53 protein-coding genes and 2 tRNA genes (1 of these 55 cut by a window edge) are annotated in these 55924 nt (G+C 66.0%); 24 read left to right on the top strand and 31 right to left on the bottom strand.

The window, feature by feature from the left end; genetic code table 11:
- The 4 genes from lptB to ptsN form a co-directional block, all read left to right on the top strand.
- Nucleotides 1-846: the 3' portion of an LPS export ABC transporter ATP-binding protein gene (gene lptB, locus NLR35_RS16180; protein ID WP_257167529.1), read on the top strand. Its footprint begins 192 nt before the window's first position; only the last 846 of its 1038 coding nucleotides appear in the window; its start codon lies off the left edge, out of view; the stop codon is at nt 844-846.
- A 212-nt stretch (nt 847-1058) separates the two neighbouring features.
- A complete protein-coding gene (rpoN, locus tag NLR35_RS16175) occupies nt 1059-2696 on the top strand; it encodes an RNA polymerase factor sigma-54 (protein WP_257167528.1) in 1638 nt (545 codons plus the stop codon).
- Nucleotides 2697-2786: 90 nt separating this feature from the next.
- Nucleotides 2787-3389 carry a ribosome hibernation-promoting factor, HPF/YfiA family gene (gene hpf / locus NLR35_RS16170; RefSeq protein WP_006613104.1) on the top strand — a complete coding sequence of 201 codons (603 nt, stop codon included), beginning with the start codon at nt 2787-2789 and terminating at the stop codon, nt 3387-3389.
- 328 nt (nt 3390-3717) lie between these two features.
- Nucleotides 3718-4179: a PTS IIA-like nitrogen regulatory protein PtsN gene (ptsN, locus tag NLR35_RS16165; RefSeq protein WP_011923380.1), complete on the top strand. Its 462-nt coding sequence runs from the start codon at nt 3718-3720 to the stop codon at nt 4177-4179.
- Here the strand turns inward: ptsN and NLR35_RS16160 are convergent.
- From NLR35_RS16160 to NLR35_RS16115, 10 genes are all read right to left on the bottom strand, one after another.
- Entirely contained in the window at nt 4140-5090 is a 951-nt protein-coding gene (locus NLR35_RS16160) for a sulfotransferase domain-containing protein (RefSeq protein ID WP_257167527.1), read from the bottom strand. The two genes, ptsN and NLR35_RS16160, sit on opposite strands and share 40 nt — an antisense overlap.
- Before the next feature lie 229 nt (nt 5091-5319).
- On the bottom strand, nt 5320-5826 hold the full coding sequence (locus NLR35_RS16155) for a GNAT family N-acetyltransferase (protein WP_257167525.1): 507 nt from the start codon (nt 5824-5826) through the stop codon (nt 5320-5322).
- Between the two features lie 139 nt (nt 5827-5965).
- Entirely contained in the window at nt 5966-6229 is a 264-nt protein-coding gene (locus tag NLR35_RS16150; protein WP_006613107.1) for a DUF1150 domain-containing protein, read from the bottom strand.
- 58 nt (nt 6230-6287) lie between these two features.
- Entirely contained in the window at nt 6288-6713 is a 426-nt protein-coding gene (locus NLR35_RS16145; RefSeq protein ID WP_006613108.1) for an Hsp20 family protein, read from the bottom strand.
- A 134-nt stretch (nt 6714-6847) separates the two neighbouring features.
- Complete coding sequence (locus NLR35_RS16140) at nt 6848-7927, bottom strand: sn-glycerol-3-phosphate import ATP-binding protein UgpC (protein WP_257167523.1); 1080 nt, start codon at nt 7925-7927, stop codon at nt 6848-6850.
- A gap of 113 nt (nt 7928-8040) precedes the next feature.
- Complete coding sequence (gene ugpE / locus NLR35_RS16135) at nt 8041-8889, bottom strand: sn-glycerol-3-phosphate ABC transporter permease UgpE (protein WP_257167522.1); 849 nt, start codon at nt 8887-8889, stop codon at nt 8041-8043.
- Nucleotides 8889-9770 carry a sn-glycerol-3-phosphate ABC transporter permease UgpA gene (gene ugpA, locus NLR35_RS16130; RefSeq protein ID WP_257167521.1) on the bottom strand — a complete coding sequence of 294 codons (882 nt, stop codon included), beginning with the start codon at nt 9768-9770 and terminating at the stop codon, nt 8889-8891. Before ugpA ends, ugpE begins: the two co-directional genes overlap by 1 nt.
- 70 nt (nt 9771-9840) lie before the next feature.
- The gene (ugpB, locus tag NLR35_RS16125) at nt 9841-11157 is read right to left on the bottom strand and encodes a sn-glycerol-3-phosphate ABC transporter substrate-binding protein UgpB (RefSeq protein WP_257167519.1); all 1317 of its coding nucleotides are present in this window, start codon (nt 11155-11157) and stop codon (nt 9841-9843) included.
- Nucleotides 11158-11345: 188 nt separating this feature from the next.
- A complete protein-coding gene (locus NLR35_RS16120) occupies nt 11346-12548 on the bottom strand; it encodes a CaiB/BaiF CoA-transferase family protein (RefSeq protein ID WP_257167518.1) in 1203 nt (400 codons plus the stop codon).
- A gap of 152 nt (nt 12549-12700) precedes the next feature.
- Nucleotides 12701-13126: an organic hydroperoxide resistance protein gene (locus NLR35_RS16115; protein ID WP_257167517.1), complete on the bottom strand. Its 426-nt coding sequence runs from the start codon at nt 13124-13126 to the stop codon at nt 12701-12703.
- A gap of 171 nt (nt 13127-13297) precedes the next feature.
- Between NLR35_RS16115 and NLR35_RS16110 the strand changes: the two genes are divergently transcribed.
- The gene (locus NLR35_RS16110; RefSeq protein ID WP_257167516.1) at nt 13298-13756 is read left to right on the top strand and encodes a MarR family winged helix-turn-helix transcriptional regulator; all 459 of its coding nucleotides are present in this window, start codon (nt 13298-13300) and stop codon (nt 13754-13756) included.
- Nucleotides 13757-13913: 157 nt separating this feature from the next.
- On the opposite strand, the gene NLR35_RS16105 is transcribed toward NLR35_RS16110, so the two are convergent.
- Both NLR35_RS16105 and NLR35_RS16100 read right to left on the bottom strand, forming a co-directional pair.
- Nucleotides 13914-13989 (bottom strand) — tRNA-Ala (locus NLR35_RS16105).
- Nucleotides 13990-14070: 81 nt separating this feature from the next.
- On the bottom strand, nt 14071-14478 hold the full coding sequence (locus tag NLR35_RS16100; RefSeq protein WP_257167515.1) for a TIGR02300 family protein: 408 nt from the start codon (nt 14476-14478) through the stop codon (nt 14071-14073).
- A gap of 151 nt (nt 14479-14629) precedes the next feature.
- On the opposite strand from NLR35_RS16100, the gene aroA reads away from it, so the two are divergent.
- The 12 genes from aroA to NLR35_RS16040 all read left to right on the top strand — a co-directional run bounded on the left by aroA (nt 14630) and on the right by NLR35_RS16040 (nt 26847).
- Nucleotides 14630-15967 (top strand): 3-phosphoshikimate 1-carboxyvinyltransferase, encoded by a 1338-nt coding sequence (gene aroA, locus NLR35_RS16095; protein ID WP_257167514.1) that lies wholly within the window; start codon nt 14630-14632, stop codon nt 15965-15967.
- Entirely contained in the window at nt 15964-16602 is a 639-nt protein-coding gene (cmk, locus tag NLR35_RS16090; protein ID WP_257167513.1) for a (d)CMP kinase, read from the top strand. Before aroA ends, cmk begins: the two co-directional genes overlap by 4 nt.
- 268 nt (nt 16603-16870) lie before the next feature.
- Nucleotides 16871-18580, top strand: coding sequence for a 30S ribosomal protein S1 (gene rpsA / locus NLR35_RS16085; protein ID WP_006613121.1), 1710 nt, complete (start codon nt 16871-16873; stop codon nt 18578-18580).
- Nucleotides 18581-18988: 408 nt separating this feature from the next.
- Complete coding sequence (gene sppA, locus NLR35_RS16080) at nt 18989-19969, top strand: signal peptide peptidase SppA (RefSeq protein ID WP_257167512.1); 981 nt, start codon at nt 18989-18991, stop codon at nt 19967-19969.
- Between the two features lie 169 nt (nt 19970-20138).
- The gene (locus NLR35_RS16075; RefSeq protein ID WP_006613123.1) at nt 20139-20462 is read left to right on the top strand and encodes an integration host factor subunit beta; all 324 of its coding nucleotides are present in this window, start codon (nt 20139-20141) and stop codon (nt 20460-20462) included.
- A gap of 77 nt (nt 20463-20539) precedes the next feature.
- Nucleotides 20540-20932 (top strand): lipopolysaccharide assembly protein LapA domain-containing protein, encoded by a 393-nt coding sequence (locus NLR35_RS16070; protein WP_257167511.1) that lies wholly within the window; start codon nt 20540-20542, stop codon nt 20930-20932.
- Nucleotides 20933-21012: 80 nt separating this feature from the next.
- Nucleotides 21013-21672, top strand: a complete 660-nt coding sequence (locus NLR35_RS16065) for a phosphoribosylanthranilate isomerase (protein ID WP_257167510.1) — start codon at nt 21013-21015, stop codon at nt 21670-21672.
- Nucleotides 21669-22892 (top strand): tryptophan synthase subunit beta, encoded by a 1224-nt coding sequence (trpB, locus tag NLR35_RS16060; protein ID WP_257167509.1) that lies wholly within the window; start codon nt 21669-21671, stop codon nt 22890-22892. Before NLR35_RS16065 ends, trpB begins: the two co-directional genes overlap by 4 nt.
- Nucleotides 22889-23725 carry a tryptophan synthase subunit alpha gene (trpA, locus tag NLR35_RS16055; protein ID WP_257167508.1) on the top strand — a complete coding sequence of 279 codons (837 nt, stop codon included), beginning with the start codon at nt 22889-22891 and terminating at the stop codon, nt 23723-23725. Before trpB ends, trpA begins: the two co-directional genes overlap by 4 nt.
- 94 nt (nt 23726-23819) lie before the next feature.
- Nucleotides 23820-24758, top strand: coding sequence for an acetyl-CoA carboxylase, carboxyltransferase subunit beta (gene accD, locus NLR35_RS16050; protein ID WP_257167507.1), 939 nt, complete (start codon nt 23820-23822; stop codon nt 24756-24758).
- Entirely contained in the window at nt 24755-26095 is a 1341-nt protein-coding gene (locus NLR35_RS16045; RefSeq protein ID WP_257167506.1) for a folylpolyglutamate synthase/dihydrofolate synthase family protein, read from the top strand. Before accD ends, NLR35_RS16045 begins: the two co-directional genes overlap by 4 nt.
- 11 nt (nt 26096-26106) lie before the next feature.
- On the top strand, nt 26107-26847 hold the full coding sequence (locus tag NLR35_RS16040) for a metallophosphoesterase (protein ID WP_257167505.1): 741 nt from the start codon (nt 26107-26109) through the stop codon (nt 26845-26847).
- Here the strand turns inward: NLR35_RS16040 and NLR35_RS16035 are convergent, their stop codons facing one another.
- The 10 genes from NLR35_RS16035 to NLR35_RS15990 form a co-directional block, all read right to left on the bottom strand.
- Nucleotides 26848-27861, bottom strand: a complete 1014-nt coding sequence (locus NLR35_RS16035; protein WP_257167763.1) for an ATP-dependent DNA ligase — start codon at nt 27859-27861, stop codon at nt 26848-26850.
- Nucleotides 27862-28048: 187 nt separating this feature from the next.
- Nucleotides 28049-28372, bottom strand: coding sequence for a thioredoxin (gene trxA, locus NLR35_RS16030; RefSeq protein ID WP_257167504.1), 324 nt, complete (start codon nt 28370-28372; stop codon nt 28049-28051).
- Between the two features lie 102 nt (nt 28373-28474).
- Nucleotides 28475-31948: a double-strand break repair helicase AddA gene (gene addA / locus NLR35_RS16025; protein WP_257167502.1), complete on the bottom strand. Its 3474-nt coding sequence runs from the start codon at nt 31946-31948 to the stop codon at nt 28475-28477.
- The gene (addB, locus tag NLR35_RS16020) at nt 31942-35088 is read right to left on the bottom strand and encodes a double-strand break repair protein AddB (RefSeq protein ID WP_257167501.1); all 3147 of its coding nucleotides are present in this window, start codon (nt 35086-35088) and stop codon (nt 31942-31944) included. The genes addA and addB overlap by 7 nt, the downstream gene beginning before the upstream one ends.
- 472 nt (nt 35089-35560) lie before the next feature.
- Nucleotides 35561-36283, bottom strand: coding sequence for a nucleotidyltransferase family protein (locus NLR35_RS16015; protein WP_257167500.1), 723 nt, complete (start codon nt 36281-36283; stop codon nt 35561-35563).
- A gap of 158 nt (nt 36284-36441) precedes the next feature.
- Complete coding sequence (locus NLR35_RS16010; RefSeq protein ID WP_006611145.1) at nt 36442-36750, bottom strand: PilZ domain-containing protein; 309 nt, start codon at nt 36748-36750, stop codon at nt 36442-36444.
- A 234-nt stretch (nt 36751-36984) separates the two neighbouring features.
- Nucleotides 36985-38487, bottom strand: coding sequence for an ammonium transporter (locus NLR35_RS16005; protein WP_006611146.1), 1503 nt, complete (start codon nt 38485-38487; stop codon nt 36985-36987).
- Between the two features lie 39 nt (nt 38488-38526).
- The gene (locus tag NLR35_RS16000; RefSeq protein WP_006611147.1) at nt 38527-38865 is read right to left on the bottom strand and encodes a P-II family nitrogen regulator; all 339 of its coding nucleotides are present in this window, start codon (nt 38863-38865) and stop codon (nt 38527-38529) included.
- Nucleotides 38866-39188: 323 nt separating this feature from the next.
- Nucleotides 39189-40493 (bottom strand): ammonium transporter, encoded by a 1305-nt coding sequence (locus NLR35_RS15995; protein WP_257167499.1) that lies wholly within the window; start codon nt 40491-40493, stop codon nt 39189-39191.
- An 85-nt stretch (nt 40494-40578) separates the two neighbouring features.
- A complete protein-coding gene (locus NLR35_RS15990; protein ID WP_257167498.1) occupies nt 40579-40917 on the bottom strand; it encodes a P-II family nitrogen regulator in 339 nt (112 codons plus the stop codon).
- A 207-nt stretch (nt 40918-41124) separates the two neighbouring features.
- Between NLR35_RS15990 and NLR35_RS15985 the strand changes: the two genes are divergently transcribed.
- Complete coding sequence (locus tag NLR35_RS15985) at nt 41125-42000, top strand: DUF4339 domain-containing protein (RefSeq protein WP_257167497.1); 876 nt, start codon at nt 41125-41127, stop codon at nt 41998-42000.
- An 83-nt stretch (nt 42001-42083) separates the two neighbouring features.
- Here NLR35_RS15985 and tesB read toward each other — a convergent pair whose 3' ends face one another.
- Complete coding sequence (gene tesB / locus NLR35_RS15980; protein ID WP_257167496.1) at nt 42084-42959, bottom strand: acyl-CoA thioesterase II; 876 nt, start codon at nt 42957-42959, stop codon at nt 42084-42086.
- Between the two features lie 173 nt (nt 42960-43132).
- Here tesB and NLR35_RS15975 point away from each other — a divergent pair, with 173 nt between their 5' ends.
- Nucleotides 43133-44353: a ubiquinone biosynthesis hydroxylase gene (locus tag NLR35_RS15975; protein ID WP_257167494.1), complete on the top strand. Its 1221-nt coding sequence runs from the start codon at nt 43133-43135 to the stop codon at nt 44351-44353.
- 121 nt (nt 44354-44474) lie between these two features.
- On the opposite strand, the gene NLR35_RS15970 is transcribed toward NLR35_RS15975, so the two are convergent.
- From NLR35_RS15970 to NLR35_RS15960, 3 genes are read right to left on the bottom strand one after another with little or no spacing between them, the layout of a single operon-like run.
- Nucleotides 44475-45398, bottom strand: a complete 924-nt coding sequence (locus NLR35_RS15970) for an alpha/beta hydrolase (RefSeq protein WP_257167493.1) — start codon at nt 45396-45398, stop codon at nt 44475-44477.
- Nucleotides 45399-45401: 3 nt separating this feature from the next.
- Nucleotides 45402-45599 carry a Trm112 family protein gene (locus NLR35_RS15965; protein WP_006613415.1) on the bottom strand — a complete coding sequence of 66 codons (198 nt, stop codon included), beginning with the start codon at nt 45597-45599 and terminating at the stop codon, nt 45402-45404.
- A gap of 55 nt (nt 45600-45654) precedes the next feature.
- Nucleotides 45655-46197, bottom strand: a complete 543-nt coding sequence (locus NLR35_RS15960; protein WP_257167492.1) for a TetR/AcrR family transcriptional regulator — start codon at nt 46195-46197, stop codon at nt 45655-45657.
- Between the two features lie 90 nt (nt 46198-46287).
- Here NLR35_RS15960 and NLR35_RS15955 point away from each other — a divergent pair, with 90 nt between their 5' ends.
- The 3 genes from NLR35_RS15955 (at nt 46288) to NLR35_RS15945 (ending at nt 48114) form a co-directional block, all read left to right on the top strand.
- On the top strand, nt 46288-46638 hold the full coding sequence (locus NLR35_RS15955; RefSeq protein WP_257167491.1) for a hypothetical protein: 351 nt from the start codon (nt 46288-46290) through the stop codon (nt 46636-46638).
- Nucleotides 46639-46975: 337 nt separating this feature from the next.
- Complete coding sequence (locus NLR35_RS15950; protein ID WP_257167490.1) at nt 46976-47272, top strand: cupredoxin domain-containing protein; 297 nt, start codon at nt 46976-46978, stop codon at nt 47270-47272.
- 11 nt (nt 47273-47283) lie between these two features.
- Nucleotides 47284-48114 carry an FTR1 family protein gene (locus NLR35_RS15945; protein WP_257167489.1) on the top strand — a complete coding sequence of 277 codons (831 nt, stop codon included), beginning with the start codon at nt 47284-47286 and terminating at the stop codon, nt 48112-48114.
- Here the strand turns inward: NLR35_RS15945 and NLR35_RS15940 are convergent, their stop codons facing one another.
- On the bottom strand, nt 48115-48789 hold the full coding sequence (locus NLR35_RS15940; RefSeq protein WP_006613410.1) for an LON peptidase substrate-binding domain-containing protein: 675 nt from the start codon (nt 48787-48789) through the stop codon (nt 48115-48117). It lies immediately after the preceding gene.
- A gap of 47 nt (nt 48790-48836) precedes the next feature.
- Nucleotides 48837-49757 carry a thioredoxin gene (trxA, locus tag NLR35_RS15935; RefSeq protein ID WP_257167488.1) on the bottom strand — a complete coding sequence of 307 codons (921 nt, stop codon included), beginning with the start codon at nt 49755-49757 and terminating at the stop codon, nt 48837-48839.
- A 289-nt stretch (nt 49758-50046) separates the two neighbouring features.
- Here trxA (NLR35_RS15935) and NLR35_RS15930 point away from each other — a divergent pair.
- Nucleotides 50047-50121: transfer RNA gene (locus NLR35_RS15930), tRNA-Gly, on the top strand.
- An 88-nt stretch (nt 50122-50209) separates the two neighbouring features.
- Here NLR35_RS15930 and NLR35_RS15925 read toward each other — a convergent pair.
- The 3 genes from NLR35_RS15925 to NLR35_RS15915 form a co-directional block, all read right to left on the bottom strand.
- Nucleotides 50210-51658, bottom strand: coding sequence for a caspase family protein (locus NLR35_RS15925; RefSeq protein WP_257167487.1), 1449 nt, complete (start codon nt 51656-51658; stop codon nt 50210-50212).
- Nucleotides 51659-51762: 104 nt separating this feature from the next.
- Complete coding sequence (gene pncB / locus NLR35_RS15920) at nt 51763-53067, bottom strand: nicotinate phosphoribosyltransferase (RefSeq protein ID WP_257167486.1); 1305 nt, start codon at nt 53065-53067, stop codon at nt 51763-51765.
- A gap of 89 nt (nt 53068-53156) precedes the next feature.
- The gene (locus NLR35_RS15915) at nt 53157-54503 is read right to left on the bottom strand and encodes an amidase (protein ID WP_257167485.1); all 1347 of its coding nucleotides are present in this window, start codon (nt 54501-54503) and stop codon (nt 53157-53159) included.
- 380 nt (nt 54504-54883) lie between these two features.
- Here NLR35_RS15915 and NLR35_RS15910 point away from each other — a divergent pair.
- On the top strand, nt 54884-55924 hold a 1041-nt coding region (locus NLR35_RS15910), incomplete at its 3' end, for a sorbosone dehydrogenase family protein (RefSeq protein ID WP_257167484.1).

Here is a 55924-nt window from a genome sequence, read left to right as displayed (position 1 = left end):
CGTATCAATCCGCGCTCGCCGCAGAACACCGAGCAGATCCAGCGCAAGCGGCCGGCCTCGCAGCCCGCGCCGGCCAAGCCGCGCAACAATGGCGCAGTCGGTGCTCCGCAGCTGTTGCGCCGGCCGGGCTTCCTGGCGGTGCATTCGATCGAGAAGAGCTTCGGCAGCCGCCAGGTCGTGCGCGGCGTGTCGATCTATGTCCGCCGCGGCGAGGCCGTCGGCCTGCTCGGGCCGAACGGCGCCGGCAAGACCACCGTGTTCTACATGATCACCGGCCTGATCAAGGCTGATCGCGGCGCCATCGAGCTCGACGGCCACGACGTCACGCGGCTGCCGATGTATCAGCGCGCGCGATTGGGAATCGGCTATTTGCCGCAGGAGGCCTCGATCTTCCGCGGCCTCACCGTCGAGCAGAACATCCGCGCCGTGCTCGAGGTGGTCGAGCCCTCGCGCAAGAAGCGCGAGCGCGAGCTCGATGCGCTGCTGGAAGAGTTCACCATCACGCGGCTGCGCAAGTCGCCGTCGATCGCGCTGTCCGGCGGCGAGCGCCGCCGCGTCGAGATCGCGCGCGCGCTCGCCACGCGCCCGAACTACATGCTGCTCGACGAGCCGTTCGCCGGCATCGATCCGATCGCGGTCGGCGACATCCAGCAGCTGGTGCGCCATCTCACCAACCGCGGCATCGGCGTCCTCATTACCGACCATAACGTGCGCGAGACGCTCGGCCTGACCGACCGCGCCTACATCGTCTATGCCGGACAGATTCTCACCGAAGGCAGCCCGGAGGAGATCGTCGCGGATCCCGACGTGCGACGGCTGTATCTCGGTGAGGAGTTCAGGCTGTAGGATTACGGACGCGGTGTTTGGCGGCTTTTGTCGTCCCTGCGACAGTCGGTCGAAACGCTGCGATCAAGGCTATCTGCAAGCGGTTTGCGAGGACGGTAATCTCGTCTTCCGCGGCGCGCCATACTCCGTTTTTCTTATTCGTCAAGCCGTGTACATCGCGCGCAGATTAGGATAAGCAAGAATTGGACCAGTAAGGGAATGTTCTTGCTCCCATGGCGTTGACGCAGAGATTAGAATTCCGCCAGTCGCAGTCGCTGGTGATGACGCCGCAGCTGATGCAGGCGATCAAGCTCCTGCAACTGTCCAATCTCGACCTCTCCACGTTCGTTGAAGAGGAGCTGGAGCGCAATCCGCTGCTGGAGCGCGCGAGCGACGGCCCGGAAGCGCCGGTTGCCGGCGAGCAGCAGATGTCCGAGCGCGCCGAGTTCTCCGAAGGCGGCGAGAGCGGTGGCGACGATTTCGGCGAGGGCGGCAGCAGCAGCGGCGAGAGCTACGAGAGCGCGCCGGAAGATTGGATGAGCCGCGATCTCGGCAGCCGTACGGAGATCGAACAGACCCTCGATTCCGGGCTCGAAAACGTGTTTTCCGAGGAGCCGGCGGAAGCTGCGGCGCGTACCGCCCAGGACGCCGCGCCCACGACCTACACCGAATGGGGCGGCGGCGCCTCCGGCGACGAGGACTACAATCTCGAAGCTTTCGTCGCAGCCGAGACGACGCTGTCGGACCATCTCGCCGAGCAGGCCGCAGTGGCGTTCGTCTCGCCGGCCGATCGCATGATCGGCCAATACCTGATCGATCTCGTCGACGAAGCCGGTTATCTGCCGGTCGATCTCGGCCAGGCCGCCGACCGCCTCGGCGCCGAGCAGGCCGACGTCGACGCGGTGCTGGGCGTGCTGCAGACCTTCGATCCGCCCGGCATCTGCGCGCGCAACTTGAGCGAATGCCTCGCGATCCAGCTGCGCGAGCTCGACCGCTATGACCCCGCGATGCAGGCGCTGATCGAGCATCTCGACCTCCTCGCCAAGCGCGACTTTGCAGCCCTCCGCAAGCTGTGCGGCGTCGACGACGAGGATCTCGTCGACATGATCGGCGAGATCAGGCGGCTCGATCCGAAGCCTGGCCTCAAATTCGGCACGACGCGCACGCAGACCATGGTGCCCGACGTCTATGTGCGTCCCGGTCCCGACGGCGGCTGGCTGGTCGAGCTCAACAGCGACACGCTGCCGCGCGTCCTGGTGAACCAGGTCTATTACTCCGAGCTGTCGAAGACGATCCGCAAGGACGGCGACAAGTCGTACTTCACCGATTGTCTTCAGAACGCGACGTGGCTGGTGCGCGCGCTCGATCAGCGCGCCCGCACGATCCTGAAAGTGGCGACCGAGATCGTGCGCCAGCAGGACGGCTTCTTCACCCATGGTGTCGCGCATCTGCGTCCGCTGAATCTCAAGGCCGTCGCGGATGCGATCCAGATGCACGAGTCGACGGTGTCGCGTGTCACCGCCAACAAATACATGGCCACCAATCGCGGCACTTTCGAGCTGAAATATTTCTTCACCGCCTCGATTGCATCAGCCGATGGCGGCGAGGCGCATTCTGCGGAAGCGGTGCGGCACCACATCAAGCAGCTGATCGATGCGGAAGATCCCTCCGCAATTCTCTCCGACGATACCATCGTCGAGAAGCTGCGCGCCGCCGGTATCGACATCGCGCGCCGCACGGTCGCGAAATACCGGGAAGCGATGCGGATCCCGTCCTCGGTGCAGCGCCGCCGCGACAAGCAGAGCATGCTGGCGCATGCACTTTCGTCGCCGGCCAGCGCCGACCGGACGCGGGATACCGCGTCAGTTTGACCGCTACGGTCAGTTTGACCGTGCCCCGCGATTGCGCCTTAACCAAATAGGCTTAGTGTCATCATCGGTTCACATGAATCGAGGCGACACATGACCCTGCGGATTTCCGGAAAGAGCATCAGCGTCAGCGAAGCGCTGCGCGGCCGCGTCAGCGAGCGCACCGACGAGGTGCTGCGCAAATATTTCGACGGCAATTATTCCGGCCACGTCACGCTCTCCAAGGACGGCTTCGGGTTCAAGACCGATTGCGCACTGCACCTTGATTCGGGGATCACGCTCGAGGCCGAATCGAACGCGCCGGATGCCTATGCCAGCGCCGATCAGGCGCTGTTGATGATCGAAAAGCGCCTGCGCCGCTACAAAAGCCGGCTGAAGGACCGTTCGGCGCGCAAATCCCATGCGGCCAGCGCCGCGCTCGCCGGCCTCGACGGCGCGCTGCTCGATGCGCCGAGCTACGTGATCGAGGCCCCCGCCGAGGGCGACGAGGAGATCACGGGCTACAATCCCGTCATCATCGCCGAGAACACCACTGCGCTGAAGCGCCTGTCGGTGTCGGAGGCAGTGCTCGAGCTCGATCTTTCGGGTGCGCCCTGCATGGTTTTTCAGCACGGTTCCAGCGGGCGGGTGAACATCATCTACCGTCGCGCGGACGGCAACATCGGCTGGGTCGATCCGCCCGCGGTCAAACCGTAGTCGTACGGGCGGCGAATTCCGTTCGGTCGCGACGCGAAAACGGGTTCCGGATCAGGTCCTTGGCAGGCCGCTTGCGACGTCACGCCACGGCTGCGCATGGGTGCTGCGCGCCGGGCCGGCGCCTTGGCGCCTTCAGGTCGCCACGCTCCGGCGATCTTTAAGGATAGGCTGCCGGAACATGCTTGCGGGAGTTGGCACCGCCGTTGCGTTGGGGTAGAAGCGCCTCGCATTGGACACGGGTTAAGCCCGCCTGCGGCCTCAACTTCTTGACGCCGGTCTGTCCCGACCTATTTCGCACCCTGACGGTTCAATCACCTCGGAACGCCCTATGCCGATTACCGATCTGGTCGCACCCGAGGCGATCCTGCCGGCTTTGAAGGTCATCAGTAAGAAGCAGGCGCTGCAGGAGCTGGCGGCGCGTGCGGCTGCGCTGACCGGGCAGAACGAGCGGAGCGTATTCGAGGTCCTGCTGCAGCGGGAGAAGCTCGGCACGACGGCGGTGGGCTACGGCGTCGCCATTCCCCACGGCAAGCTGCCGAAGCTGGAGAAGCTGTTCGGCCTGTTCGCCAGGCTCGAGCGTCCGATCGATTTCGAGGCCATGGATGGCCAGCCGGTCGACCTGGTGTTCCTGCTGCTCGCCCCCGAAGGCGCCGGCGCCGATCACCTGAAGGCCCTGGCGCGTATCGCGCGGCTGCTGCGCGACCAGGACGTCGCCAAGAAGCTCCGCGCCTCGCGCGATGCCCAGGCGATCTATTCCGTGCTGGCGCTGCCGCCGGCCTCGGCGGCCTGACGTCGTCTCGCTCCTCGCTGCAAGGACCGCGTAAGCCTGCCGGCGAGCCTGCGTGCGGCACCAGCCCCGTTCTGGCGCGGGGCTTCGGGCGTCGGCTCGTAGCCGAACTCGACGACGAGCTCCTGAAATTCCTCGCTCCGCAGCCGGTCGAAATGATGCGGCCTCATCCGCTCCTTGTAGATGCCGATCTTTCGCTCGCGTCCTGATGACGTCAGGCCGCGGCCGACCACATCCAGTTCGGCGGCCGTCCTGCGCGGAACACCCAGATAGTCGCAGATGCGATGAAGGACGGGATATGACGGCGCCGCCCTGTCGTCGGCCGCGAGCTCCGCATAGAGCTCTTCGAACCGCACGGTCAGGCAGGCCGGCGAGTCCAGCCAGCTCATGAAGTTCTTGATGCCCGATGCCGGCAGAGAGTCGATGGTCGATGTGATGCGGGCGGCATCGTCGGGATAAGCGGCCGATCCGGCGGCGCGCCGATAGGCATTCCACTTTCGCATCTTCGGGTAGGCTGCCGAGTGATAGACGAAGTCGACCCAGCTCACGACGATGTCGCGGGGGTCGCGGACGATGAACAGCATCTTATGTTCCGGTCTGCCCAGCAGATACTGCTCGAGATACGGATAGTACTCGGTATGCGAGGCGCAGAAATAACCCGGGCTCATCGCCGACGCCCAGAGTGGCGCCGGAAGCGCGCGCCCGTAGTCGAGCGAACCGTCGGGGTTCAGTTTGCTGATCGAAGACGTGTAGGTGTGATAACCGACATCGACATGACCGCCGAGCGCCTTGACGAGTTCGACCAGCAGGTAAGTGCCCGCTTTCGGCACGCTGTTGCAGATCACGTAACAGGGGCTCGGCCCTGCCGGAGGACTGTTCAGGAAGACGTGCCGGTTGGGGATGGTCCCGCGCATGAGCTCTCGAAAGACGCCTGCATCAAGCGGTGATCCCTGCATTCATCATCCCCACACATGCTCGTCGCACATCGGACTAGCGCGTGGCGCATCAGGGACAACTTAAGGATTGGACAGCTTCGCCTGAAACCTGACCGGGTCGTGTCTGATCGTAAATCGGCCCGCGATGGACATCGATGGAAACAAATCTCTCGAGCCGGCTGCTGGCCGGCCGCGCCGTCGTTCCGGGCTATCGCAGCGATCTCATCAGATAACGCACGGTCTTGGCGCCGGCATGGATGCTGGCCGTCGCCAGCGTCTCGAAGCCGAGCGCGGCGTGGAAGGCATCGGACTGCGGATTTGGCGGATCGACGTTGACCTCGCACACGATGCGCTGATGCCCCGCCGCTTCGGCGTCTCGAATCAATTGCGCGTAGAGCATGCGCGCCAGCCCCTGGCCGCGCGCGGCCGGCGCGATGACGACGCGATCGACATAGACGAAGCGATCGTAGCGGGCGCGGAACCAGCGATGATTCGGATTGTCGTAGGGCGCCGTCTCGTCCAGCGCAATCAGCAGCGCATCGGCCGTGCCGGCGCGGCTGGCGCGCCAGGCGTGATCGAGCAATAGCGCGAGGCCTTCCGGCGTCAGCCAGGACAGCTCGGCGGCATGCGCGTTGTTGAGCGCCAGCAGCGCGGCGGCGAGCGCCGGCTGTGCTCTCAATTCGGCTGAACTTAGCGGTGCGATCAGCGGCGGCATCGATGGACGTCCCGCAGAGAGTCTCGAGGAGCATGAAAAAGGGGCCGTCCTCTTCGCAGAGGGCCGCCCCTTGGATCAATGCATGAGCGCATGGGTCTCACAAGGCGCCGGTGTGACAACCGTCACCGGCTGGATCTTCCTAGTGCACGCTCACGGCCTGGAGCTCGTGGCTCCATGCGTTCGCAATCGCGGCTTCGCGGCTGTCGGTGAGCATGATCGGCGTGCCGTCAGCGGCATGCAGTGCGAACAGCTTCAGTCCCGGCGCGATCTGCGGAGCCTGCGGAAACAGTCCGGGCACGTCTTCAGAGCGGATCTGCTTCACGTAAGCGATGTGGCCCTCGCCCAAGGTCGCCAGCGACTCCAGGGAGACGGGGGATTCCGACGCAACATTACCTTCAGTCATGGTCTCGACTCCTTCTGAGACTCAAGCGGTCGAGTCCGCTACTCGTTCCATCAAACCATTATTCGTGTTCATTGATCGCTATTGTCTTAACGATCCGCTCAGGCTCCGGCCTGGCCAGATCGACCGACAACAGTCCGTTCTTCAGGTCCGCACCGAGCACATGCATTCCCTCCGCCAGCACGAAAGTGCGCTGGAAGTGGCGCGCGGCGATGCCGCGATGAATGTATTGCCGGGTCTTGTCGTCCTGCTGCCGGCCACGGATGACGAGCTGGTTTTCCTCAATGGTGACATCGAGTTGGTCACGGGTGAAACCCGCCACCGCCAGCGTGATCCGCAGCCGCTCGGGCTGGCCATTGGTGCGTTCGAACCGCTCGATATTGTAGGGCGGGTAGCCGTCGGCACCTTTGACGACGCGGTCGAGCACACGCTCGATCTCGTCGAAGCCCAGAAGGAACGGGCTGGAGAGCGAAGGAACACGAGACATGGTTTACAAAGTCCTCTCGAAGCGACTTTGATGTATCAGGGCCCTGACGGCACCCCTTGAGCAACAATATGGGCACGAACGCGCGCGCGTTCAAGCACCCCCGGAAGGGGCAGAATGGTCGTCTGTGGAAGGGCTTAAACGGCCAGCCGTTGCCGGCCGTCGGCCGAGAACATATGCAGCTTCGTCCGCGGCGCCACGGCGCGGATCCGGCTTCCGATGTCGGGGGCCGTCGTGCCCGGCAGCCGCACGATGACGTCGTTCGCCGTGGCGCTGAGGCTGTCATTGTGGCCCACGTCCTGGCGGGCGCCATAGACATAGGTCTCGGCGCCGACATGCTCGATCGCGTCGACCCTGAGGTCGAGGCCGATGCCGCCGGCCGGCACGGTGTCGCCAAGCTCGAAATCCTCGGGGCGAATGCCGAGCTGCCCGGCTTCCGCGGGAACCGCGTCCGCGCCGTGGAGCTGCGCCCGCACGGCCTCGATCGGCATCAGGTTCATCGGCGGCGCGCCGATGAACGAGGCCACGAAGGTCGTCGCCGGCTTCTGATAGATTTCGAGCGGGTTGCCGATCTGCTCGACCTTGCCGCCGTTCATCACCACGAGAATGTCGGCCAGCGTCATCGCCTCGAGCTGGTCGTGCGTGACGTAGATCGCCGTCGTGGCGAGGCGGCGCTGCAGCTTGCGGATCTCGACCCGCATCGCAATGCGCAGCTTGGCATCGAGGTTGGACAGCGGCTCGTCGAACAGGAAGACTTTCGGCTGCCGCACGATGGCGCGGCCCATGGCGACGCGCTGGCGCTGGCCGCCCGAGAGCTGCCGCGGCTTGCGCTCGAGCATGGTGCCGAGCTCGAGGATGCGTGCGGCATCTTCGACCCGCGTCTTGATCTCGTTCTCCGGCACGCGGCGATTGCGCAGCCCGTAGGCCATGTTGTTGTACACGCTCATATGCGGGTAGAGCGCGTAGTTCTGGAACACCATGGCGATGTCGCGCTCGGCCGGCTCGATCGCATTGACGATGCGGCCGCCGATGTCGATCTCGCCCGACGAGATCGTCTCCAGTCCGGCGACCATCCGCAGCAGCGTGGATTTGCCGCAGCCGGAGGGGCCGACGAGCACGCAGAACTGGCCGTCGCCGACCTCGAAATCGATGCCTTTGATGGCCTCGAAACCGCCGGGATAGACCTTGCGGACGTTGCGGAGCGTGACGTTGGCCATGGGTTACCTGGAAGCGAATGGCGAATGGGGAGTAGCGAATAGGGGGTGAGGGAGCGGACCTTCAGGCGGCAGCGAAACCCTATTCGCTGTCAGCCACTCGCTACTCGCCCCCCTCACTTTTCCGTCTCCACGAGGCCCTTCACGAACAGGCGCTGCATGAAGACGACGACGGCGACCGGCGGCAGCATCGCCAGCACGGCCGTGGCCATCGCGAGCTGCCATTCGGCGAGCTCGTCGGTGGTGGTCAGCATCTTCTTGATGCCGATCACGATGGTCTGCATCGAGTCCTTGGTGGTGATCAGCAGCGGCCAGAGATACTGATTCCAGCCGTAGATGAACTGGATCACGAACAGCGCCGCCACGGTCGTCATCGACAGCGGCAGCAGCGTGTCCCAGAAGAACCGCAGGGGACCCGCGCCGTCGATGCGCGAGGCCTCCAGCAGCTCGTCAGGGATGGTCATGAAGAACTGGCGGAACAGCAGCGTGCCGGTGGCGGACGCGATCAGCGGCAGGATCAATCCGGCATAGGTGTCCAGCATGCGCAGGTCGGCGACGATCTTGTAGGTCGGGTAGATGCGGACCTCGACCGGCAGCATCAGGGTGATGAAGATGATCCAGAACGCGGTCTTGCGGAAGGGAAAGCGGAAATAGACGATCGCAAACGCCGACAGGATCGAGATGAAGATCTTGCCCAAGGCGATGCCGATCGCGGTGATGAAGGAATTGGCCAGCAGCACGCCGACCGGCTGGTTCATGAACCGCGAGCCGCCGACGAACACCGCGCGGTAGTAGTTCTCCAGCATGCGGCCGCCCGGGACGAGAGGCAGGTTGCCGCTGACCACGGTCGCCGCATCATAGGTCGAGGCCACGAAGGCGACATAGACCGGAAAGGCGAAGATCACGACGCCCAGCGAGAGCACGAGATAGGCGACGAGATCCCGGAGCGGGCGATGCTCGACCATCAGTACTGCACCTTGCGCTCGACGTAGCGGAACTGGATCGCGGTCAGCGCGATGACGATCACCATCAGAACGACCGATTGCGCGGCCGAGCCACCGAGGTCGCCGCCGAGCCGGCCGTCGGCGAATACCTTGTAGACCATCGTCGTGGTCGAGCCCGCCGGGCCGCCCGCGGTGACCGCATCGATGATGCCGAAGGTCTCGAAGAACACGTAGACGATGTTGACGACCAGCAGGAAGAAGGTGGTCGGGGACAGCAGCGGGAAGATGATGGTCCAGAACCGGCGCAGCGGGCCGGCACCGTCGATCGCGCCGGCCTCGATCACGCTCTTCGGGATCGCCTGCAGGCCGGCGAGGAAGAAAAGGAAATTGTAGGCGACCTGCTTCCAGACCGCGGCCATCACGACCAGGATCATCGCGTGAGTGCCGTCGAGCATCGGATTCCAATTGAAGCCCATGAACCGCAGCGGGCGCGCCAAGGTGCCCAGGGTCGGATGGAAGATGAAGAACCACAGCACGCCGGCAATCGCCGGCGCGACCGCATAGGGCCAGATCATCAGCGTCTTGTAGACCGATGCGCCCTTGAGGTTCTTGTCGGCCTGGGTGGCGAACAGCAGTGCGACGCCGAGCGACAGCACCGTGACCAGCGAGGAGAACACCACGGTGGTCCCGATGGCGGTGTAATATTCCGGCTGGGCGAACAGCGCCTGGTAGTTCTCGAGCCCGACGAATTCGGAATTGAGGCCGAAGGCGTCCTCGCGCAGGAAGGACTGCCAGATCGCCTGGCTGGCTGGCCAGTAGAAGAAGATCAGCGTGATCGCGAGCTGCGGCGCCAGCAGCAGGTAAGGCAACAGCTTGCCGTTGAAGACGACCGACTTTTCCATGGAGCGCGCCGCGGGGGAGGGACAGAGACGAGGCTTCCCCTCGGCAAGAGGGGAAGCCTCAGGGAGGGCCTTACTTGGCCGTTTTCTCGAAGGTGCGCAACATCGCATTGCCGCGGGCGACGGCGGAATCGAGCGCCTCCTTGGCGGTCTTCTTGCCGGCCAGCGCCGCCTCGATCTCCTCCGACCAGACGTCACGCATCTGCACCATGTTGCCGAAGCGCAGGCCGCGCGAGTTCTCGGTCGGCTCCTTGTTGGTGAGCTCCTTCAGCGGCGTCTGCAGGGTCGGGTTCTTCTCGTAGAAGCCGTCCGCCTTGGTCTTCTCATAGGCCGCCTTGGTGATCGGCAGGTAGCCCGACTCCTGGTGCAGCTTGGCCTGGCGGTTGGTGTCCGACAGGAAGGTGAAGAACTTGGCGACGCCCTTGTACTCGTCGGCCGTCTTGCCGCCCATCACCCACAGCGAGGCGCCGCCGATGATCGAGTTCTGCGGAGCGCCCTGGGCCTCAGGGTAGTACGGCATCGGCGCCGAGGTGAAGTCGAACTTGGCGGTGCTCTTGGCGGTCGCGTAGTAGCCCGAGGAGGTCAGGAAGATCGCGCATTCGCCGGAGCCGAAGCGGCTCTCGGAGGCCGAGCCGCGGCCGGAATAGTCGTAGGTCTTGTCCTTCTGCAGCTCGACGAGGTTCTGCAGGTGCTTGACGTGCAGCGGGCTGTTGAACTCGAGCACGGTGTCGAAGCCGTCGAGGCCGTTGGCCTTGGTGCCGATCGGCACGTTGTGCCAGGCGGAGAACTGCTCGATATTGGCCCAGGACGCCCAGGCGTTGGAGAAGCCGCAGGTGTCGTGACCGGCCGCCTTCAGCTTCTTCGCCGCCTCGAACACCTCCGGCCAGGTCTTCGGGATCTCGGCCACGCCGGCCTTCTTCAGCTCGTCCTTGTTGATCCACATCACCATGGACGACGAGTTGAACGGGAACGACAGCATGTCGCCCTTCGAGGTCGAGTAGTAGCCGGTGATCGCCGGCAGATAGGCCTTCGGATCGAACGGTTCGCCGGCGTCCTTCATCAGCTCATAAACCGGCTTGATCGCGCCCTTGGCGCTCATCATCGTCGCAGTGCCGACCTCGAACACCTGGATGATGTGAGGCGCGTTGCCGGCGCGGAACGCGGCGATGCCGGCGTTCATCGTATCGGGATAAGCGCCCTTGAAGGTCGGCACGACCTTGTAGTCGCTCTGCGAGGCGTTGAACTCCTCCGCGAGCTTGTTGACGATGTCGTTGTTGCCGCCGGTCATGGCGTGCCACCACTGGATTTCAGTCACAGCGAGTGCAGGCGAAGCAGCAAAACCAAAGGTCGCTGCAACGGCAGTCACAGCAGCGAAGTGTCGAAATGACATCAAAAAGATCCTCCCATGAACGTCATCGTCGTGGCGGCCGTTAACAGCGCCAGATGACAGTTATGTGAATGTATAGACGTATGCCCTGACGCGGGAAAGCCGTGCGCAGTGCGTCCGCGAAAAGCGGTAAACCGCAGCTCTCTGCCGCCGCAGCGTGGTGCGGTGCGGCGGCAGCGCGGCGGTCCCGGTCAGCGCTTGCGTTCCGTGCAGACGGTTCCTGCCGCTCGCAGCGCGTCGATCTCGCTCGACGTGTAGCCGAATTCGCTCAGCACTTCCTCGGCGTGCTGGCTGTATTTCGGCGGCGTGGAGCGCAAGGTCGGCTTGGTACGTTCGAGCCGGATCGGCGAGGCCACGCCCTTGTACCAATCCTTCTCGATGACATCGCCGCGGTAGAGCGTATGCGGATTGGTCAGCGCCTGATCGATCTTCTGCACGGGGCCGGCGGGGAGGCCGGCGGCGAGCAGGCGGTCGCACAGCGGCTCGGCCTCGAACGCGCTGAACACAGCCGCGAGTTCGGCGCGCAACGCCTCGCGATTGGCGACACGGTCGCGGTTGCGGGCGAAGCGCGGATCGGTGCCGAGCTCGGGGCGACCGATCTCCTTGGCGAGCTTGCGGAAGGTGCCGTCATTGCCGACGCCGATGAAGATGTCATCGGTCTTGGTCGGGAAGATCGCGTAGGGAACGAGGTTCGGGTGCTCGTTGCCGGTCAGCGACGGCGGCTTGCCATGCATGAAGTAGTTCGCGGTGTGCGGATGCATGATCGCCAGCCCGGTCTCATAGAGCGTGACCTCTAGGAACTGGCCTTGTCCCGAACGCTGCCGCTCCGACAGCGCCATCAGAATGCCGATCGCGGCATAGAGCCCCGTGGTGATATCGACCAGGGGCACGCCGATCCGCATCGGGCCGCTTTCGGGCGAGCCGGTCGCCGCGATCATGCCGGTCATGGCCTGGATGATCGCGTCGTAGCCGGGATTGCCGCCGCGCGGCCCGTCGGCGCCGAAGCCGCAGATGCGGCAGTGCACGAGACGCGGAAACTTCTCGCGCAGCACGTCGCTGCCGATGCCCCATTTCTCGAGCGTGCCGGGCTTGAAATTCTCGATCAGCACATCGGCCGTCTCGAGCATCTTGAGCAGCACCACGCGGCCGCCCTCGGATGCCAGGTCGAGGCCGATCGAGCGCTTGTTGCGGTTGATGCCGACGAAATAGGCCGCGTCCTCGTCGTGGAACGGAGGGCCCCAGTCGCGCACCTCGTCGCCGGCGGGCGGCTCGACCTTGATCACGTCGGCGCCGTGGTCGGCCAGGATCTGCGTGCAATAGGGGCCGCCGAGCACGCGCGTGAGATCGATCACGCGCAGGCCGGCCATGGCGCCGGGAGCAAATGGGAGGGTCATGGACATCGCGAGGTTGGTTTCAACTCGCGGTCATTAAGCATTGCTCCGTCACCGGCGCAAACCCGGCGCGGTGCATGCAGCCTCGCGAAAAAGGCGAGGGCTGCGCCGCGGCAGGATGCGCGAGGCGCCCTGCCGCGGGACGGAATTGGAGATCAGACGACGGTCAGCTTGACGTCGACGTTGTTGCGGGTCGCGTTGGAGTACGGACACACCTGGTGGGCCTTCTCGACCAGCGCCTCGGCGTCGGCCTTGGCGAGACCGGGCAGCGAGACCGCGAGCTCGACGGTGATGCCGAAGCCGCCTTCGGAGCGCGGGCCGATGCCGACCGTGGAGGTCACCGACGCGTCGGACGGAACCTTCGGGCCGCCCTGGGAGGCGACGAACTTCATGGCGCCGATGAAGCAGGCGGCATAGCCCGCGGCGAACAGCTGCTCCGGATTGTTGCCGGCACCGCCGCCACCGCCCAGCTCCTTCGGGGTCGAGAGCTTGACGCTGAGCGAACCGTCGAGGGTCGCCGCCTCGCCGTCGCGGCCGCCGGTCGCCTTGGCGCTGGTCTTGTAGAGCACGTTCACGGACATCGGTGTCTCCCGTTGAGTGGGGTGGAATTCAGTGCCGGTGATATTGCACGCAATTCGATTGTGCACAATATGATTGTTCGGTAGAAAATTCGTGATCGGTGCGTCCCGGTCGTTGCCGAAATCCGTCGGCACCTCCCAAGATGCACCGAGTGCCTCGTCCCTGGTGTGACCATGCCCAAGAAGACCACTGCCGACGTGCCGCTGCAGCTCGGCAGCCAGCTCTGCTTCGCGGTCTACTCGACCGCCCACGCCTTCAACCGCGTCTATAAGCCGCTGCTCGACCGGCTCGGCCTGACCTATCCGCAATACCTGGTCATGCTGGTGCTGTGGGAGCGCGACGGTCTGTCGGTGAAGGAGATCGGCGAGCGGCTGTTTCTCGATTCGGGAACGTTGACCCCGCTGTTGAAGCGGATGGAGGCGCTGCATCTGCTCAAGCGGACGCGATCAGCGCAGGACGAGCGCCAGGTGCTGGTCACGCTGACTGCGCAAGGCGCGGGATTGCGCGAGAAAGCGCGCGCGATCGTGCCGCCGGCGATTCTTGATGCGACGGGATGCTCACTTGCAGAGCTGGCGGATCTGCACGGCAAGCTGGTGAAGTTGCGGGCGCGGCTCGACGCGGCGGCGGGGTGAAACGCCAAACTAAAAACGCTTCATCCGCCTGCGCCTTCCCGCCTGCGCCCAAGAGGGCTTCAGCGTCCAGGCTACGGCGCGACAGCTTTTGCTCGCTTCCCTCAATTTGCAGTTTGGGGTGGCTTGCAGAGCCGAAGCTCGCGAAGCGAGCGAAGGCTGGTGGAGCCAGGCGGGATCGAACCGCCGACCTCTTGCATGCCATGCAAGCGCTCTCCCAGCTGAGCTATGGCCCCTGAACCGAACCGGCGGTCTGGGCGACCGCCGGGGAGCACCGTGAACCACAGTTCGCGGCTGATCTCAAGTGGCTTCGACGATTATTCTTCGTCGCCGCCGACATCGCCGATGATGTCTGTGACATCTTCGTCGCCTTCTTCCTCGTCGGCGATGAAGGTCGAGTCGTCATCCTCGTCGTCGTCGAGCGTCTCGTCGATCTCGATGTCGTCCTCCGATTCGGGAACGACGGCCTTGACCTTGCCGGAGTTCTCCTCGGCATCGGCCTCCTCGAGCGACACCAACTCCTCGGCCTCGGCCGGCTCCTGCGCGGTGTCCTGCGCAGCCGCTGCACGCGCCGCCTCGCCGCGCATGGCGCGGGTCGGCGCCACCGGAGCGATCGGCACGACCTCGCCGGTGTAGGGCGAGATCACCGGGTTCTTGTTGAGGTCGTAGAACTTTTTGCCCGTGGTCGGGCAAATGCGTTTGGTTCCGAGCTCGGATTTGGCCACGTGCAGGCGTCCTGGCAATGTCTGAAAAGCGGTGTCTCACTTGGCTAGTTGCCGCGCCGCTGTCAATAGCGCTGTCAACGGGAAAATCACCGCTCGTGACGGCGGGCAGGGGCTGTGATACCTGCCGCCTCCGAAACCCGAGGACCCCGCCGTGAGCACGTCAGCCGCCCCGACCCCACTCGAATCCCGCACCTCCGGCCCGCTTTCGGGCACGATTCGGGTGCCCGGCGACAAGTCGATCTCGCACCGGGCGCTGATCCTGGGCGCGCTGTCGGTGGGCGAGACCCGGATTTCCGGCCTCCTGGAGGGCGAGGATGTCCTCAACACCGCGAAATCGATGCGGACCTTGGGTGCAAAGGTCGAACGCACCGGCGAGTTCGCCTGGACCGTGAACGGAGTCGGGGTCGGCGGTTTCGCTCAGCCTTCAGCCACGCTCGATTTCGGCAACTCCGGCACCGGCTGCCGGCTGGTGATGGGCGCCGTTGCCGGCTGTCCGATCAGCGCCGTGTTTGATGGCGACGCCTCGCTGCGCAGCCGCCCGATGCGCCGCATTCTCGATCCACTGGCGCTGATGGGTGCCAAGGTCACCGCCAGCGCCGAGGGCGGCAAGCTTCCGTTAACCCTGCAGGGCGCGAGCAACCCGATTCCGATCGAATACCGTACGCCGGTGGCCTCGGCGCAGATCAAGTCGGCCGTGCTGCTGGCCGGACTCGCGGCGCCCGGCGTCACCACTGTCATCGAGCAGGAGGCGAGCCGCGACCACACCGAGCTGATGCTCAAGCACTTCGGCGCCGACATCGTCACGACGCCGGAAGGCAGCCACGGCCGCCGGATTGCCTTGACCGGCCAGCCGGAGCTGCGCGGCGCCGCGGTGATCGTGCCGGCCGACCCGTCCTCGGCGGCCTTCCCGCTGGTCGCCGCGCTGATCGTCGACGGCTCGGATCTCGTGCTGTCGGACGTCATGACCAATCCGCTGCGCACCGGCCTGTTCGCGACCCTGCGCGAGATGGGGGCCTCGATCGAGGAGGACGATGTCCGCGGCGATGCCGGCGAGCCGATGGCCCGGCTGCGCGTGCGGTCCTCGAAACTCAAGGGCGTCGTGGTGCCGCCCGAGCGCGCGCCCTCGATGATCGACGAATATCTCGTCCTGGCGGTCGCGGCCGCTTATGCCGAGGGGACGACCGTGATGCGCGGCCTGCACGAGCTGCGCGTCAAGGAATCCGACCGGCTCGAGGCCACCGCGGCGATGCTGCGCGTCAACGGCGTCAAGGTCGAGATCACCGGCGACGACCTGATCGTCGAGGGCCGCGGCCATGTGCCCGGCGGCGGCATCGTCGCCACCCACATGGACCACCGCATCGCCATGTCCGCCCTCGTGATGGGGCTTGCCTCCGACAAGCCCGTCACCGTCGACGACACCGCCTTCATCGCCACCAGCTTCCCCGACTTCATCCCGCTGATGCGCAAGGCGGGCGCGGATTTCGCATGATCATCGCCATCGACGGCCCGGCTGCCTCGGGCAAGGGCACCATGGCCAAGCGGCTCGCCGCGCATTATGGCCTCAGGCACCTGGATACGGGCGTGATCTACCGAGCGGTCGCGCATGCGCTGCTGACCGCCGGGGTCGATCTCAAGGACGAGGCGCGGGCGGCGGAGGTCGCGATGACCCTGGACCCCGCCACCTTCGACGATCCGGCCCTCAGGTCGCACGCGGTCGGGTCGGCGGCGTCGGTGGTGTCAGCGCTGCCCAAAGTGCGCGAGGCGCTGCTGGCCTTCCAGCGCCAGTTCGCCGGCCAGCCGCCGGGCGCCGTGCTCGACGGCCGCGACATTGGGACCGTGATCTGCCCGGACGCCGAGGTGAAGATCTACGTCGTCGCCGATCCCACGATCCGGGCGCATCGCCGCACCCTCGAGGCGCGGTCCCGCGGGGAACCGGCCGACGAGGCGGCCATCCTGGCCGACATCCTGACGCGCGACGAACGCGACCAGAACCGCGCCGTCGCCCCTTTGAAACAAGCGCCGGATGCTTACTTGCTTGATAACTCTCATTTGGATATAGAGGGCGGCGTCCGGGCCGCCATCGACATCGTCGAGGCCGTTCGAGCGGGCCGTCAGCGGGTTTGATTTCCGTTGACGTCATTGGAGGAACCGCCCGCTCCCGCCCTTGACCGTCGAGAGCTCGATTGCGGTTCAATCGGGTCCGATCAGCCGGACGAACTTCATACGTTACGCACGTCATACGTGTCGCATGTGCAGGCATTGCCGGCCCGCGTCGTTTGCGCTTTTCGCGCTGACAACGCGGACGTCTGGGGATTTGTGGACCTCCAGGCACTGTTCATCCGATGCGCCGATCAACCCCTCGCTGGCGAGAATGTCCGCATCTGGAGAACCAATGGCTTCGAGTACGTCTGCTAATTCCTACAATCCCAGCCGCGATGATTTTGCCGCGATGCTGGACGAGTCCTTCACGAAGGGCAACCTTCAGGAAAGCTCCGTCGTCAAGGGCAAGGTCGTTGCGATCGAGAAGGACATGGCCGTCATCGACGTCGGCCTGAAGACCGAAGGCCGCGTGGCGCTGCGTGAATTTTCCGGTCCCGGCCGCGACAGCGAGCTGAAGGTCGGTGACGAGGTCGAAGTGTTCCTCGACCGCATCGAGAACGCGCTGGGCGAAGCCGTGCTGTCGCGCGACAAGGCGCGCCGCGAAGAGAGCTGGGGCAAGCTCGAGAAGGCCTTCCAGAACAACGAAAAGGTCAACGGCGTCATCTTCAACCAGGTCAAGGGCGGCTTCACCGTCGACCTGGATGGCGCAGTCGCCTTCCTGCCGCGCTCGCAGGTCGACATTCGTCCGATCCGCGACGTCGCGCCGCTGATGAACAACTCGCAGCCGTTCCAGATCCTCAAGATGGACCGTCGCCGCGGCAACATCGTCGTGTCGCGCCGCACCGTGCTGGAAGAGACCCGCGCCGAGCAGCGCCAGGAGCTGGTGCAGAACCTCGAAGAGGGTCAGGTCATCGACGGCGTCGTCAAGAACATCACCGATTACGGTGCGTTCGTCGACCTCGGCGGCATCGACGGCCTGCTGCACGTCACCGATATCGCGTGGCGCCGCGTCAACCATCCGACCGAGGTGCTCAGCATCGGTCAGACGGTCAAGGTCAAGATCATCAAGATCAACCACGAGACGCACCGCATCTCGCTCGGCATGAAGCAGCTGCTGGACGATCCGTGGCAGGGCATCGAGGCCAAGTACCCGCTGCAGGCCCGCTTCCACGGCCGCGTCACCAACATCACCGACTACGGCGCCTTCGTCGAGCTCGAGCCGGGCATCGAAGGCCTGATCCACGTCTCCGAGATGTCGTGGACCAAGAAGAACATGCACCCCGGCAAGATCGTTTCGACCTCGCAGGAAGTCGAAGTGCAGGTGCTCGAGGTCGATAGCGTCAAGCGGCGCATCTCGCTCGGTCTCAAGCAGACCATGCGCAATCCGTGGGAGGTCTTCGTCGAGAAGCATCCGACGGGTTCGGTGGTCGAGGGCGAGGTCAAGAACAAGACCGAGTTCGGCCTGTTCCTGGGTCTCGAAGGCGATGTCGACGGCATGGTCCACCTGTCGGACCTCGACTGGAAGCTGCCGGGCGAGCAGGTCATCGACAACTACAAGAAGGGCGACATGGTCAAGGCCGTGGTGCTCGACGTCGACGTGGAGAAGGAGCGCATCTCGCTCGGCATCAAGCAGCTCGAAGGCGACCCCTTCGCCGAGCCGGGTGATGTCAAGAAGGGTGCGGTCGTCACCTGCGAAGTGCTGGACGTCAAGGACGGCGGCATCGACGTCAAGATCACCGGCACCGACTTCACCACCTTCATCAAGCGCTCCGAGCTGGCGCGCGATCGCAACGATCAGCGCACCGAGCGGTTCGCCGTCGGTGAGAAGGTCGATGCCCGCGTGATCCAGTTCGACAAGAAGGCCCGCAAGGTCCAGGTGTCGATCAAGGCGCTCGAAGTGGCGGAAGAGAAGGAAGCCATCGCGCAGTACGGTTCGTCCGATTCGGGCGCGACGCTGGGCGACATCCTGGGCACCGCGCTCAAGAACCGCGACTCGAAGTAAGCCTTCGGTTCGCGTCACGAGATCAAAGCCCCGGTTCACGCCGGGGCTTTTTTTGTGCCCTCAGGGCATTTCGACCCGCCCCTCGCCATCGCGGATGCCGATACGATCGAACCTGCAAGTTAGTTGCTCCGTCATGCCCGGGCTTGTCCCGGGCATCCACGTGGCTCCCACGCGCCGAACGACGTGGATGGCCGGGACAAGCCCGGCCATGACGACGTGGAGAGAGATGAGAGCAAGACTCCGATCATCGAATACGCTAGCCCTGCGGCCTGCTCGGAGCCCGTCGACCCTTGGGCGGCTTCGTGGCGAAGCCTTCCTTTCTTCAAAATGCGCCGCGATTGATGTAATCGGATAACGAGATATTCAGGCTGCGGCTGCAAAACGCGCCGAGACTTCCAGGAGCTTCCTATGTCGCTTGATTCCGATGTGATCGTCGATCGCCGCAGGCTGCGCCGCAAGCTGACGTTCTGGCGGGTCGTGGCGGTGCTGATCGCGATTGCGGCGCTCTCGGCCATCGGCCTTGCGATGTCGCCGCGCGGCCGCACGGCGCTGTCGACCTCCGGCTCGATCGCCCGCGTCAACATCGAGGGGCTGATCCGCAGCGATCAGGAGCGCGTCGAGGCGCTGGAGCGGCTCGAGAACTCCTCGGCCGAGGCCGTGGTCGTTCATATCAACTCCCCCGGCGGAACCACCGCCGGCTCCGAGCAGCTCTACGATTCGCTCGTTCGCCTGAAGGCGAAGAAGCCGCTCGTCGTCGTGGTCGAAGGTCTCGCGGCCTCCGGCGGCTACATCGGCGCCATTGCGTCCGATCACATCGTCGCCCAGCAGAGCTCGCTGGTCGGCTCGATCGGCGTCCTGTTCCAGTATCCCAATGTCAGCGAGCTGCTGAAGACCGTCGGCGTGAAGATCGAGGAGGTGAAGTCCTCGCCGCTGAAGGCCGCGCCCAACGGCTATGAGCCGACCAGCCCGGAAGCGCGCGCTGCGCTCGATGACCTCGTGAAGGATTCCTACGCCTGGTTCCGCGGCCTCGTGAAGAGCCGCCGCGGCATGGACGATGCACAGCTGGAGAAGGTGGCGGACGGCCGCGTCTTCACCGGACGTCAGGCGGTCGAGCTCAAGCTGATCGACGAGCTCGGCGACGAGAAGACGGCGGTGGCGTGGCTCGTCGCCAACAAGAACGTCAAGAAGGACCTCCCCGTACGCGACTACAAGCTGGTGCCGCGGTTCGGCGACCTCACCTTCCTGCGCACGGCCGCCTCGATGGCGCTCGACGCGGTCGGCCTGTCCGGCATCGCGCGCCAGATCGAGCGCGCCGGCGTCGTCCAGGCGGTCGATCGGGTCGGCCTCGACGGCATGCTGGCGCTCTGGACCCCCGCGACGGGGAATTGAAGCTCGTCAAGACAATCGTCGCGACGATGTTCTCGCTAAGGGTGTGCGGTCAGATGGCCCGGGATCGGGCCACGAAAGCCGATTCACGGGGCCGATGAATGATTTAGCGTCTTGACAGTCCTGCATATTTTCACGGAAATGGGACTGTCTCCCCGGGTACATTTTCTCGATGATCAAATCCGAGCTGGTTCAGCGTATCGCCGAGCACAACCCGCATCTCTACCAGCGGGATGTCGAGAACATCGTCAATGCGATCCTCGATGAGATCGTGGCCGCGCTCGCGCGCGGTGATCGCGTCGAGCTGCGCGGCTTTGGAGCGTTCTCGGTCAAGCATCGGCCGGCGCGCGCCGGGCGCAATCCGCGGACCGGCGCCCATGTCCCGGTGGACCAGAAGAGCGTTCCGTTCTTCAAGACGGGCAAGGAAATGCGCGAGCGGCTGAACCGGGACAATCCGGCAGGCGCTGGCGAGGACGCCGACGATACGGACGAGTGACGCGCGTCTCGCGCCGGACGTGTTAGTCGTTGGCGGCTGATCGAGGCGAAACCAGCCTGACTGATACGAGCGAGCGCATGCGAAAATTCTTCACCGTGGTGATCGTCCTTCCGTTGTTGGTGCTGTTCGTCGTTTTCGCGGTCGCCAACCGGCATTTCGTTACCGTATCATTCGATCCGTTCAACGCGACCGATCCGGCGCTCTCGGCGGCGGTGCCGCTGTTTGCCCTGATCATCGCCGTGGCGATCCTGGGCGTGATCGCCGGCGGCTGCGCGACCTGGATCGGCCAGCGCCGTTGGCGCCGCGCCGCCCGCCGCCATCAGGCTGATGCCGAAGCCGCCCGCGCGCAAGTCGCCCAGCTGACTGCCGCGGCGCGTGCGAACCAGGGCCCGGGACAATCCCTGGTTCCGGCCGCCCCGGCCCGGCTTTTCGCCCCTTATGGGCGAGACAAGCAGGGCGCCGCGTTGTAGAAGGCGCGCAAAGCCTGAACGGCCTTCGGAAGTCGTCGGCTCCAGGTGATCCCTTTCGTCCGGACGTGCGTTCTTTCCCGATGTCCCTGCTCGTCAAAATCTGCGGCCTGACCACGCCCGACACCCTCGGTGCCGCGCTTGGCGCGGGTGCCGACATGGTGGGATTCGTGTTCTTTCCGCCGTCGCCCCGTCATGTCGGCCTCACAGCCGCGCGCGAGCTCGGCCAGCAGGCAAAGGGGCGTGCGCTCAAGGTGGCGCTGACGGTCGATGCCGATGATGCGACGTTCGAGAACATCGTCGAGACCCTGCGCCCGGACCTCCTCCAATTGCATGGCCGCGAGAGCGTCGCGCGCATTCGCGATCTCAAGCAGCGCTTCGGCCTGCCGGTCATGAAGGCCATTCCGGTGGAGACTTCAGCCGATCTCGCGCCGCTGGCCGGCTATGCCGAGGTGTGCGACCGCATCCTGTTCGACGCGCGCGCCCCGAAGGATGCGACGCGCCCCGGTGGCCTCGGCGCCACCTTCGACTGGCATGTGCTGCAGGGACTGAAGCTGGGCCGCCCGTTCATGGTGTCCGGCGGATTGAGCGCCGACAATGTCGCCGAGGCCGTGCGGACGACGCGCGCCGGCGGCGTCGACGTGTCCTCTGGTGTCGAGCGGACGCCGGGTGTGAAGGATTGCGACATGATCCGGGATTTCATTCGCGCGGCGCGGGCCGCTGAAGAGTTGAGCGTGCAATGACCACAGCCATTCCCAATTCCTACCGCAGCGGTCCTGATGACCGTGGCCATTTCGGCATCTTTGGCGGCCGCTTCGTCGCGGAAACGCTGATGCCGCTGATCCTCGATCTGGAAAAGGCCTATGCCGAGGCCAAGTCCGATCCGGCTTATCACGCCGAGATGAATGGCCATCTGAAGCACTATGTCGGCCGGCCTTCGCCGCTGTACTACGCGGAGCGGCTGACCGAGCATCTCGGCGGCGCCAAGATCTACTTCAAGCGCGAGGAGCTGAATCACACCGGCTCGCACAAGGTCAACAACGTGCTCGGCCAGATCATGGTCGCGCGCCGCATGGGCAAGAAGCGCATCATCGCCGAGACCGGCGCCGGCCAGCACGGTGTCGCGACCGCGACGCTGTGCGCGCGCTTCGGGCTCGACTGCGTGGTCTACATGGGCGCGGTCGACGTCGAGCGGCAGCAGCCGAACGTGATCCGCATGGAGATGCTGGGCGCCAAGGTCGTGCCGGTGCAGTCCGGCGCCAAGACGCTCAAGGATGCGATGAACGAGGCACTGCGTGACTGGGTCACCAACGTCCACAACACGTTCTATTGCATCGGCACCGTCGCCGGCCCGCACCCCTATCCGATGATGGTGCGCGACTTCCAGTCGGTGATCGGCAGCGAGACGCGCACGCAGATGCAGGAGGCCGAGGGCCGCCTGCCGGACTCGCTGATCGCCTGCATCGGCGGCGGCTCCAATGCGATGGGCCTGTTCCATCCGTTCCTCGATGACCCCTCGGTCGAGATCTACGGTGTCGAAGCCGCCGGCCATGGCCTGACGCATCTGCACGCCGCTTCGATCGCCGGCGGCCGTCCCGGCGTGTTGCACGGCAACCGCACCTACCTCCTCATGAACGAGGACGGCCAGATCGACGAGGCGCATTCGATCTCCGCCGGTCTCGATTATCCCGGCATCGGGCCGGAGCACTCCTGGCTGCACGACGTCGGCCGCGTGAACTACCTGTCCGCGACCGACGAGGAAGCGCTCGCGGCGTTCCAGCTGCTGTCGCGTCTCGAAGGAATCATTCCGGCGCTGGAGCCGGCGCATGCCATCGCCAAGGTGATGGAGCTCGCGCCGAAGAAGCCCAGGGATCACCTCATGGTGGTCAACATGTCCGGCCGTGGCGACAAGGACGTTCCGCAGGTCGGCGATATCCTGCGAGGAAGGGCGAAAGCACAGTGACGACGCGGATGGATGCGCGCTTCGCGCAGTTGAAGAAGGAAGGCCGCTCGGCGTTCGTCACCTTCGTGATGGGGGGCGACCCTGATCCGGAGACGTCGCTCGCGATCGTGAAGGCGCTGCCGCAGGCGGGCGCTGATATCATCGAGATCGGCATGCCCTTCACCGATCCCATGGCGGACGGACCGTCGATCCAGGCGGCAGGCCTGCGCGCGCTGAAAGCGGGCATGACGTTGAAGAAGACGCTTGGTCTCGTGCGCAGCTTCCGCGACAGCGACGCTGACACGCCGATCGTGCTGATGGGCTACTACAACCCGATCTACATCTACGGCGTCGACAAGTTCCTCGATGATGCGAAGGGCGCCGGTGTCGACGGCCTGATCATTGTCGACCTGCCGCCGGAGGAAGACGACGAATTGTGCATCCCGGCCCTCAAGGCGGGCTTGAACTTCATCCGCCTGGCGACGCCGACGACCGACGACAAGCGCCTGCCGGCCGTGCTCGCGAATACCTCCGGTTTCGTCTACTACGTCTCGATCACCGGCATCACCGGCGCGGCTGCGGCGGACTCCTCCGCCGTGGGCGCTGCCGTGGCGCGGATCAAGCGCCACACCGCGCTTCCGGTCTGCGTCGGTTTCGGCATCCGGACACCGGAGACCGCCCGCGCGATTGCGGCCAATGCCGACGGCGCGGTGGTGGGCACCGCCCTGGTCGACGCGCTGAAGGCGAGCCTGGACGCCGAGGGCCGCGCCACGCCCAAGACGGTCAGTGCAGTCGCCGACCTCGCCGCAGCCCTGGCCCAGGGCGTGCGGGGCGCCCAGCAGGCCGCGGAATAGCCATCAACCACCCGTGTATGGAGCGCCGCGGTATGGCTTGCCGTGACGCCGCCATCCCGCCATATATCCGGGCGACCGCAAAACGGAGCTTTTCATGAACTGGCTTACCAACGTGGTCCGGCCGAAGATCCGCAACATCCTGCGCCGCGAGACGCCGGAGAACCTCTGGATCAAGTGCCCGGATTCCGGACAGCTCGTGTTCTACAAGGACGTCGAGGCCAACCAGTTCGTCATCCCCGGCTCCAACTACCACATGCGCATGGGCGCGACGGCGCGGTTGAAGTCGATGTTCGACAACGAGACCTGGTTCGACGTCGCGTTGCCTGACGTGACGCCCGATCCGCTGAAGTTCCGTGACGAGCGCCGCTATGCCGACCGCATCAAGGATGCGCGCGCGCGCACCGGCATGAACGATGCCGTCAAGGTCGGTTTCGGCAAGCTCGAAGGCATGGGCGTCGTCATCGCCGTGCAGGATTTCGACTTCATGGGCGGTTCGCTCGGCATGGCCGCCGGAGAGGCGATCGTGCGCGGGCTGGAGCTCGCGGTCGAGAAGAAGTCGCCCTTCATCGTGTTCGCGGCCTCCGGCGGCGCGCGCATGCAGGAGGGCATCCTGTCGCTAATGCAGATGCCGCGCACGACGGTCGCAGTTCAAATGCTGCGCGAGGCCAAGCTGCCCTACATCGTCGTGCAGACCAATCCGACCACCGGTGGCGTCACGGCGTCCTACGCGATGCTGGGCGACGTCCACATCGCCGAGCCCGGCGCGCTGATCGGTTTCGCCGGTGCCCGCGTCATCGAGCAGACCATCCGCGAGAAGCTGCCTGAGGGTTTCCAGCGTGCCGAGTACCTGCTCGACCACGGCATGGTCGACATGGTCGTGCATCGCCACGACCTGCGCCCGACCTTGGCACGGCTGTGTCGCCTGTTGACCAAGGCGCCGGCCGTCGAGCACGCCAAGCCCGCGCCGCAGCTGCCGCCGCCGGCCAAGCCCACTGAGGTGGCGGAAGCGCCGGCGGTCGCAACGAGCGCGTGAACGATCTCGCCCAGCCCAAGCCTTCGCTCGACGAACTGATCACGCGCCTCTCGGCGCTGCATCCGAGCAAGATCTCGCTCGGGCTGGAGCGCATGCACCGGCTGCTCGCGCAGCTCGATCATCCCGAGCGCAAGCTGCCGCCGGTGATCCATGTCGCCGGCACCAACGGCAAGGGCTCCACGGTCGCTTATCTGCGCGCGATGCTGGAAGCGGCAGGCCTGCGCGTTCATGTCTTCACGTCGCCCTGGCTGGTCCGCATCAACGAGAGCTACCGGCTCGGTCAGGTCGGCGGCGGCGTGCTGGTCGACGATGACGAACTGATCGCGGCGCTGCTCGAATGCGAACGGGTCAATGCCGGCGCGCCGATCACCTTCTTCGAGGTCAAGACCGTTGCGGCGTTCGTGCTGTTCGCCAGGCACCCGGCCGATGTCGTGCTGCTCGAAGTCGGGCTCGGCGGCCGGCTCGATTCCACCAACGTGGTGGAGCAGGTCGCGGCCTCCGTGCTGACGCCGATCAGCATGGATCACATGGAATTCCTGGGCGATACCCGCGCGCTGATCGCGGCCGAGAAGGCCGCCATCATCAAGCGCGGCTGCCCGGTGATCTCGGCGGCGCAGGAGCCGGATGCGATGGCTGTGATCGAGCACGAGGCCAAGCGCCAGCGCGCGCCGCTGTTTGCCGCGGGCGAGAGCTGGCACGTCAGCGTCGAGCGCAATCGTCTCGTCTATCAGGACGATCGCGGTCTGCTTGATCTGCCGGCGCCAAAACTGTTCGGCCGGCATCAGTTCGATAATGCGGGTCTTGCGATCGCGACCTTGCGCGCGGTCGATCGGTTCAAGCTCACGACCAAGGCGTTCGAAGACGGCATCGTCAACGCCGAATGGCCAGCGCGCATGCAGCGGCTGTCGATCGGCGCGCTCACCGCGATCGCGCCGCAGGGCGCGGAGATCTGGCTCGACGGCGGCCACAATGCCGAAGGCGGCCGCGTCGTTGCCGCGGCGATCGGCGATCTCGAAGAGCGCGTCTCGCGGCAGCTCGTCGTCATCGTCGGCATGATGGGCAACAAGGATGCCGCAGCCTTCCTCGGCAATTTCGCGGGACTGACGCGCCACATCATCGTCGTTCCCATTCCGAACGAGAGCAACGCGATGGCGCCGGCCGATCTCGCGGCGGCCGCGCGCACGCTCGGCATGCGCGTCGAGATCGCCGACGGCGTGGCGTCCGCGCTCGCCGGCATCGCGCGGCTTGCCTATGAGGTGCCGCCGCGTATTCTCATCACGGGGTCGCTTTATCTCGCAGGCCACGTGCTCGACCTCAACGGCACGCCGCCGACCTGAGGACATAGCCCATGCGCTTCGCCGCGATCGCCGACGTCCACGGCAACCATCTCGCGCTGGAGGCCGTGCTCGCGGACATCCGGGCCCAAGGCGTGACCGAGATCGTCAATCTCGGCGACATGGCGAGCGGCCCGCTCGACGCGCGCAAGACGATGGATTTGTTGATGCCGCTCGATGCAATGCATGTGCGCGGCAATCATGATCGCTGGCTGATCGACCGCCCTTTCGAGAGGATGGGCGCCTGGGAGCGGCCGGCGTACCCGCAGCTCGAAGCAGGCCATCTCGATTGGCTGCGCACGATCCCGGCGACCGCCGTGTATCGCGACGAGGTCTTCCTGTGTCACGCGACGCCTGACGACGACAACACTTACTGGCTCGAAAGCGTCGCGCCGGATGGTGCGATCACTTGCGCGCCGCTCGATGAGATCGAGCGACTGGCCGCCGGCATCTCGCAGTCGTTGATCCTATGCGGGCATACGCACACCGCACGCGCGGTGCGGCTCCGCGACGGACGGCTGATCGTCAATCCCGGCAGCGTCGGAAGCCCCGGCTTCTCCTACAACGTCCCGCATCCGCATGTCGTGCAGGCCGGCACGCCCGACGCGCGCTATGCGATCCTCGAGCTGACGCCGACCGGTTGGAGCGTAAGCTTTCGCCACGTCCCCTATGATCACGGCGCAATGGCCGAACTGGCTCGGACCAATGGCGACGAAGAGTTTGCGTCGGCGCTCGCCACCGGCTGGATCCGCTGATCAGGCGAGCAGTTTCATGGGATCGGCGACCTTCTGCTTGAGTTGATCGAAGGTGCATTGCTTCGGCGACTTGTCCGGACGCCAGCGCAGGATCGAGGTGCCGTGGCGAAAACGCTCGCCGGAGAAATGGTCGTAGCAGACCTCGATCACCAGCTTCGGCTTCAGCGGGCACCATTCGGCCGACCGCTCCGTCGACCACCGGCTCGGCCCGCCTGGCGCATTGCCGGTGAAGCCGGGCGGCGCGATCAGCGGCTCGAGCTTGTCTGTCAGTCCGGGCTTTTCGTCTTTCTTGAGCGCCGAGGTGAAGCCGATGTGATGCAGCAGGCCGTCATCGTCGTAGAGGCCAAGCAGCAGCGAGCCGACCAGCTTGCGGCCGTTCGCTCCCTTGTTGGTCGCGTAGCGGAAGCCGCCGATGACACAATCCGCCGAGCGATAGCGCTTGATCTTCTGCATGCCGTCGCGATTGCCCGCCTGATAGGGCAGGTCGATCCGCTTGGCGATCACGCCGTCCGAGCCGCCGCCGGACTGCGCCAGCCAATCTTGCGCCGTCGCGAACCGCGTCGTCGCGGGAGACAGCCGGAAGGTCGGATGATCGGCGAAATTCGCCTTCGCGAACGCTTCCAGCGCCGGGCGCCGCTCGTGCAGCGTCTTGGTCATGAGCGTCTTATCCCTCGCCGTCGCCAGCAGGTCGAAGGCGAGGAAGAGCGCGGGCGTCTCCGCTGACAGCTTCTTCACACGACTGGCGGCCGGATGGATCCGCTGCAGCAGTGCGTCGAACGAAAACGATTTGTCCTGCGGCACCACCAGCTCGCCGTCGAGCGTGAAGCTGATAGCCTTCAGCTCGCGCGCTGCGGCGACCACTTCGGGGAAGTAGCGCGCAAGGTCCTCGCCAGCCTTGGACTGCATGGTCACGGTGGCGCCGTCGCGCGACAGCAGGCAGCGGAAGCCGTCCCATTTCGGTTCGTATTGCCATTCCTCGCCGCGCGGGATCGCGTCCACCGACCGCGCCTCCATGGCCAGCAGGCCTGATTTGCGGGAGGGCGAGCGATGGGCGCGGGCGGGCATGGCGACATCCGAAAACGCGAAAACACATCCCTCAACGCGAACGGCCGGCGAATCCGCCGGCCGTTCAGAAAAAATGCTGGTCCAGTGGTGGGGCGCACTGCCGCCTGACGGCGGCTGCTTTGCCCACCCTACGGGATCACATCGACGACGAGATCCACTGCTGCAGCTTCGCCTTGGGCGCTGCGCCGACCTGGCGGGAGGCCATCTCGCCGCCCTTGAACACCATCAGCGTCGGGATCGACATCACGCCGTACTTGGAGGCCGTCTTCGGGCTCTCGTCGACGTTCAGCTTCACGATCTTGACCTTGTCGCCCATCGCGCTCGCGATCTCGTCGAGGGCCGGCGCGATCATGCGGCACGGGCCGCACCACTCGGCCCAGAAGTCGACCACGACCGGACCGTCGGCGTTGAGCACTTCGCTTTCGAAATCGGCGTCGGAAACCTTGGCCACGGCGGACATGGGAATAACCTCGTTGGGTTGGAGGGAGCGGCGCTGATATCGCGCCGCCTCAGCGTGGGTGTCAAAGTATGAATGGCATCATGCGCGGTCAAGCGCGCTCACTCAGTCGTGCTGGGATGGCAGCATGGCGTCCAGCGCGGAGGCCGGAAGCTCCATGAATTCAGGGGCTTCGGTCCAGATCAGGGCGGCCCGGACGGTCCGTCCGGGGTACAATTGACCGAGCACGGCCCGGTACAGCGCGAGTTGGCGGACATAGGCCTCGGGCACCTCGGCCAGCACGGAGGGCGGCTGCTGGTTGGTCTTGAAGTCGACGATCAGCACCTCGGCCTCGGTGACCACCAGCCGGTCGATCTGGCCGGACACCAGCGCCGCCGGCTGCCCCGCGCCCGCCAGCCGGCCGACGATCGACACCTCGGCGCGGCTGCCCGGCGCGAACACCGCTGCAAAGCGAGGATCGCCGATCACGCCGAGCACGCTGTCAGCGAGCCGGTTTCGTTCCTCCTCCGGCCAATCGGGGGCATTGCGCTTGAGATAGCGCAGCCCGGCTTCCCGCCGCCGCTCCGGCGCGACGTCGGGCAGCGACTGCAGCAGGCGATGCACCAGCGTGCCGCGCTGCATCGCAAGACTGCGGGCCGCCAGGGATTCGCCGGTGCGCACCGGCCGCTCGTCGGCGGAGGGATCGGACGGCCGGAGCACGGCGACGTCACCCGGCGCCTCAATCGCCGCCGTGCGCAGCCACGCCGGCAGTTCGACGGCGGTCTCCACCATCTGCCGCGCCTCGTCCTTGGCGGTCTCGGCGATGTCCTCGGGTCGCGCGTAGCGCTTTACCGGACCGTCCTCGGTCTCGATCACCTCGACCTCAAGCCCCGCGGCATCGAGACCGCGCGCCATCAGGTCGTACCAGCTGCCGCCGCGGACATTGTTCATGTTGCCCGGCATGCAGCCGCCGATGACCAGCCGATCCGCGGCGCGCGTCATGGCGACATAGAGCAGGCGGCGATACTCGTCTTCGGTCTCCTTCAGCATCGCCGTCCGCGCCGCTGCCACCGGCTGCGGGTCGTCCGCTTTGCGCCCGGCCCAGACCACGATCTCCTGCTCGCCGGAGGGCACGTGGATCAGCCGCAGCCGCTGCGAGTCCGCCGGAGATGAGGTCGTATCGACCAGGAACACCACGGACGCTTCCAGGCCCTTGGCGCCGTGCACGGTCATCACCCGGATCTCGTCGCGCGAGATCTCCATGTCGCGCTTCACCTCGGTGTCGGCCGCGCGCAGCCAGGCGACGAAGCCCTGCAGCGAGGCCGGCGCCTTGCGCTCATAGGACAGCGCCAGCTCGAGGAATTCATCGAGCGCGTCATTGGCCTCGTGGCCGAGACGGGCCAGGATGCGGCGCCGGCCGCCATCGCCACCGAGCAGCCAGGCGTAGAAGGCGAACGGCGTCTCCTCGGCGGCGCGACGCTCGCATTGCTGCAGGCGGCGCAGCACCGCCTGCAATCGCGCATCATCCACGGCATGCGCGCTGAGCGCCTCGCGCAAAGAACCGCGGCGCTGCCAGGCGAGCTTGAACAGGTCCTCATCATCGAGCCCGAACAGCGGGCTCTTCAAGGCGGTCGCCAGTGCGAGGTCGTCCTGCGGCAGCAGCAGCGCGTCGGCGAGGTTCATCAGGTCGATGATCGCGATGTGTTCGGTCAGCTTGAGCCGGTCGGCGCCAGCGACGGGAATGCCCGCATGCTTCAGCGCCTGGATCACGGCATCGAACGCGGTGCCGCGCCGGCGCACCAGGATCAGCATGTCGCCATAGCTCAGCCGCCGCCGCGCGCCGTCATGGCCGGTCATGGTGCCCGTGCGGATCAGCCGCTTGATCTCGGCCTGGATGCGCCGGGACAGCTTCACCTCGGGGCTCGTGACGGAGACACCGTCGAACGGCGCGCGCCAGCCCTCGATCTCCTTGCGGTCGTCGCGCTCGCACAAGGACCACAGCTCGACCAGGCTCGGCCCGGCGTCGGTCAGCGCGTTGTGGATCGGGTATCCGATATCGGGCGAATGGATGCTGCTGTAGACCTCGCGCTCGCGGAACACATGGTCGACCGCGTGCAGCACCGTCGGCCCGGAGCGGAACGAATAGGTGAACGACACCGGATCGAACAGCAGCCCGGCATCGGTGAAGCGCTTCTGCAGATCCCGCCGTCGCGCATCGAACTCGTGCGGGTCGGCGCCCTGGAACGAGAAGATGGATTGCTTCTCGTCGCCGACCGCGAAGATCGTGCGCATCAGCCCGTCGCGCGCGCCGGCGCCTGAGGTGAACTCCTCGATGATGTGGGCGACGATGTCCCACTGCCGCGGGCTCGTATCCTGCGCCTCGTCGATCAGCACGTGATCGACGCCGCGGTCGAGCTTGTAGTGCACCCAGCCCGCGGAGACGCGGTTCAGCATGACAAGCGTCTTGTCGATCAGGTCGTCATAATCGAGCAGCCCGCGCTCTTCCTTCTCCCGTCGATAGTTCGCCGCGGCCGCCGTCGCGATCTGCAGCAGCGCCTCGGTGCGGTCTCGCACCACGGCGGCGCGGCGCTTCTCGATCACGCGGTCGAGCCGGCGCGCCTCCGCGTCGAACAGGCCGGCGAGGCCGGGATTGTTCTCGGCGAACTTCTTGGTCAGAACTGATTTGCGCGGCTCCTTGTCGTCAGTCAGGAAAACGCGAAGATATTCGTCGACCTGATCACTGCCCGAGAACGCCAGCGCGGCGCGCAACTGGTCGGCCTGCTTCTGGTCCGTCTTGGCGCCGCCGTCGAGCCGCGCGGCGATGTCGGTCCAATCTGCGCGCGGAAGATTGGGTCCATCGACAATGTCGCGCTCGATCGCCTCCAGCGTCTCATCAGCCCCGATGCCGAGCACCTCGCCAAGGTGCTGCACGGCGACCTCGACGTGGCCGGCGCCATCGGTCCAGGCCATGAAATGATCACGGCTCAGACAGGCCTCGCGCACGACCTCCTTGAAAGTGGAGTCGGCGGCATTGGCCATCGCCACCTGCAGCGCGCGGCCGACCGCGCTGTCGGGCGCGCGCGCCGCATCGAGCAGCACCTTGAGATTGGCGCGCTCCATCATCTCGGTCTGGTCGCGCTCGTCGAGCACCGAGAACCGTGCCGGCACATTGGCCTCGAACGGAAACTGCTGCAGCAGCCGCGTGCACAGCGCGTGGATGGTCTGTACCTTCAGCCCGCCCGGCGTTTCCAGCGCGCTGGCGAACAGTTTTCGCGCCGATGCCCGGAGCTTCTTGTCGGATGTCAGAATGCCGGTCGATTTGATGGCGCTGTCGAGTGCGTCGTCATCGAGCGTCACCCAGTGACCGAGCGTCGAGAACACGCGCTCGGCCATGTTGGCGGCGGCGGCCTTGGTGAAGGTGATGCAGAGGATCTTCTCCGGCGGCACGCCGTCGAGCAGCAGCCGGATCACGCGCTGCACCAGCACATGCGTCTTGCCCGAGCCGGCATTGGCCGACACGAACGCCGAGGCCGCCGGGTTCGAGGCGCGCGTCTGTGCGTCGCGCACGGCCTGCGGAATGGGGCGGGGCGCCTTCACCATTCCTCGACTCCCAGGCCGCCGGCCGCCGACCATTCCTTGATGCGGGCGAGGTCGTCATAGCTGCCGTAGCGGTTCGACCACATCGACAGGTTCAGCGAGGTGTAGCCTTGGTTGACGTCCTCGAAGCTGCGGATCAGCTCTTCAAGCTTGCTGCGCGCCTCCTGCGCGGCTTGGTCCGGGTGCTGCGGCGGGTCGCTCTTGTTGATCTTCAGTTCGAGAATGCGCTCCTCGCCCGGCGGGTTGTTGCCGGACAACCGGACATAGACCAGCTGACTGATCAGGCTGTCGGCGGGAATGCCGTCGAAGCCGCCTTCGCGCAGGATGGCGGCCTCTAACGTGAGCTGCGGCGACAGGCCCATGCGCACCTGCTTGGCCGTCGGCGGCTGGCCGGTCTTGTAGTCGAGAAGGGCGTAGGTGCCCTCGGCGCGCTCTTCGATACGGTCGGCCCGCGCCGACAGGATGAAGGTGCGATCCGGGCCCACGGGAATGCCGATCTCGCCGCGTGTCTCAGCCTTGATGGCGCCGATCTGGTCGCGCCGCGCGCTCTCCCAGGACGCGAACCAGCCGGCGATGCGCTGAAAGCGCGGCCACCACAGCGCGCGCGCCTCGGGGCGCTCCATCAAAGGCGCGAAGTGCTTCTCGCCGATGACAACAAGCGCGTGCGCCGGATGCAGCGGCAACTCCTTTGCAAAGGTCTGCGTGAACTCGCCGATCGCTTCATGAATGGCCGAGCCGCGATCGGCGGCCGACAGCGGCATGTCGACGGGATCGAGTGGATCGAGTCGCAGGATGTAGCGCGCGAAGATGGTGTAGGGATCGCGCAGCCAGTCTTCGATGGCGGTCACCGACATCCGCAGCGGACGAGCCTCGAGTGGCGGCTTCGGTGCCGGCTGCTCGACCGGCTTCACCTCGCGTGGCTGATCCAGCACCTCGGCGTAGCGCACATAGGTCTCGCCGCGTGCTTCCGCCGCCTTCCAGCGCTCCGCGCCGGCGACCGCTTCCAGCCGGTGCAGGAAGCGCGAGGCGACAGCCGGCGCGCCGCCGGATTTCGCCGCATGCGTCAGGATCACTTCGGGCGCGCCGAGCAGTTGGGCGAAGTCGTGCGCCGAAAGACCGATGCGGCGCTCGGGCAGGTCGAGGCCGAGCTGATGCCGCATCGGGCGGCTCAGCCAGGGATCGATGCGCGGCGCCGGCGGCCAGATGCCCTCGACGAGCCCGCCGATGATCATGCGGTCGGCCTGCATCAGCCGGGCTTCGAGCGGACCGTAGATCTGCAGCTGCGCGCCGTGCCGCTCCGGGCGGCGCACCGCGCGATCGGAGAAGGCGGTGTGGAACAGGTCCGGATAGTCCGACAGCGGCGCCATCAGGCCGCAGCGCTCGCCGGAAGCGAGCAGATCGTCGAAGCAGCGCGCCAGGGCCGCGCCGTCGCGATCCGTGAAGGCGGTGGTGAGCCCGACATCGTCGGTCGACAGCGCGATCAGAACTTCGCGATGGCGCGCGGCGAGCTCGGCGAAGTCCTGCGGGCGCGGGGAGGCGAGGTTTTCCAGCGGGGCGAGCGCCGTCTGCAATTCCGCGATCAGTGCGCCGGCCTGGTCGAGCTGCTCGGGCTTGAGCCGCGCCCGCGGCTCGGCACGGTGCAGCGACGACGCCTCGCCCTGATGCAGCCTGGTGTGCTCGTCTCGGAAGCGCGCGAAGTCGCGCGCAAGTCCGCCGGTGCCGGCTTGCGGGCGGGTGCCACGAAGCAGAGCAAGTTCCAGCGTTTCGATCGCCTGCTTCCAGCCATGGGCAGCGCGGCCGAGACGGCACAACGGATGCTTGAGCAGCGCCAGCAAGGTCGGCGGCTCCAGGCCGCGCGCGGCCGCTTCGGCGGCAAGGCGTGCGAAAATGCCGGCGGGTGTTTCCAGCAGCGCGTCACCACCGGAGTCGTCGAAGGTCAGGTGCCAACGCGTCAGCGCGGCCATCACGCGGCGCGCCAGCGCGCGGTCGGGCGTCACCAGCGCGGCGGACTTGCCGAGATGGCGCGCCTCGCGCATCGCGATCGCAATCGCCAGCGCCTCCATCTCCGGGTTGGGCGCGGCGACCACCGCGAGATTGTCCATCGCTTCCGCGATGTTGGCGGCGATGTCGAACTGGCGCAGCCGCTCGTGCCACACGGCGGTCGCCTCGGAGGGCCGCATCGCTTCGGAGATCAGCACCTCGCGGCCGCCTCGGCCGGGCGGCGCAAGGCGGATCACGTCGCGCCGCTCCAGGCCGAAGCGCTTGAGCAGCAGGTGCATCGCATATTGCGGATGGTTGACCGCGGGCGGGGTGATCACGCGGCCGGCGCGATCCTTGGCGCCGCCGATCGAGCTCCAGGCGGCTTCGTCGAGATCGGTATCGAGCCCGGGCAGCACCACGGCGCCGTGCGGCAGCTTGGCGACCGCGAGCAGGAACTTTGCGGTCGCCGGCATCGAGCCGGTGGAGCCTGCGGCAATCACCGGGCCGTCCGGATGCGCCGACAGCCGCGCGGCTTCGGCTGCAATCAGCAGGTCGCGCCGCGCCGCCGGCTCGATGCGCTCGATCTCCTGCAGATAGGCCGGCCACGCCGTTCGCGCGATGCGCAGGAACTCCAGCGAGTACTGCCAGTATTTGTCGAGCTGATCCGGCACCAGCGCGTCCAGCGCATCCCAGGACACGCCGCGCGTCACCATGTCGTCGATCAGCCGCGCGAGGTCGCCGGCCAGCGCCAAGGTCGAGGCGGGGCCGCCGATGACCAGCGGTGCCGATACCGGCGTCTTGGCCCAGGCCGCGACGAGCCGGGCCAAGGTCAGCCGGCGCTGCAGATCGTCGAGCCGCTCCGGAAGCTCCAGCGGCGCGGGTCCGAGGAACGCGTCGCGATCCTCGGCGAAGGCGAGCTCGTCCTCGTCGATGTCGCCGAGCGCGACGAGGCGCGGAAGCACCGCGGCATCGGTCTTCAGCTCGTCGAGGAACATCTCGCGCGCCACGCGGAGCGAACGGCGGGTCGGCAGATACAGCGTGGCCGTCGCGAGCCGCGCCGGATCACTGCGCGCCTCGAACCCGTCGACCAGCCGGCCGTCGACCAGCGCCGCGATCACGCTGCGCAGGAACGGCGCCGAGATGGGAACGGTGAAGACGCGCATGGCCGATTCGTGATTGCTCAGGGCGTCTATATAGGGAGCGGCGGCCCGAAGGTCATATCCGGGGTGTGGATGGGTGTTGATAGGTGTGCGGCCTGTTCCGGGACGCGGGGCGCGCAGTCGGTAACGGCCGTTGTCGGAGCCTCAAACTCTGCCGTCATCGCCCGGCTTGACCGGCGATCCAGTACTCCGAGACGGTCCGGATCGAGTCGAGAGGCCGCAGCGTACTGGATCGCCCGCTTTCGTGGGCGATGACAGCGGAATTCGTAGAACCAGTTTCCGCTTCACCGCCATCGCGAGTGCAAGCCGATCGCGGCTGAGATCGTGGAGCGCGCTGCTCTCTCCGCGTCATTGCGAGCGTAGCGAAGCAATCCAGGGCTCTGGGCGTGACTCTGGATTGCTTCGCTGCGCTCGCAATGACGGAGATCAACGGAAGCGTAACCGCATCGCGTCACGCCGTGCGTCGGGACATAAACTACGCCGCGCTCTCCAGCAGCGCCTCTTCGGCTTCGGTGACCGCAGCCGGCGTGCCGACATGCATCCACACGCCTTCGAGGCGCAGGCCGAACAGGCGGTCCTGCTCGTTGGCCTTGTCGAACATCTTCGTCAGCGAGAACTCGCCCGACGGCGCGCCGTCGAAGATCGCCGGCGAGATGATGGCGGCGCCCGCATAGACGAACGGGACCACCTGATGTTCGCGGCGCTTGCGGAGCGTGCCGTCGGCGAGCATGGCGTAGTCGCCGAGGCCGGAATAACCGATCGAGGTCGCGGTCGGGGCCATCAGCAGCATGATGTCCATGCGCTCGGGATCGAAGGCGTCGGCGAGGCGGGTCAGATTGTGGCGCACGCCCTCGATCCACATCGTGTCGGAGTTGACGTGGAAGAACGGCTCGTGGCCGAGCAGCGGCAGCGCCTTGACCACGCCGCCGCCGGTGCCCAGCACCTGATCGCGCTCGTCGGAGATGACCACGCGGGGCGCGTTGCGCGTCGCGGTGTGCTCGATGATCTGGTCGGCGAGGTAGTGAACGTTGACGACGGCCTCGGTGACGCCGGCCTCCGCCAGGCGGTCGAGCACGTGGTCGAGCAGCGGGCGTCCGGCGACGCGCACCAGCGGCTTGGGCATCGTGTCCGTCAGCGGGCGCATGCGCAATCCGAGACCGGCGGCGAGGACCATGGCTTTGTGCGGGTGGACAGGCATCTCAGGGCATCTCGATCAAAGGTGGTATGTGCGAATCATACCACGCAAAAACATCTATCGTCTCGGCCGGTTGCGATAGCCCGACCCGATGACGAATATGCGACGGCCGCCCGCCGCCGTCGTGATGCAAGATGCCGCAGTGGTGTGTGGCCGGCCCGTCAGACCTCGGCGGCCGCGCGCTTGTTGGCTTTCTTCTTGCCGCCCTGTTTCAGGAAGGTGACGCCGATCTGGTCGCCATTGACCCAGGCGAGCTCGCAGCGCCGGTAGGCGAGGCCCGTCGACGACAGCAGCAGGAAGAATTCCTTCAGGTGCAGGCCTTCGACCGAGCCCTCGACCGTCAGCTTGGCGCCGGTCTCGGAGACGTCCTCGATGGTGCAGTTGCGCCGCCAGGTGCCGTCGATGCCCATCATGAAAGCCGGGATGCCGCGCTCGAAGACGACGCGTTCGCCCTTCATCCGCTCTGCCATCGCAACCTCCATTCCCGAGCGGCCTCGGTGGTGCCGCTGGCCGCAAGGTAAGCGGGGATGGCTAAGAACCGGTAAAGCTACGGGGTAGTGTTGTCGACGCGGCGCAACGATGCCGCCGCAAAAAGAAAGGGGCCCCAGCTTGCGCTGGAGCCCCTCAACGGTCAGGGCATTGCCGGGTATTTGCCCGAACCGAAGTTGCGGACCTGGCCCGGTGGGGCCAAGTCCCGGGAGAACTCAGTAGTTGTAGGCGCGCTCGCCGTGGTCGGTGATGTCCAGACCCTCGCGCTCCTGCTCGACGGTCGGGCGCAGGCCGATGATCACGTCGACGACCTTGTAGAGGATCGCCGAACCGACACCCGACCACACCAGCGTGGCGACGACAGCCTTGATCTGCGCCAGCATCTGCGTGGCGAAGTCGTAGGTGCCGGCGTTGTTGCCGGTGATGTTGGTGTAGTCGGTGATGCCGACGCCACCGAGGGCCGGGTTGACCAGGATGCCGGTGCCGAGAGCGCCGATGATGCCGCCGATGCAGTGCACGCCGAACACGTCGAGCGCGTCGTCATAGCCGAGCGCGTTCTTCACGGTGGAGACGAAGAACAGGCAGATCGGGGAGACGATCAGGCCGAGGACGAGAGCGCCGATCGGGCCGGCCAGACCGGAGGCCGGGGTGACGGCGACGAGACCGGCGACCGCACCCGAGCAGATGCCGAGCAGCGAGGGCTTGCCCTTGACGGCCCATTCGCAGAGCAGCCAGGACAGCGCCGCACCGGCGGTGGCGACCATCGTGTTGACGAAGGCCAGCGCGGTGACGCCGTTCGATTCCAGGTTGGAGCCGGCGTTGAAGCCGAACCAGCCGACCCACAGCAGCGCAGCGCCGATCATGGTCATGGTCAGCGAGTGCGGAGCCATCAGCTCCTTGCCGTAGCCGGTGCGCTTGCCGATCAGGACCGCACCGACGAGACCGGCGATGCCGGCATTGATGTGAACGACGGTGCCGCCTGCGAAGTCGAGGGCGCCTGCGCCGGCGAGCCAGCCGACAGCACCGGTGACTTCGTCGAGCTTGGCCTGGGCGGCGGTCTTGGCAGCAGCGTCGCCGGCGGCAGCGAGAGCCTTGGCAGCGTTGGCGACATCATCCGGAGCGGCGATGTACCAGACCCAGTGCGCGATCGGGAAGTAGATGAAGGTGACCCAGAGCAGCACGAACAGCATCACCGCCGAGAACTTGATGCGCTCGGCGAAGGCGCCGACGATCAGGGCCGGGGTGATCATCGCGAAGGTCATCTGGAACACGAAATAAGCGAGCTCCGGAATCACGACGCCGTTCGAGAAGGTCGCCGCCGTCGAGTTGGCGTCGACGCCGTGCAGGAAGGCCTTCGAGAAGCCGCCGATCCACGAGGTCATGCTGCCGCCGTCGGTGAAGGCGAGCGAGTAGCCGTACAGCGTCCAGACGACGCCGACCATGGCGACGATGGCGAACACCTGGGTGAGGACAGAGGCCATGTTCTTGGTGCGGACGAGACCGCCATAGAACAGCGCCAGACCGGGGACCGACATCATCAGGACGAGCGCGCTGGAGATCAGCATCCAGGCGACGTCGCCCTTGTTCGGAACGGGGGCGGCTGCGGCAGCGGCGGCCGGCGCGTCCTCGGCGAACGCCACATCGGCGAGGCCTGCGACGCAGAGCCCGGCAATTGCGAGCGTAACCCATCCCGCGCTGGTTGGACGTTTGAACGTCATTTTATTCTACTCCGTAAGTGTTCTGGTTTGAGCGCGAAATCAGAGAGCCGCAGCGTCCGCTTCGCCGGTGCGGATGCGCACGGCGTGGTCGAGGCTGATGACGAAGATCTTGCCGTCGCCGATCTGGCCGGTCTTGGCGGCCGAGGAGATCGCATCGATGGTCTTGTCGACCTGGTCGGAGGGGATCGCGACCTCGATCTTGATCTTGGGCAGGAAGCTCACCGCATACTCGGCGCCGCGGTAGATTTCCGTATGGCCTTTCTGCCGGCCGTAGCCCTTCACTTCGGTCACCGTGAGACCATGAACGCCGATGGCGGTCAGGGCGTCCCGGACTTCTTCGAGCTTGAATGGCTTAATGATCGCCATAACAATTTTCATGGGTCCAATCCCCGCTTGGGCCCGGTACGGACGTTACCGAGCGCTTCCTGTCGACTGAGGTTCACCACGCGGAGAGAGCTTCACGACGCGGGCACAGCCGGGGGCCATAGAATCAAATGCCGTGCCAGACGGCTGGTCAGGGCTAACGAGCCGTGAATCCTGGCCTTTTCGGCCCTCAGGGGGGAGCCGGGGGACTGCGCTATTCGGTCGCGCCCATCAAATGGGCATTACTGCGCAAAAACTGCGCAGGCCAGGCTCAAGACACAATGCTGCTCACAGAGCGGGCATATTTCCGCGGCTTAGAACAGATCAGATGCCGTCAATTACTGCAGCGCCTCGCCGTGCTGGGAGATGTCGAGGCCCTCGAGTTCCTGCTCGCGGGACACCCGCAGCGGCACGAAGGCGCTGACCAGCTTCAGAAGGCCCCAGGTCACCCCGCCCGACCACACCAGGGTCACGGCGACGCCGTAGAGCTGCGACAGCAGCTGCTTGGGGTTGCCCTCGATCAACCCGGCCGTGCCGCCGATCGCCGCCGTGGCGAACACGCCGGCCATGATGGTGCCGGTGAGGCCGCCGATGCCGTGGACGCCGAACACGTCGAGCGAATCGTCATAGTTGAAGCGGTGCTTCAGCGAGGTGCAGGCCCAGTAGCAGATGAGGCCGGCGAGCGCGCCGATGACGAGGCCGTGCCAGGGGGCGACGTAGCCGGAGGCCGGGGTGATGGTGCCGAGGCCGGCGACCGCGCCGGAGATCATGCCGAGCACGGACGGTTTGCGCCGGGTCGACCATTCCAGCGCGCCCCAGGTGACGGCGCCGGCGCAGGCGGCGAGATGCGTGGTGAGAATGGCCATCACGGCGTGCGCATTGGCGCCGAGGGCCGAGCCGCCATTGAAGCCGAACCAGCCGACCCACAGCAGGCCGGTGCCGACCACCGCGAGCGACAGGTCGAACGGCGACAGGTTCTCGCTGCCATAGCCGTGGCGGCGTCCCATCACCAGCGCGGCCACCAGCCCGCCGGTGCCGGCCGACAGATGCACGACGAGGCCGCCGGCGAAATCGACCACGCCGGCCTGGGCGAGGAAGCCGCCGCCCCAGATCCAATGCGCCAGGGGGAGATAGACGAAGATGAACCAGGCGACGCCGAACACCAGATAGGCCGAGAACCGCATGCGGTCGGCGACGGAGCCTGCCACCAGCGCCACCGTGATGATCGCGAACGTCATCTGGTACAGCATGAACAACGACTCGGGGATCGTCTTGGCGCCGGGATGCACGCTGTCCATGCTCATGCCCGCGAGGAAGGCGCGGTCGAGCGTGCCGATCCAGGCGCCGTCGCCGACGAAGGCAAGCGAGTAGCCGAACGCGACCCACAGGATCGAGATCAGCATCACGGCCGCAAGGCTCTGCGCCATCGTGGCCAGCACGTTCTTCTTGCGCACCATGCCGGAGTAGAACAGCGCCAGCCCCGGGATCGTCATCATCAGCACCAGCGCGGTGGCGACGATCATCCAGGCGGTGTCAGCCGGCTCGATCGTGGATGGCGCCGCGGCCGATGCGGGCGTGATGGAGATGAAGGCCGTGGCCAAGACCACAGGCGCGCGCAGGCAACGAGACGCAAAGGTCCCCATGACAGTCCCCCCGGCATGTCAGATCAGATTGAGAAGTTCGCGTGCCGCCGCGCCATTGCGGCGGACGAGCCGTGGCCTCGGCGGCCTACAGCGCGTCGCTGTCGGTCTCGCCGGTGCGGATGCGGCGGGCGTGATCGATCGGCGTCACGAAGATCTTGCCGTCGCCGATCTGGCCGGTGCGCGCATGCGTGGTGATGACCTCGACCGCCTTCTCGGCGATATCCGAGTTGACCGCGATCTCGATGCGCAGCTTGGGCAGGAAGTTCACGATGTATTCGGCGCCCCGATAGATCTCGGTGTGGCCCTTCTGGCGGCCGTAGCCCTTGACCTCGGTGACGGTCATGCCGTGAACGCCGATCGCGGTGAGGGCCTGGCGCACCTCGTCGAGCTTGAAGGGTTTGATGATCGCGACGACGAGCTTCATGGGCGGGCCTTGGTTTCCTCGGAGCTGAACGGCCTGTTTTGCAGGCACGAATGGGTCGGCTGTTTTGGCCTGTTCATAGGCAAATGGCACAAAATCAGCGCAGCGTTAAGCGAAAACGTCAAGGAGTGACGGATATCACTGAACGCAATCAGACCTCGCACGACAGATTGAGGACGTTTTTCTGCCTCCTCCACTCAAGGATAGCCTATGTCGAATCGTTCCTGGTATTACGCAGCCCAAGGCCAACAACAGGGCCCGATCTCCGAAGACGAGCTGCGCGACCTGATCGCCAGGGGTGTCGTCACGGCCGAGACGCTGCTCTGGAGCGACGGCATGGCCGGCTGGGAGAAGGCCGGACAGATCCCCGGCCTGATGTCGGGGGTGCCGAGCCTGGCGCCCGGAGCGCCGCCCGCGTTCAACACCGGGACCGCCGCGCCGGCCGGCGCACTCGCGGTCAAGCTCGACACCTGGGGCTTTTTCGGCCGGACCGTGCTGTACATCTTCGGCCAGTTCCTGGTCGTCGTGACGCCGTGGACCGCGGTCTATCTCTACCGCTACGTCATCGAGCGGATGCAGGTGCCCGGCCGGCCGAATCTGGGCTTCTCGGGCCAGCCGCTCGACATCTGGTACGTCTTCATCGCGATGGGCGTGCTGACCTATGTCGGATTCAGCGACAGCGTGATCCTCAGCCTGATCTCGACCATTGCGCCAGCCTTCCTCGGCTGGATGGTGCTGCGCTGGGTCTTTGCCAAGCTGACCTCGAATGGCGAGCCGATGCCGCTGCGCTTCGAGGGCAACCCGCTCGCTTATGTCGGCTGGTACGTGTTCCTGCTCGTCTCGTGCATCAGCATCATCGGCTGGGCCTGGGTGCTGACGGCGTGGATGCGCTGGATCTGCCGCAACGTCCAGGGATCGCGCCGCGAGCTCGTGTTCACCGCGTCCGGTCTGGAGATGCTGTGGCGGACGCTCGCATTCTCGATCGCCTCCATGTTCATCATCCCGATCCCGTGGCTGCTGCGCTGGTACAGCGCCTGGTACGTGTCGCAGTTCGCGCTGGTGCCGCGCGGCTCGCAGCCGATGTGATCAGGCCAGAAGCACGATCCGGAAAAGCGGAGACCGGTTTTCCGAAAAGATCATGATGCGTGTCCGTCGAAACGCATCATGATCTAAGCCCGGCGCTCGCGGATCGATCCCTCCTGCGCGACGGAGGCGACCAGCGTGCCGTCGGGCTTGAAGATCGAGCCGCGGGTCAGCCCGCGGCCGCCCTGCGCGCTCGGCGAATCCTGCGCATAAAGCAGCCATTCGTCGGCGCGGAACGGCCGGTGAAACCACATCGCATGATCGAGCGAGGCCGGCATCATGCGCTTGTCGAACAAGGTCCGGCCGTAGCGCGCCATCACCGCGTCGAGCAGCGAGAAGTCGGATGCATAGGCGAGCGCGCACATGTGCAGCGCCGGATCGTCCGGCAGCTTCGCCGCCGTCTTGATCCAGACGTGAATGCGGCCATCCTCGATCTTCTCACCGAAGTAACGGCTGAGCTCGACCGGACGCAATTCGATAGGCCGATCGGATTCGTAGTAGCGGCGGATGAAGTCCGGCATCCGCTGGAAGACCTCCTGGAACATCGGCTGCTTGGAGATCTCTTCGGCCGTCAGCTTCTCCGGCGGCGGCACGTCCGGCATCCTGTCCTGGTGGTTGAACGCGCTCTCCTCGTCGGAGTGGAACGAGACCATGATCGAGAAGATCGCGTTGCCGTGCTGGATCGCGGTGACGCGGCGCGTCGCATAGCTCTTGCCGTCGCGTAGCCGTTCGACTTGGTAGATGATCGGCACCTGCGGATCGCCCGGCAGGATGAAATAGCAATGCAGCGAATGCGGCAGCCGGCCCTCGACGGTGCGGCACGCCGCCATCATCGCCTGGCCGATCACCTGGCCGCCGAATACGCGCTGCCAGCTCGTCTTCGGGCTGTTGCCGCGGAACAGGTTCACCTCGATCGGCTCGAGGTCGAGGATCGAGATCAGGTCGATCAATCCCTTGGACATGGCGTGGTGCTTTCGCTGGCGTTGCGGTCCAATCGGGTGCCGGCCCCGTTACGGCGGGATCAGGCATCCGGAAATGACGGCCTTGGGTGGCAGCCCTTGGTTCTCCGCCCTGTTTCGCCTAGCTATACTCCACCCGCAAGAGCAACCGTGAGCCAAGTGCCAGGACGACTGCCATGACGACACAGCGAAGCATTGTCATTTGTGGCGGCGCCTTTGCCGGCCTCGCGCTGGCGCTCGCGCTCCGGCAGGGGCTCGGGCCGGAGGTGCCGGTGATCGTCGCCGATCCCGCGCTCGCCAACCGGCCGAGCCGCGATCCCCGCGCCAGCGCCATCGTCGCGGCCTGCCGCAAGCTGTTCGACGCGATCGGCGTCTGGGCCGACGTGGCGCCGGAGGCGCAGCCGATCCTCGACATGGTCATCACCGACTCCAAGCTCGAGGATGCGACGCGCCCGGCCTTCCTGACCTTCGCGGGCCAGGTCGAGGCCGGCGAGCCGTTCGCGCATATGGTCGAGAACCGGCATCTGATCGATGCGCTGGTGCGGCATGCCGAGGCGGCTGGGGTCACGCTGAAGGCCACGCCGGTGACCAACTTTGCGACCCGCGCCGACGGTGTCACGGTAACGCTGGGCGACGGCAGCCAGCTTGAGGCCAGCCTGCTGGTGGCGGCCGACGGCGCGCGCTCCAAGCTGCGCGAGCGCGCGGGTATCCAGACCCATGGCTGGGATTACGACCAGTCGGGCATCGTCGTCACCGTCGGCCATGAGCGCGACCATGGCGGCCGGGCCGAGGAGCATTTCCTGCCGCCCGGGCCGTTCGCGATCCTGCCGCTGACCGGCAACCGCTCCTCGCTGGTGTGGACCGAGCGGCGCAGGGAGGCGAAGCGCCTGGTCGAGCTCAGCGCCGATGAATTCCATGCCGAGCTGGAGAAGCGCGCCGGCCTGCATCTCGGCGAGTTGAAGGTGCTGGACCAGCCCCGCGCCTTTCCGCTGTCCTATTTCGTCGCCCGCTCGTTCATCGCGCCGCGGCTGGCGCTGGTCGGCGACGCCGCCCATGTGATCCACCCCATCGCGGGGCAGGGCCTCAATATGGGCCTGAAGGACGTCGCGGCGCTGGCCGAGGTCGTGGTCGATGCGGCGCGGATGGGGATCGATCCGGGGCAGGTCGACGTGCTCGAAAGCTACCAGCGCTGGCGCCGTTTCGACACGATGGCTATGGGCGTCGCCACCAACTCGTTGAACTTCCTGTTCTCCAACAAATCGACCCTGCTGCGCGCGGTGCGCGATATCGGACTCGGGATCGTCGACCGGGCGCCGCCGCTGAAGGAGCTGTTCATCAAGCAGGCCGCCGGCCTCACCGGCGAGATGCCGCGGCTGCTGAAAGGCGAGGCTCTTTAGAAGCTAACGCGTGATGCCTTCTTGTTGAGTCAAAGCGCTCACCGCGAGTTCAGGGCTCCCCGTCGGGGAGAGGTCAACGAGACCGCGGCTGCTGTTCGATCGAACCAAAACGTATACTGCTCTAGCGCGGGCCCGCGGCCGAAATGAAGCCGGCGACGGCCTCGACCATGTCGGGGTCGAGCGGGCGATCGGGGTCGTTGTACGTCGACAGGTTCTCGTCCTCGTTGGCGACGTCGACCAGGACGTGGTTCATCTCCGGCAGCCACAGTGTCTTGGCGGCCGGCGCGGCGGCGGCGAGCGCGACCATGTCGAGGCGGGCGACCTGGGAATCGCGGGCGCCGCCGACGATCAGGATCGGGATCACGATCTGCTTCAGCGGATCGATCGGATCCTCCGCGAAGGCGGAGCCGATTCCCGGCTGCATGCTGGGCGCGATCGGCAGCTCCGGCGGGGGCGGGTCCACCACCTGGCCGGCCATGATCGCATCGATCGCCTTGGCGACGGGCTCCATCTTCGCCGCCGGCAGCTTCTTCTCGAGCTGCGTCTTGAGCAGGTCCCCCTGCCGCCGCGCTGACGCTGCGAGCAGGACGAGCCGGTCCACCGGCGTGCGGCGGGCGGTGAGGATGGCGACGAGGCCGCCCTCGCTGTGTCCGACCAGCACGATGCGGGCGAACTTGCCGCGCAGGAAGTCGACCAGCGAGGCGCTGTCGTCGACATAGTCCTTGAAGCGGAAGTCCTCAGGCTTGCCGAACTCCGCCTTCCAGCCGCGCGCGCCGCGCTTGTCATAGCGCAGGCTGGCGATGCCGCGGGCAGCGAGCTGCTCAGCGAGCTTCTTCAAGGTCGCAGGCTTCAGCTGCGGCCCGTTGCCGTCACGGTCCGTCGACCCGGACCCGGCGATCAGGAGCGCGACGGGCGGACGTTCGACGCCCGAGGGAGTTGTCAGAACGGCGTCGAGCGCGCCGACGCGGATGGCGCTCTCCTCAGCGGCGGCCGCCGAGGTGAGGAGGGCCAAGGCCAGCACGCAGCGGATGGTTGCGGCGCGCATCGGTCAGTCGATCTTCCGCGCTTCCTCGGGCAGCATGATCGGTATGCCGTCGCGGATCGGATAAGCGAGCTTCGCCGAGCGCGAGACCAGCTCCTGCTTGGCGGCGTCATACTCCAGCGGACCCTTGGTCATCGGGCAGACCAGAATCTCGAGCAGCTTGGGATCGACGGAATTGGCGGGGCGTTCGAGCGGGGCGTTCATGGCATCTGTCTCCGGCGGGCGCTCTCTAGCATAGTCGCGATGGCGCTGTCGTCCCTCAAGGCTCGTGCAGGGCGATCCGGATCAGTTCGTCGATCACCCCCTGCTGCTGCTCGGGCGGCAGCTGCCGGTCTGATAGCGCGTAGCCGAGGAAGGCCCAATAGAGCACCTGGGCGCGCGCCTGCGCGATCGCGGCCGGCAGGCCCTGCGCCGCGAGCAGGCCCTCGATGTAGCCGAGCCGGCGTCTGTCGATCGCCTGGACGGCCTGGCGAGCCATCGGGCTGGACGCCGCCCAGCTGCGGACGGCCCGCTCCAAGGTCAGCCGGACCGACAGCGTGCGGCGCAGGAGCACGGCAATGGCGGGCTCGTCGCCCGCGCTCGCCTCCACGCCGGTGATGATCTGCTCGGCCGCGATCTCGCGCCAGCGCTTCAAGAGCTCGGCGTGAAACGCGGCCACGTCGGCAAAATGCCAATAGAAGCTGCCGCGCGAGACGCCCATGATCTTCGCCATGGGCTCCGCCTTCAGCGCCGTGAACCCCTTGCTCGCCAGGATCTTGAGCCCCTGGTCCAGCCAGTCCTGCTGCGAGAGTTGATCGTTCATGCCGTGCCACCCTCTGCGGACCATACACAAGTGTATTGACGGCCGCCAGTTCAGGGCCCATGCTCCATACATGACTGTATGGAGGCGATCATGCGTGACGTGCTGTTGCAGGCTGCCGGAGTGACCGCGATCATCGTAGCGCTCATCCACGGTGTTCTCGGTGAGACCGTCGTGTTCGCGCGCGCCTCGATCACCCCCGAGCGGCTGCGGACGTTGCTGCGGGTCGTCTGGCAGGCCAGCACCGTGGCCTGGATCGGCTGCGGCGTCCTGCTGATCGCAGTGCCATGGATGGCTTCCGAACCGGCGCGGCATTGGACCGTCATCACCGCGATCGGTGTGTTCGGCTTGGCGGCGCTCGGCAATGCGTGGGCGACACGCGCGCGTCATTTCGGTTGGATCATGCTCGCCGGCGTGGTCGTGATGGCTGCCGCGGGCTACTAGGCCACACAGGTGCAGCTCATGGCGTAATCGTGCCGTCACCTTGGCGGGACGGCGGCGTGCAACGCGCCGCCACGGCTCGTTGGAGTTCGGCCGCGCTCCGCTCACGCCGATGCCACTGCCGCGACACATTCGCGAAGAATGGTTCCAACTTAGAAGGAGTCTCTTTGCAGACCCGGCGGCGGGCCGCTTAGCTGTTCGCCGTCGCGAACGGGTACCGCGCCGTCCCCTCGATGCGGTCGTGTGCCAGTTCTCCGATTTGCTTGGCTGAATACGAGAGGACTGATCGATGTTGGTCGACGTGGTGCGAAGGTTGGTCGTTGCAGGCGGATGTCTCGGCATGGCTCTGCTGGCGACACAGGTCCGGGCCGGGGGGCCGAACGAGATCTGCCTTACCTATGCGAACGGCCAGTTCGAGCCGAAGGAGCCGACCGTTCCGGCCGACGCGCCGCTGACCATCCGGGTCAAGAACATGGAAGGCAAGGCGATCGAGTTCGAGAGCGAGACGCTGAAGATCGAGAAGGTGATCGCGGCAAACAGCGAGGCCGTTCTCAATGTCCGGGCGATGAAGTCCGGTCGATACGAGTTCTACAACGACTTCAACGAAAAGGCCCGCGGCTTCGTCAACGTTCAATAGGTCCTGCTGCCATGCTCGCTGCACTGATCATCGTCTTCCGCGAAGTGTTCGAGGCCGGCCTGATCGTCGGCATCGTTCTGGCCGTTACCAGCGCGGTGCCGCATCGATTGCGCTGGATCAGCGCAGGCCTGTTCGCCGGTCTGATCGGGGCCTGTGCGGTCGCAGCGTTCGCGGGCACCCTGACGCAACTGTTCGAAGGCATGGGGCAGGAAGTGTTCAACGCGGCGATCCTGTCGACCGCCGTCATCATGCTGACCTGGCACAATGTCTGGATGGCGCGGCACGGCCGCGAGATGGCCACGGAGCTGCGCACGATGGGCCAGGCGGTCGCTGAAGGCGCCAAGCCGCTGGTCGCTCTGGCCACGGTGATTGCCATCGCGGTTCTGCGCGAAGGCAGCGAGGTGGCGCTGTTCCTCTACGGCGTGGCGGCCTCGGACGAAAGCGGCGGCCGCGCGCTGCTCGGCGGCGGCATGCTCGGCCTGCTGCTCGGCGTCGCCGTCTGTCTTGCGACCTATCTCGGGCTGATGCGGATTCCGCCGCGTGCGCTGTTTCGGACGACGACCGTTCTGATCACCTTGCTGTCGGCCGGCATGGCCGCCCAGGCGGTGTTCTTCCTCGCCCGCGCCAACTGGCTCACCTCGTTCGATCAGGTGATGTGGGATTCGAGCGCGGTCCTGCCCGAAAAGGGCCTGGCGGGGCGGACGCTGAAGGCGCTCGTCGGCTACACGGACCAGCCGACCGCGATGCAACTGGCGGTCTATGTCGGCGTCATCCTTGCGACGGTCGCGCTGATGCGTCTCACCGCTGCGCCGTCGCCACGGCGCACGGTGGCCGCCGAATGATCACTGCAGTGGCGGATCGCCCGAGGTCCGCTTCTTGGCGAGATCCATCTCGGTGACGGCGACCAGGATCTCCGCCCGGGTCTTCAGGTCCGGCGCTTCGAGCATGGCCTGCTTTTCCGCGGGCCCGTAGGGCGACATCATCGCCAGCGCGTTGACCAGCGCCTCGTTCGGAGCCGCTTCGATCCCGGCCCAGTCGACCTTGAGATTGTTGGCCTTCAGGAAATCGGTCAGCACTGCGAGCAGCGCTTCGCGGTCGACCGCGTCTTCGCCCTTGCGGGCGGTGAAGTCGTCGACGAACGGGAAATAATCGACCCGGCACTGACGATAGGGCGTCAGCACCGTCATCTCCTCGGCCACTTTGAAGCGCGACACGCCGGTGAGTTCGAGGATGTAACGGCCGTCGCCGGACTCGGCGAGCTGCGTGATCCGGCCGACGCAGCCGACCTTGAACAGCACCGGGCGTTCCTCGCTGGAGGAATGCGTGACATCGGGCTGGATCATGCCGATGAGCCGATGGCCGTCGCGAAAGGCGTCGTCGACCATCGCGAGATAGCGCGGCTCGAAGATGTTGAGCGGCATTTGGCCGCGCGGAAGCAGCAGCGCCCCCGCCAGCGGGAACACCGGGATGATCTCCGGCAGGTCGGCAGGACCGCGATATTCGGCATTGATCGGCATGCGATACCTCGTGTCCGCTGAAGCGCCCGTGCTGTGCCCGGCTGCGGTTACGAAAACAGGATCGTCGAGAGCCGCTTGCGGCCTTCGACGGTGGCTTCGTCAGCGCCGCCCCAGGCTTCGAAGAACTGCACGAGCTGCTTGCGCGCGCCGTCCTCGTTCCATTTGCGATCGCGCTTCACGATCTCGAGCAGGTGGTCGGTGGCTTCCTTCCGCTTGCCCGCGGCGTTGAGCGCGATTGCCAGATCGAAACGCGCCTGGTGGTCGAGTGGATTGGCGGCGACGGTCTGTTCGAGTTCTCCAATCGGGCCAAGCGACTGCGCCTGCTCGGCGAGATCGATCGCAGCCTGAACCGCGGTCACGGCCGACTCGTTGCGCTTGGCTTCGGGAATCTGCGCCAGCGTCTCCTTGGCCTGCTCGATCGCGCCGGTTTCGACGTAGCATTTGGCGAGCCCTGCGAGCGCCGGGATGTTGGCGGCGTCGATCGACAAGACCTCGGCGTAGATCTGGGCCGCGCCGGCAGGGTCGCCCTCCGCCAGCACCGCCTCGGCCTCCTTGAGGATCTCGGCAATGTCGGGCTCGCCGATGCCGGGAACGCCCTTGGTGATCTTCTCGATGAAGGCGCTGACTTGGCTCTCCGGCACGGCTCCCATGAAACCGTCCGCGGGCCGTCCGCCGACGAAGGCGATCACGGCCGGAATCGACTGGATGCCCATCTGGCCGGGGATGGCCGGATGCTCGTCGATGTTCATCTTGACCAGCTTGACCTTGCCCTTGGCGGCCTGGACGGCCTTCTCGAGGATGGGGGTCAATTGCTTGCATGGGCCGCACCACGGTGCCCAGAAGTCGATGAGAACCGGCTGGCGCTTCGATTCCTCGATCACGTCCTTCACGAAGGTCTGCGTCGTGGTGTCCTTGATCAGATCCGGCACCTGCGGCGCCGCTCCGTTGCCCTGCTCAACAATGGTCACGGGGGTCCTCGTCAGAAAAATACTGGGATGGACAGCGGGCCGGGAACCAGCCGCCGCTGCGCCTCAATACACGGTTTCCGTCACTTTAAGTGGCGGCGACCACGGAAATTTCAATCCGTTTAGGCGACTGCTCGCCATTCGGCCGATTCGGACCGGTTTGGCCGCCTCCGACACCCAAAATTGAAGCGCATCAGGGCACGAAACCTGTCGCAGACCTGTTGCATTCGTCCGCGGCATTTGGCATAGGTCTGCGCGTCGCCGGCGGCCACAGCGCCCGGGCGTCACGGATGCGGGTGTAGCTCAGTGGTAGAGCACGACCTTGCCAAGGTCGGGGTCGAGGGTTCGAACCCCTTCGCCCGCTCCAAACCTTCCGCTCCGCGGCTCCGCTTTTGAAGCGGCTTTCCTTTTCCAAGGCACCTTATTCCAAGGCTCGTTACCCTTTCCAGGGCTCCTTACTTGGCCGGCTGGTATTTGCTCCAGGCCGCGAACGCATCCGCGAACACGCGATCACCGCTCGGACCCTTGCCGAGAGCGAGAATGCCGCGGCGCTGATTTGCGTACACGACCGGAATGTCGAACCATTCGCGACGCGCCAGCAGCTCCTCGTTGCGCGCGCGATCGGCGTCGACGTTGGAGAAGCCGACCAGGAAAGAGCCTTCCGTGATCTTGACGGCGAGCCCTGCCAGGGGCGTGCCGCGCGCATTCTCCTCCGTCTTCATCAGGATTCCCGGCACATTGCTGATGGCGGTCCCGACGAAATCGGCCCCGGGACTGAATGTGAGTTCGGCGACATGGCTGGCCGGCAGGCTCGGATCGTCGTTGCGGCGCAGCTGGAGACTCATCCTCAGCTTGCGATCGGGAATGTCGATCTCGGCCCGGATCACCGGCACGGGCCGCCCCGCCGTCTTGACGGTTTCGAGCCGCCACGCCACCGAGCCGGAATAGCGCTTGCCCTTCGGATCCGAGACATCCTCGTCGTAGAGGACCGCAAGGCCGGGGGTCCGTGCGTCCTGGGCGGCAGTCGCTGCTGCCGGGCTCGCAGGGGAAGCCGTGGTCTGGCTGGCGGTCGGGGCCGCCGGCTGTGCAGGCCGCTGTGCCGCAGCGTCAGTCTGAGCGCCGCCATCGATCTGGGTGAACATCACGAACGGCTGCTGGGCGCCATTGGTGAGGCGCTCGACAGATTGCGCGGTTTGGCCGAAGACCTCGACCAGCCGCCGATCCTGCTGCTGCAGCGCCTGGGCGAGCGCTGCTGCAAAGACGCCGTGTCCGTCGGGACCGCGCTGCCCGACCGTCCCGGGCTGAGCGGCGAAGGAGATCAGCGTGCGTGGGGGGACGCGCGCCGGGGACAGCCCGGCGGTGAGGCCTGTGATACCGCGCGGCTCGAACGGGTTGGCGCGGAAGGCGTCGAGGATCACCACGTTCTGCCGCCGGTTTGATCCCTCGAGTTCGCGCAGCACCGCGTTCAAGTCGCGCAGCTCGCGTTCGAGGTCCGCCGCCGTTGTCGGCGCCGCGTCGACCGGCACGAGATAATTGGTGCCGTTCAGATTGAGCCCATAGCCCGCATAGTAGATCAGGGCGAGGTCGGCATCGGCGATGCGGCCCTTGAACTCCGCGAGCGCGCGATCGAAGCCCTTCTTGTCGAGGTCGATCTGCGCGACGCCGCCGCTCAGGATGAAGCCGAGCTGGGTGAGTTTGGCGGCCAGCAGCCGCGCATCGGAGGCAGGCTCGTCCAGCAGCGGCGCATGTTCATGGATGGAGTTGCCGATCACCAGCGCCACGCGCTTGTCGGCGGCTGCGGGTCCCGTGAAGGCCAGGATGGCGACGATGACCAGGAGGGGCGCGGACAATAGCTGCCCGACTTTGCAGCCGACTTTGCCGATTTGGGCGATCACCCGACGCATGCCCACGTTCTCCTGCCCCACGGTTTGCACGTTCGCGCGATGATTTTACCGCAACTCGAACAAAACCGGAACAAGAATTTCAGCGGGAGAACGAAATGGCCAGGCTAGACGACCACCGGCGTCCGAACCCGGCCGGCATCGCCGAACACGCGCAGATAACGCGCGATCTCGGCGGGGTCGCCGGTCGCCTTCTCCGGATTGTCGGACAGCTTGACCGCGGGGTGGCCGTCGACCGAGGTCACCTTGCAGACCAGCGAGATCGGATCGAGATCGACCGAGCCGTCCGGCGAGCAGCCAACGAAATCGTTGGTCAGGTTGGTGCCCCAGCCGAACGACAGCCGGACCTGATCGGAGAACCGGTGGTGGATCTGCTCGATCGATTCGACATCCATCGCGTCGGAGAACACCAGCAGCTTCTGCCGGGGGTCGCGTCCCTTGGATTTCCACCAGGCCATGATCTCCTCGCCGGCCTGGATCGGCGGGGCACTGTCGGGGCGGAAGCCGGTCCAGTCGGCGACCCAGTCCGGCGCATCCCGCAGGAACGCCTTGGTGCCGAACGCGTCGGGCAGGGCGATCAAGAGGTTGCCGGCATAGGTCTGCCGCCACTGGTCGAGAATGCGGTAGGGCGCAAAGCGCAGCTCGTCGTCATCCTTGGCCAGTGCGGCGGCGACCATCGGCAGCTCATGCGCATTGGTGCCGATGGCCTCGAGATCGTTGTCCATCGCCAGCAGCACATTCGACGTGCCGGTGAACGAGGATCCCAGCCCTTCCTTCACGGCCTCGACGCACCACCGCTGCCACAGGAAGCCATGGCGACGCCGCGTGCCGAAATCCGATAGCCGCAACCCCTCCAGCTTGCGCAGCCGCTCGACCTTGGCCCATAGCTTGGCCTTGGCGCGGGCGAACAGCACGTCGAGCGCGAAGCGGCCCTGGCCCTTCATGGCCTGGCGCGAGCGCAGCTCGTTGACGATGGCGAGCGCCGGGATCTCCCACATCGTGGTATGGGTCCATGGCCCGTGGAAATGCAGCTCGTACTGGCCGTCGGCCTTGTGCAGCTCGTATTCGGGCAGCCGGAAATTGGCGAGCCAGTTCATGAAGTCCGGCGAGAACATGTGGGTCTTGCCGTAGAAGGTATTGCCGGCCAGCCAGATCAGCTCCTTCTTGGTGAAGCGGATGGTGCGGGCATGATCGAGCTGGGCGCGCAGCTCGCCTTCGTCGATGACGTCGGCCAGGCGCACGCGCTTAGTGCGGTTGATGACCGAGAAGGTCACCTGCTGATTCGGATAGAACTCCCGAATCATTTGCAGCATCAACAGCTTGTAGAAATCGGTATCGAGCAGGCTGCGCACGATCGGGTCGAGGCGCCAGCCGTGATTATAGGTTCTGCTCGCGATGTCTGTGACGGTCATGCGAAGGTTCTACAGCGCTGGTTGGAAACCCGCCACTGGGCTTTGGCGCAGATGGCGGTGGTGACGGAGTGCCGTGCGGCGCCGGCGCGCTAGGGACGGGCGAGCGCCGGCACGCCGGGATCGAAGGCCAGGATGGTCTCGACCCATTTCGCGACGCGCAGGGTTTGGAGATCGTTGCGATAAAGGCCGGCGACCTGGATGCCGAGCGGCAGGCCATTTTTGCCGAAGCCTGCCGGCAGCGCGACGGCCGGCGCGCCGACGAAAGTCCAGGGCGCGCAATATTCGGCGTCTCCCGTCCAATCGAGGCCGCGCGGCGCTTCGCCGAACGCCGGCAGAGTGAGCACGGCGTCGAAGCCGTCTAGCTCGGCGGCCAGCGCTTTTTGCCGCTCGGCCTGCGCGGCCTTGGCGGCGAGATAGTCCATGGCGGTCTTGGTGCGGCCGCTCTCGACGTGCTGCTTCATCACGTCGCTGACGCGGTCGGGATAGCGCGCGATCAGACCGGAGAAGATCGTCGTCGCCTCGCTGAGCATGATGGTGTTGATGGCATCCCAATTGGCGGCGTCGAGCTCGGCGAACGCGACCTCCTCGACCACGGCGCCGGCGCTGCGCAGCCTGTCGATCATGCGATCGAACACCGCCTTCTGCTCAGGCTCGGCCCGCTCCCATTTGGCAAAGCGCGCCACCGCGAGCCGCGGCTTGGCGAGCGGCGTGAGACCGTGCGCGCCGTCGACCGTGAACGCCGGCAGCGGGCGGCCGTGAAGGTCATCCGCGCTGGTGCCGGCCAGCAGCGACAACGCGAAGGCCACATCATCGACGCGTCGTGCGAAGAAGCCGACATGGTCGAGTGACGGGCTGAGCGGATGCACGCCCGTGCGCGGGATCGCGCCGAAGCTCGGCTTGAAGCCGACAACGCCGTTGAAGGCGGCAGGCCGGATCACGGAGCCCAATGTCTGCGTGCCCAGCGCCAGAGGCACGAGCCCGGCGGCGACGGCCGCGGCCGAGCCCGATGACGAGCCGCCCGGAGAGTGGGCGGGGTTCCAGGGATTGACCGTCGGCCCCGGATGGCGCCACGCGAATTCGGTCGAGACCGTCTTGCCGAAGATGGTCGCGCCGAGGTCGCGCAGCCGCGCGACCACCCAGGCATCGGCCGCCGGCACATGGTCGCGGTAGATCGCCGAGCCGTTGGTGGTCGGCATATCCGACGTCGCGATGATGTCCTTGATGGCGACGGGAATTCCGCCGAGCGGACCGGTCTTCGCGGTGACGTCCCGCGGCAGATATTCGAACGCCTTCAACCGCGGCTCGATTCTCTGCGTCCGCTTCAAACAATCTTCACCATAGGCGGATGCGGCGGCGGGATCGCTGGCGAACTGGCGCAGCAGCTCGAGAACGCCTGCACCGGCCTTCGGTGTCTGAAGCTCTGACGGTTGCGACATCGGACATCCTGTTGGGCGAGGGTCTCGGAGTTTCAGCACGGCCCGCGCCCGTTCGTGCTGCCGCACCCTAGCGATTGCCGATGCAGGCGCCAATCGCGGTGGCGATCAGTGCGTATGAATACAGCGCATGGCCGTTCTTGCCGCGGCGACGCTCCCGATCGATGCGTTGCAAAAGCGCGCTCATCGAATGAGCACATGGCATGCGATGAGTGCAGAGGCGGGGTATGAGCGGCGCGCAAACTTCGTCGCAATCCGCTTCTCACCCGCTCAGGATGTGCTACCATTTTCGAGTCGACTACTGATGTGGCGACCAAAGAGCGTATCCAAATACGTTCCGATAATAGACGCAGCCCAACGCGCTGCCTCATGGGAGTGAAGCGATGATATCGGCTTTTCACCGAAGCATTCTTGCGCTTGCAACAATCAGTCTTCTCGCCGGCACCAGCATGGCCGGCGCGCAGCAGCAATCCGATTCCGGCAAAGGCCTGAAGAAATACGAATCCGGCACCAAGGAATTCTGGACGCATCCGCCGGACGACTGGTTCCTCGGCGACGAGACCGAGGCGCAGAAGGGCCTCGCGCCGCCGTCCGGTCCGCCGACCGGTGCATCGGACGCCGAGCTCGCCAAGATCGTCAAGCAGGTGAAGCTGCCGGACGGCTTCAAGATGGAGGTCTGGGCCTCGGGTGTGCTCGCCGCGCGCCAGATGGCCTGGGGCGACAAGGGCACGCTGTTCGTCGGCTCGTTCGGTCTCGGCAACGTCTATGCGATCACCGACAAGGGCGGCAAGCGCGAGGTCAAGACGGTCCTCAAGGGCCTGAACATGCCCACGGGGCTCGCCTTCCAGGACGGCAATCTCTACGTGATCGCGGTCGACAAGCTGATCAAGTATGAGAACGCCGAGGCCAATGTCGACAATCTCGGCCAGGGCAAGGTCGTCTATGACGACATGCCGTCCTACGCCGCGCATGGCTGGAAGTACATCGCGGTCGACAAGGAGGGCTGGTTCTATCTGCCGTTCGGCCCGCCCTTCAACATCGGCATTCCGCCGACCTCTGTCTCGCAGATCCGCCGCGTCGATCCGCGCACCGGCAATGCCGAGATCTACGCGCTCGGCGTCCGCAACAGCGTCGGCGGCGACGTCGATCCGCGCACCGGCAAATACTGGTTCACCGAGAACGCGCGCGACTGGGTCAGCGACGATCTGCCGAGCGACAAGCTCAACATGATCTCCAAGTTGGGCGAGCATTTCGGCTATCCCTATTGTCACCAGGGTGACATGCCGGATCCGAAATTCGCGATGGGCCACAAATGCTCGGAGTTCACGCCGCCGGTGCTGAATCTCGGCGCCCACGTCGCGCCGCTCGGCATGAAGTTCTACACCGGTGACCAGTTCCCCGCCGAGTACAAGAACAACATCCTG

The sequence above is a fragment of the Bradyrhizobium sp. SRS-191 genome (assembly GCF_024586915.1).
GTDB lineage: Bacteria > Pseudomonadota > Alphaproteobacteria > Rhizobiales > Xanthobacteraceae > Bradyrhizobium.
This window is presented reverse-complemented; position numbering and strand designations above follow the sequence as displayed.

What these genes read in the sequence shown, in the direction of transcription:
- rpoN (WP_257167528.1), top strand. Translation starts at nt 1,059, where the DNA reads ATGGCGTTGACGCAGAGATTAGAATTCCGCCAGTCGCAGTCGCTGGTG.
- hpf (WP_006613104.1), top strand. Translation starts at nt 2,787, where the DNA reads ATGACCCTGCGGATTTCCGGAAAGAGCATCAGCGTCAGCGAAGCGCTG.
- ptsN (WP_011923380.1), top strand. Translation starts at nt 3,718, where the DNA reads ATGCCGATTACCGATCTGGTCGCACCCGAGGCGATCCTGCCGGCTTTG.
- NLR35_RS16160 (WP_257167527.1), bottom strand. Translation starts at nt 5,090, where the DNA reads ATGCGCGGGACCATCCCCAACCGGCACGTCTTCCTGAACAGTCCTCCG.
- NLR35_RS16155 (WP_257167525.1), bottom strand. Translation starts at nt 5,826, where the DNA reads ATGCCGCCGCTGATCGCACCGCTAAGTTCAGCCGAATTGAGAGCACAG.
- NLR35_RS16150 (WP_006613107.1), bottom strand. Translation starts at nt 6,229, where the DNA reads ATGACTGAAGGTAATGTTGCGTCGGAATCCCCCGTCTCCCTGGAGTCG.
- NLR35_RS16145 (WP_006613108.1), bottom strand. Translation starts at nt 6,713, where the DNA reads ATGTCTCGTGTTCCTTCGCTCTCCAGCCCGTTCCTTCTGGGCTTCGAC.
- NLR35_RS16140 (WP_257167523.1), bottom strand. Translation starts at nt 7,927, where the DNA reads ATGGCCAACGTCACGCTCCGCAACGTCCGCAAGGTCTATCCCGGCGGT.
- ugpE (WP_257167522.1), bottom strand. Translation starts at nt 8,889, where the DNA reads ATGGTCGAGCATCGCCCGCTCCGGGATCTCGTCGCCTATCTCGTGCTC.
- ugpA (WP_257167521.1), bottom strand. Translation starts at nt 9,770, where the DNA reads ATGGAAAAGTCGGTCGTCTTCAACGGCAAGCTGTTGCCTTACCTGCTG.
- ugpB (WP_257167519.1), bottom strand. Translation starts at nt 11,157, where the DNA reads ATGTCATTTCGACACTTCGCTGCTGTGACTGCCGTTGCAGCGACCTTT.
- NLR35_RS16120 (WP_257167518.1), bottom strand. Translation starts at nt 12,548, where the DNA reads ATGACCCTCCCATTTGCTCCCGGCGCCATGGCCGGCCTGCGCGTGATC.
- NLR35_RS16115 (WP_257167517.1), bottom strand. Translation starts at nt 13,126, where the DNA reads ATGTCCGTGAACGTGCTCTACAAGACCAGCGCCAAGGCGACCGGCGGC.
- NLR35_RS16110 (WP_257167516.1), top strand. Translation starts at nt 13,298, where the DNA reads ATGCCCAAGAAGACCACTGCCGACGTGCCGCTGCAGCTCGGCAGCCAG.
- cmk (WP_257167513.1), top strand. Translation starts at nt 15,964, where the DNA reads ATGATCATCGCCATCGACGGCCCGGCTGCCTCGGGCAAGGGCACCATG.
- rpsA (WP_006613121.1), top strand. Translation starts at nt 16,871, where the DNA reads ATGGCTTCGAGTACGTCTGCTAATTCCTACAATCCCAGCCGCGATGAT.
- sppA (WP_257167512.1), top strand. Translation starts at nt 18,989, where the DNA reads ATGTCGCTTGATTCCGATGTGATCGTCGATCGCCGCAGGCTGCGCCGC.
- NLR35_RS16075 (WP_006613123.1), top strand. Translation starts at nt 20,139, where the DNA reads ATGATCAAATCCGAGCTGGTTCAGCGTATCGCCGAGCACAACCCGCAT.
- NLR35_RS16070 (WP_257167511.1), top strand. Translation starts at nt 20,540, where the DNA reads ATGCGAAAATTCTTCACCGTGGTGATCGTCCTTCCGTTGTTGGTGCTG.
- NLR35_RS16065 (WP_257167510.1), top strand. Translation starts at nt 21,013, where the DNA reads ATGTCCCTGCTCGTCAAAATCTGCGGCCTGACCACGCCCGACACCCTC.
- trpB (WP_257167509.1), top strand. Translation starts at nt 21,669, where the DNA reads ATGACCACAGCCATTCCCAATTCCTACCGCAGCGGTCCTGATGACCGT.
- accD (WP_257167507.1), top strand. Translation starts at nt 23,820, where the DNA reads ATGAACTGGCTTACCAACGTGGTCCGGCCGAAGATCCGCAACATCCTG.
- NLR35_RS16040 (WP_257167505.1), top strand. Translation starts at nt 26,107, where the DNA reads ATGCGCTTCGCCGCGATCGCCGACGTCCACGGCAACCATCTCGCGCTG.
- NLR35_RS16035 (WP_257167763.1), bottom strand. Translation starts at nt 27,861, where the DNA reads ATGGAGGCGCGGTCGGTGGACGCGATCCCGCGCGGCGAGGAATGGCAA.
- trxA (WP_257167504.1), bottom strand. Translation starts at nt 28,372, where the DNA reads ATGTCCGCCGTGGCCAAGGTTTCCGACGCCGATTTCGAAAGCGAAGTG.
- addA (WP_257167502.1), bottom strand. Translation starts at nt 31,948, where the DNA reads ATGGTGAAGGCGCCCCGCCCCATTCCGCAGGCCGTGCGCGACGCACAG.
- addB (WP_257167501.1), bottom strand. Translation starts at nt 35,088, where the DNA reads ATGCGCGTCTTCACCGTTCCCATCTCGGCGCCGTTCCTGCGCAGCGTG.
- NLR35_RS16015 (WP_257167500.1), bottom strand. Translation starts at nt 36,283, where the DNA reads ATGCCTGTCCACCCGCACAAAGCCATGGTCCTCGCCGCCGGTCTCGGA.
- NLR35_RS16010 (WP_006611145.1), bottom strand. Translation starts at nt 36,750, where the DNA reads ATGGCAGAGCGGATGAAGGGCGAACGCGTCGTCTTCGAGCGCGGCATC.
- NLR35_RS16005 (WP_006611146.1), bottom strand. Translation starts at nt 38,487, where the DNA reads ATGACGTTCAAACGTCCAACCAGCGCGGGATGGGTTACGCTCGCAATT.
- NLR35_RS16000 (WP_006611147.1), bottom strand. Translation starts at nt 38,865, where the DNA reads ATGAAAATTGTTATGGCGATCATTAAGCCATTCAAGCTCGAAGAAGTC.
- NLR35_RS15995 (WP_257167499.1), bottom strand. Translation starts at nt 40,493, where the DNA reads ATGGGGACCTTTGCGTCTCGTTGCCTGCGCGCGCCTGTGGTCTTGGCC.
- NLR35_RS15990 (WP_257167498.1), bottom strand. Translation starts at nt 40,917, where the DNA reads ATGAAGCTCGTCGTCGCGATCATCAAACCCTTCAAGCTCGACGAGGTG.
- NLR35_RS15985 (WP_257167497.1), top strand. Translation starts at nt 41,125, where the DNA reads ATGTCGAATCGTTCCTGGTATTACGCAGCCCAAGGCCAACAACAGGGC.
- tesB (WP_257167496.1), bottom strand. Translation starts at nt 42,959, where the DNA reads ATGTCCAAGGGATTGATCGACCTGATCTCGATCCTCGACCTCGAGCCG.
- NLR35_RS15975 (WP_257167494.1), top strand. Translation starts at nt 43,133, where the DNA reads ATGACGACACAGCGAAGCATTGTCATTTGTGGCGGCGCCTTTGCCGGC.
- NLR35_RS15970 (WP_257167493.1), bottom strand. Translation starts at nt 45,398, where the DNA reads ATGCGCGCCGCAACCATCCGCTGCGTGCTGGCCTTGGCCCTCCTCACC.
- NLR35_RS15965 (WP_006613415.1), bottom strand. Translation starts at nt 45,599, where the DNA reads ATGAACGCCCCGCTCGAACGCCCCGCCAATTCCGTCGATCCCAAGCTG.
- NLR35_RS15960 (WP_257167492.1), bottom strand. Translation starts at nt 46,197, where the DNA reads ATGAACGATCAACTCTCGCAGCAGGACTGGCTGGACCAGGGGCTCAAG.
- NLR35_RS15955 (WP_257167491.1), top strand. Translation starts at nt 46,288, where the DNA reads ATGCGTGACGTGCTGTTGCAGGCTGCCGGAGTGACCGCGATCATCGTA.
- NLR35_RS15950 (WP_257167490.1), top strand. Translation starts at nt 46,976, where the DNA reads ATGGCTCTGCTGGCGACACAGGTCCGGGCCGGGGGGCCGAACGAGATC.
- NLR35_RS15945 (WP_257167489.1), top strand. Translation starts at nt 47,284, where the DNA reads ATGCTCGCTGCACTGATCATCGTCTTCCGCGAAGTGTTCGAGGCCGGC.
- NLR35_RS15940 (WP_006613410.1), bottom strand. Translation starts at nt 48,789, where the DNA reads ATGCCGATCAATGCCGAATATCGCGGTCCTGCCGACCTGCCGGAGATC.
- NLR35_RS15925 (WP_257167487.1), bottom strand. Translation starts at nt 51,658, where the DNA reads ATGCGTCGGGTGATCGCCCAAATCGGCAAAGTCGGCTGCAAAGTCGGG.
- pncB (WP_257167486.1), bottom strand. Translation starts at nt 53,067, where the DNA reads ATGACCGTCACAGACATCGCGAGCAGAACCTATAATCACGGCTGGCGC.
- NLR35_RS15915 (WP_257167485.1), bottom strand. Translation starts at nt 54,503, where the DNA reads ATGTCGCAACCGTCAGAGCTTCAGACACCGAAGGCCGGTGCAGGCGTT.